This is a genomic window from Burkholderia sp. Bmkn7 (genome assembly GCF_041103175.1).
Taxonomy (GTDB): domain Bacteria; phylum Pseudomonadota; class Gammaproteobacteria; order Burkholderiales; family Burkholderiaceae; genus Burkholderia; species Burkholderia cepacia.
On record NZ_JBGCUH010000003.1, the window covers coordinates 676765 to 734435 of the forward strand.

Annotated in this window: 46 protein-coding genes, 2 tRNA genes and 3 rRNA genes (2 of these 51 only partly in view); 33 read left to right on the top strand and 18 right to left on the bottom strand. The window is 64.7% G+C overall.

Annotation, left to right across the window (positions count from 1 at the left end; genetic code table 11):
- The 3 genes from AB3K92_RS24615 to AB3K92_RS24625 all read left to right on the top strand — a co-directional run.
- Positions 1–1529, top strand: the 3' portion of a protein-coding gene (locus AB3K92_RS24615) for an aminopeptidase P family protein (protein WP_059486488.1). It extends 286 nt beyond the left edge of the window; 1529 of the gene's 1815 nt are visible here — the last part of the coding sequence; its start codon lies beyond the left edge, outside the window; the stop codon is at positions 1527–1529.
- Positions 1530–1606: 77 nt separating this feature from the next.
- Positions 1607–2158: a cysteine hydrolase family protein gene (locus tag AB3K92_RS24620; protein ID WP_021161782.1), complete on the top strand. Its 552-nt coding sequence runs from the start codon at positions 1607–1609 to the stop codon at positions 2156–2158.
- Entirely contained in the window at positions 2155–2778 is a 624-nt protein-coding gene (locus tag AB3K92_RS24625) for an HAD family hydrolase (RefSeq protein WP_059486485.1), read from the top strand. The genes AB3K92_RS24620 and AB3K92_RS24625 overlap by 4 nt, the downstream gene beginning before the upstream one ends.
- A 134-nt stretch (positions 2779–2912) precedes the next feature.
- On the opposite strand, the gene ettA is transcribed toward AB3K92_RS24625, so the two are convergent.
- The 3 genes from ettA to gcvA form a co-directional block, all read right to left on the bottom strand.
- A complete protein-coding gene (gene ettA, locus AB3K92_RS24630) occupies positions 2913–4580 on the bottom strand; it encodes an energy-dependent translational throttle protein EttA (RefSeq protein WP_039352138.1) in 1668 nt (555 codons plus the stop codon).
- A 190-nt stretch (positions 4581–4770) separates the two neighbouring features.
- Positions 4771–5079: a DUF3761 domain-containing protein gene (locus AB3K92_RS24635; RefSeq protein ID WP_059653498.1), complete on the bottom strand. Its 309-nt coding sequence runs from the start codon at positions 5077–5079 to the stop codon at positions 4771–4773.
- 106 nt (positions 5080–5185) lie between these two features.
- Complete coding sequence (gene gcvA, locus AB3K92_RS24640; RefSeq protein WP_369466003.1) at positions 5186–6103, bottom strand: transcriptional regulator GcvA; 918 nt, start codon at positions 6101–6103, stop codon at positions 5186–5188.
- A gap of 193 nt (positions 6104–6296) precedes the next feature.
- On the opposite strand from gcvA, the gene AB3K92_RS24645 reads away from it, so the two are divergent.
- The 5 genes from AB3K92_RS24645 to AB3K92_RS24665 all read left to right on the top strand — a co-directional run bounded on the left by AB3K92_RS24645 (position 6297) and on the right by AB3K92_RS24665 (position 12101).
- Positions 6297–7613, top strand: a complete 1317-nt coding sequence (locus AB3K92_RS24645; protein WP_175890397.1) for an MFS transporter — start codon at positions 6297–6299, stop codon at positions 7611–7613.
- Between the two features lie 81 nt (positions 7614–7694).
- Positions 7695–8039 (top strand): MmcQ/YjbR family DNA-binding protein, encoded by a 345-nt coding sequence (locus AB3K92_RS24650; protein ID WP_021156959.1) that lies wholly within the window; start codon positions 7695–7697, stop codon positions 8037–8039.
- A gap of 412 nt (positions 8040–8451) precedes the next feature.
- Entirely contained in the window at positions 8452–9843 is a 1392-nt protein-coding gene (gene gabP, locus AB3K92_RS24655) for a GABA permease (RefSeq protein WP_021156961.1), read from the top strand.
- Positions 9844–10278: 435 nt separating this feature from the next.
- Positions 10279–11088, top strand: a complete 810-nt coding sequence (locus AB3K92_RS24660) for an alpha/beta fold hydrolase (protein ID WP_369466004.1) — start codon at positions 10279–10281, stop codon at positions 11086–11088.
- On the top strand, positions 11085–12101 hold the full coding sequence (locus tag AB3K92_RS24665; RefSeq protein WP_369466005.1) for a radical SAM protein: 1017 nt from the start codon (positions 11085–11087) through the stop codon (positions 12099–12101). The genes AB3K92_RS24660 and AB3K92_RS24665 overlap by 4 nt, the downstream gene beginning before the upstream one ends.
- A 73-nt stretch (positions 12102–12174) precedes the next feature.
- On the opposite strand, the gene ychF is transcribed toward AB3K92_RS24665, so the two are convergent.
- Positions 12175–13269 carry a redox-regulated ATPase YchF gene (gene ychF, locus AB3K92_RS24670; RefSeq protein WP_021156964.1) on the bottom strand — a complete coding sequence of 365 codons (1095 nt, stop codon included), beginning with the start codon at positions 13267–13269 and terminating at the stop codon, positions 12175–12177.
- A gap of 247 nt (positions 13270–13516) precedes the next feature.
- Here ychF and AB3K92_RS24675 point away from each other — a divergent pair, with 247 nt between their 5' ends.
- The 4 genes from AB3K92_RS24675 to AB3K92_RS24690 all read left to right on the top strand — a co-directional run bounded on the left by AB3K92_RS24675 (position 13517) and on the right by AB3K92_RS24690 (position 18164).
- The gene (locus tag AB3K92_RS24675; RefSeq protein WP_059653487.1) at positions 13517–14695 is read left to right on the top strand and encodes a UbiH/UbiF family hydroxylase; all 1179 of its coding nucleotides are present in this window, start codon (positions 13517–13519) and stop codon (positions 14693–14695) included.
- A 90-nt stretch (positions 14696–14785) separates the two neighbouring features.
- The gene (locus AB3K92_RS24680; RefSeq protein ID WP_369466007.1) at positions 14786–15514 is read left to right on the top strand and encodes a DsbC family protein; all 729 of its coding nucleotides are present in this window, start codon (positions 14786–14788) and stop codon (positions 15512–15514) included.
- Between the two features lie 106 nt (positions 15515–15620).
- Complete coding sequence (locus tag AB3K92_RS24685) at positions 15621–17420, top strand: M61 family metallopeptidase (protein ID WP_369466008.1); 1800 nt, start codon at positions 15621–15623, stop codon at positions 17418–17420.
- 147 nt (positions 17421–17567) lie between these two features.
- Positions 17568–18164, top strand: a complete 597-nt coding sequence (locus AB3K92_RS24690) for an FMN-dependent NADH-azoreductase (RefSeq protein ID WP_048026373.1) — start codon at positions 17568–17570, stop codon at positions 18162–18164.
- A 116-nt stretch (positions 18165–18280) separates the two neighbouring features.
- On the opposite strand, the gene AB3K92_RS24695 is transcribed toward AB3K92_RS24690, so the two are convergent.
- From AB3K92_RS24695 to rpe, 8 genes are all read right to left on the bottom strand, one after another.
- On the bottom strand, positions 18281–19186 hold the full coding sequence (locus AB3K92_RS24695; protein ID WP_369466009.1) for a uracil-DNA glycosylase: 906 nt from the start codon (positions 19184–19186) through the stop codon (positions 18281–18283).
- A 12-nt stretch (positions 19187–19198) separates the two neighbouring features.
- On the bottom strand, positions 19199–19825 hold the full coding sequence (locus AB3K92_RS24700; RefSeq protein WP_048026371.1) for a CYTH domain-containing protein: 627 nt from the start codon (positions 19823–19825) through the stop codon (positions 19199–19201).
- Entirely contained in the window at positions 19825–20610 is a 786-nt protein-coding gene (trpC, locus tag AB3K92_RS24705) for an indole-3-glycerol phosphate synthase TrpC (protein ID WP_369466010.1), read from the bottom strand. Before trpC ends, AB3K92_RS24700 begins: the two co-directional genes overlap by 1 nt.
- A 29-nt stretch (positions 20611–20639) precedes the next feature.
- Entirely contained in the window at positions 20640–21671 is a 1032-nt protein-coding gene (trpD, locus tag AB3K92_RS24710) for an anthranilate phosphoribosyltransferase (protein WP_027788472.1), read from the bottom strand.
- Between the two features lie 13 nt (positions 21672–21684).
- Entirely contained in the window at positions 21685–22275 is a 591-nt protein-coding gene (locus tag AB3K92_RS24715) for an aminodeoxychorismate/anthranilate synthase component II (protein ID WP_059554485.1), read from the bottom strand.
- Positions 22276–22288: 13 nt separating this feature from the next.
- Entirely contained in the window at positions 22289–23782 is a 1494-nt protein-coding gene (trpE, locus tag AB3K92_RS24720; protein ID WP_042973047.1) for an anthranilate synthase component I, read from the bottom strand.
- A gap of 357 nt (positions 23783–24139) precedes the next feature.
- A complete protein-coding gene (locus tag AB3K92_RS24725) occupies positions 24140–24904 on the bottom strand; it encodes a phosphoglycolate phosphatase (RefSeq protein ID WP_369466012.1) in 765 nt (254 codons plus the stop codon).
- Between the two features lie 4 nt (positions 24905–24908).
- Positions 24909–25595: a ribulose-phosphate 3-epimerase gene (gene rpe / locus AB3K92_RS24730; RefSeq protein ID WP_369466014.1), complete on the bottom strand. Its 687-nt coding sequence runs from the start codon at positions 25593–25595 to the stop codon at positions 24909–24911.
- Positions 25596–25773: 178 nt separating this feature from the next.
- Between rpe and apaG the strand changes: the two genes are divergently transcribed.
- On the top strand, positions 25774–26148 hold the full coding sequence (apaG, locus tag AB3K92_RS24735) for a Co2+/Mg2+ efflux protein ApaG (RefSeq protein ID WP_011350820.1): 375 nt from the start codon (positions 25774–25776) through the stop codon (positions 26146–26148).
- A gap of 81 nt (positions 26149–26229) precedes the next feature.
- Positions 26230–27462 carry a murein transglycosylase A gene (locus tag AB3K92_RS24740; protein WP_048026376.1) on the top strand — a complete coding sequence of 411 codons (1233 nt, stop codon included), beginning with the start codon at positions 26230–26232 and terminating at the stop codon, positions 27460–27462.
- Between the two features lie 260 nt (positions 27463–27722).
- On the opposite strand, the gene paaK is transcribed toward AB3K92_RS24740, so the two are convergent.
- From paaK to paaN, 5 genes are all read right to left on the bottom strand, one after another.
- Positions 27723–29021: a phenylacetate--CoA ligase PaaK gene (gene paaK / locus AB3K92_RS24745; RefSeq protein WP_059498650.1), complete on the bottom strand. Its 1299-nt coding sequence runs from the start codon at positions 29019–29021 to the stop codon at positions 27723–27725.
- 38 nt (positions 29022–29059) lie between these two features.
- Positions 29060–29512 (bottom strand): hydroxyphenylacetyl-CoA thioesterase PaaI, encoded by a 453-nt coding sequence (gene paaI / locus AB3K92_RS24750; protein WP_060047990.1) that lies wholly within the window; start codon positions 29510–29512, stop codon positions 29060–29062.
- A gap of 1 nt (position 29513) precedes the next feature.
- Positions 29514–30305, bottom strand: a complete 792-nt coding sequence (paaG, locus tag AB3K92_RS24755; RefSeq protein ID WP_021156977.1) for a 2-(1,2-epoxy-1,2-dihydrophenyl)acetyl-CoA isomerase PaaG — start codon at positions 30303–30305, stop codon at positions 29514–29516.
- Positions 30306–30350: 45 nt separating this feature from the next.
- Positions 30351–31553, bottom strand: a complete 1203-nt coding sequence (gene pcaF / locus AB3K92_RS24760; RefSeq protein WP_369466015.1) for a 3-oxoadipyl-CoA thiolase — start codon at positions 31551–31553, stop codon at positions 30351–30353.
- Positions 31554–31640: 87 nt separating this feature from the next.
- The gene (gene paaN, locus AB3K92_RS24765; protein WP_369466016.1) at positions 31641–33347 is read right to left on the bottom strand and encodes a phenylacetic acid degradation protein PaaN; all 1707 of its coding nucleotides are present in this window, start codon (positions 33345–33347) and stop codon (positions 31641–31643) included.
- Between the two features lie 129 nt (positions 33348–33476).
- Here paaN and AB3K92_RS24770 point away from each other — a divergent pair, with 129 nt between their 5' ends.
- From AB3K92_RS24770 to AB3K92_RS24805, 8 genes are all read left to right on the top strand, one after another.
- Positions 33477–34253 (top strand): enoyl-CoA hydratase, encoded by a 777-nt coding sequence (locus AB3K92_RS24770; RefSeq protein ID WP_021156980.1) that lies wholly within the window; start codon positions 33477–33479, stop codon positions 34251–34253.
- Positions 34254–34813: 560 nt separating this feature from the next.
- A 16S ribosomal RNA gene (locus tag AB3K92_RS24775) occupies positions 34814–36346 on the top strand.
- A gap of 63 nt (positions 36347–36409) precedes the next feature.
- A tRNA-Ile gene (locus tag AB3K92_RS24780) sits at positions 36410–36486 on the top strand.
- Between the two features lie 38 nt (positions 36487–36524).
- Positions 36525–36600 (top strand) — tRNA-Ala (locus tag AB3K92_RS24785).
- Positions 36601–36877: 277 nt separating this feature from the next.
- A 23S ribosomal RNA gene (locus tag AB3K92_RS24790) occupies positions 36878–39759 on the top strand.
- 154 nt (positions 39760–39913) lie between these two features.
- A 5S ribosomal RNA gene (gene rrf, locus AB3K92_RS24795) occupies positions 39914–40026 on the top strand.
- The 16S, 23S and 5S rRNA genes sit together here with 2 tRNA genes alongside, the layout of an rRNA operon.
- Before the next feature lie 445 nt (positions 40027–40471).
- A complete protein-coding gene (locus tag AB3K92_RS24800) occupies positions 40472–42547 on the top strand; it encodes a molybdopterin-dependent oxidoreductase (protein WP_059649650.1) in 2076 nt (691 codons plus the stop codon).
- A 136-nt stretch (positions 42548–42683) separates the two neighbouring features.
- Entirely contained in the window at positions 42684–44357 is a 1674-nt protein-coding gene (locus tag AB3K92_RS24805; RefSeq protein WP_369466017.1) for a long-chain fatty acid--CoA ligase, read from the top strand.
- Positions 44358–44635: 278 nt separating this feature from the next.
- Here AB3K92_RS24805 and AB3K92_RS24810 read toward each other — a convergent pair whose 3' ends face one another.
- Positions 44636–45787 (bottom strand): porin, encoded by a 1152-nt coding sequence (locus tag AB3K92_RS24810; protein ID WP_021159922.1) that lies wholly within the window; start codon positions 45785–45787, stop codon positions 44636–44638.
- A gap of 276 nt (positions 45788–46063) precedes the next feature.
- On the opposite strand from AB3K92_RS24810, the gene coq7 reads away from it, so the two are divergent.
- The 11 genes from coq7 to murG all read left to right on the top strand — a co-directional run.
- Complete coding sequence (coq7, locus tag AB3K92_RS24815) at positions 46064–46690, top strand: 2-polyprenyl-3-methyl-6-methoxy-1,4-benzoquinone monooxygenase (protein WP_027788457.1); 627 nt, start codon at positions 46064–46066, stop codon at positions 46688–46690.
- A gap of 386 nt (positions 46691–47076) precedes the next feature.
- Complete coding sequence (gene mraZ, locus AB3K92_RS24820; RefSeq protein ID WP_006487094.1) at positions 47077–47505, top strand: division/cell wall cluster transcriptional repressor MraZ; 429 nt, start codon at positions 47077–47079, stop codon at positions 47503–47505.
- A 23-nt stretch (positions 47506–47528) separates the two neighbouring features.
- Positions 47529–48470, top strand: coding sequence for a 16S rRNA (cytosine(1402)-N(4))-methyltransferase RsmH (rsmH, locus tag AB3K92_RS24825; protein WP_021159920.1), 942 nt, complete (start codon positions 47529–47531; stop codon positions 48468–48470).
- Complete coding sequence (gene ftsL / locus AB3K92_RS24830) at positions 48467–48808, top strand: cell division protein FtsL (RefSeq protein WP_059710034.1); 342 nt, start codon at positions 48467–48469, stop codon at positions 48806–48808. Before rsmH ends, ftsL begins: the two co-directional genes overlap by 4 nt.
- Positions 48805–50652: a penicillin-binding protein 2 gene (locus AB3K92_RS24835; protein WP_059857656.1), complete on the top strand. Its 1848-nt coding sequence runs from the start codon at positions 48805–48807 to the stop codon at positions 50650–50652. The genes ftsL and AB3K92_RS24835 overlap by 4 nt, the downstream gene beginning before the upstream one ends.
- Positions 50649–52187 (top strand): UDP-N-acetylmuramoyl-L-alanyl-D-glutamate--2,6-diaminopimelate ligase, encoded by a 1539-nt coding sequence (locus tag AB3K92_RS24840; RefSeq protein ID WP_042975357.1) that lies wholly within the window; start codon positions 50649–50651, stop codon positions 52185–52187. Before AB3K92_RS24835 ends, AB3K92_RS24840 begins: the two co-directional genes overlap by 4 nt.
- Positions 52184–53590 (top strand): UDP-N-acetylmuramoyl-tripeptide--D-alanyl-D-alanine ligase, encoded by a 1407-nt coding sequence (gene murF, locus AB3K92_RS24845; RefSeq protein ID WP_059857657.1) that lies wholly within the window; start codon positions 52184–52186, stop codon positions 53588–53590. The genes AB3K92_RS24840 and murF overlap by 4 nt, the downstream gene beginning before the upstream one ends.
- Positions 53591–53606: 16 nt before the next feature.
- Positions 53607–54776 carry a phospho-N-acetylmuramoyl-pentapeptide-transferase gene (gene mraY / locus AB3K92_RS24850; protein ID WP_006477019.1) on the top strand — a complete coding sequence of 390 codons (1170 nt, stop codon included), beginning with the start codon at positions 53607–53609 and terminating at the stop codon, positions 54774–54776.
- 28 nt (positions 54777–54804) lie between these two features.
- On the top strand, positions 54805–56319 hold the full coding sequence (murD, locus tag AB3K92_RS24855) for a UDP-N-acetylmuramoyl-L-alanine--D-glutamate ligase (RefSeq protein WP_124628023.1): 1515 nt from the start codon (positions 54805–54807) through the stop codon (positions 56317–56319).
- Positions 56316–57599: a putative lipid II flippase FtsW gene (ftsW, locus tag AB3K92_RS24860; protein WP_021159916.1), complete on the top strand. Its 1284-nt coding sequence runs from the start codon at positions 56316–56318 to the stop codon at positions 57597–57599. The genes murD and ftsW overlap by 4 nt, the downstream gene beginning before the upstream one ends.
- Positions 57596–57671: the 5' end (the start) of an undecaprenyldiphospho-muramoylpentapeptide beta-N-acetylglucosaminyltransferase gene (murG, locus tag AB3K92_RS24865; protein WP_124628025.1), read on the top strand. 1028 nt of this gene lie beyond the right edge of the window; only the first 76 of its 1104 coding nucleotides appear in the window; it begins with the start codon at positions 57596–57598; its stop codon lies beyond the right edge, outside the window. The genes ftsW and murG overlap by 4 nt, the downstream gene beginning before the upstream one ends.

Here is a 57671-nt window from a genome sequence, read left to right on the forward strand (position 1 = left end):
TGACGGGCGGGCAGCAGAGCGCGCCGCACGTCGACTGGCTCGCGCAGAACGTGGCGGCGGGTGCAACCGTCGGCGTCGACGGCGCCGTGCTCGGCGTCGCGGCCGCACGCGGGCTGACGGCCGCGCTGAACGCACGCGGCATCGCGCTGCGCACCGATCTCGACCTGCTCGACGCGATCTGGCCCGAGCGGCCGGGGCTGCCCGGCGATGCGGTGTTCGAGCACGCGGCGCCGCAGGCCGACACGACGCGCGCGAGCAAGCTGGCCGAAGTGCGCCGCGCGATGCGTGCGCAGGGCGCGCAGTGGCATTTCGTCTCGACGCTCGACGATCTCGCATGGCTGTTCAACCTGCGCGGCGCCGACGTCAACTTCAATCCCGTATTCGTTGCGCACGCAATGATCGGCGCCGATCGCGCGACGCTGTTCGTCGCCGACGGCAAGGTGTCGCCGGCACTGGCCGCGTCGCTCGCGCAGGACGGCGTCGACGTTCGCGCCTACGACGCCGCGCGCGCCGCGCTCGCGGCACTGCCCGACGGCGCGACGCTGCTGATCGATCCGCGCCGCGTGACGTTCGGCACGCTCGAGGCCGTGCCGGCCGGCGTGAAGCTCGTCGAGGCCGTGAATCCGTCGACGTTCGCGAAGTCGCGCAAGACATCCACCGAGATCGAGCATGTGCGCGTGACGATGGAGCACGACGGCGCCGCGCTCGCGGAATTCTTCACCTGGTTCGAACAGGCCGTGAACCGCGAGACGATCACTGAGCTGACGATCGACGAGAAGCTCACTGCCGCGCGCGCGCGACGCCCCGGCTACGTGTCGCCGAGCTTCGCGACGATCGCGGGCTTCAACGCGAACGGCGCGATGCCGCATTACCGCGCGACGCCGGAGTCGCACGCGACGATCGCCGGCGACGGGCTGCTGCTGATCGATTCGGGCGGCCAGTACGTGACGGGTACGACCGACATCACGCGCGTCGTGCCGGTCGGCACCGTCAGCGACCTGCAGCGACGCGATTTCACGATCGTGTTGAAATCGATGATGGCGCTGTCGCGTGCCCGATTCCCGCGCGGTATCCGCTCGCCGATGCTCGACGCGATCGCGCGCGCGCCGATGTGGGCGGCCGGGCTCGACTACGGGCACGGCACGGGGCACGGCGTCGGCTACTTCCTGAACGTGCACGAAGGCCCGCAGGTGATCTCGCACTACGCGCCGGCCGAGCCGTACACGGCGATGGAAGAGGGCATGATCACGTCGATCGAGCCGGGCGTGTACCGTCCCGGCCAGTGGGGCATCCGGATCGAGAACCTGGTCGTGAACCGCGCGGCCGGGCAGACCGAGTTCGGCGATTTCCTCGCGTTCGAGACGCTGACGCTGTGCCCGATCGACACGCGCTGCGTGCTGATCGAGATGCTGCATGAAGAAGAACGCGCGTGGCTGAACGCATATCACGCAACGGTGCGCGAGCGCGTCGGCCGGCACCTGAGCGGCGACGCGAAGGCGTGGCTCGACGCACGCACGCAGCCGATCTGATGCAACGCGCGGTAGCGGCCGAGTAACGATTGGATAGCGGTCGAACGACGGCCGGACAATAACGACGAGGGCAAGCAATGGCGGACACTGCAGTGATCGTGGTCGACATGCAGCGCGGGCTGGTGGAGCGGGCGAGGCCCGCGTACCGGCTCGATGACGTGGTGTCGGGCATCAACCGGTTGACGGCGGCGGCGCGTGCGGCGAACGCGCCCGTGTGCTTCGTGCAGCACGACGGCGACGCGGACGACGACGTCGTGCCCGGCACACCGGGCTGGGAACTGCACGCGGGGCTCGTCGTCGGGAACGGCGACTGGCGGGTGCGCAAGCAGATGAGCGATTCGTTTCACGATACGCCGCTCGCGGCGCAACTCGAGCGCCACGGCATCCGTTCGGTGCTGATCTGCGGTTATGCGACCGAGTTCTGCGTCGATTCGGCTGCGCGCCGCGCAGCGCTGCTCGGCTACCGGACGACCGTCGTGTCCGACCTGCACACCACGAACGAGCGCACGCACCTGTCGGCCGCGCAGATCGTCGCGCATCATCACTTCGTATGGGAAAACAATTCGCTGTCGGGCAACCCGGTGACGCCGCGCCCGCTCGCGGACGTCCTTGCGACGGAGTTCGCATGACGATCAAGGCCGTGGTATTCGATTTCGGCGGCGTGCTGATCGACTGGAGCCCCGAGTACCTTTACCGGGAACTGATTCCCGACGACGCCGAGCGTCGCTGGTTCTTCACGCATGTTTGCACGATGGACTGGGTGGTCCGCCAGGACGGCGGGCAGACGATCGAAGAGGGGACGGCCGAACTCGTCGCGAAGTTTCCGGCGCACGAGGGGCTGATCCGCGCGTTCTATGCGCGCTGGCACGAGATGATCGGCGGCGTGCTCGACGAAGGCGCCGCGCTCGTCGACCGGCTCGACGCGCAGGGGATGCCGCTGTTCGGGCTGACGAACTGGTCCGCGCAGACGTTTCCGTATGCGTGGGACAACTTCCCGGTGCTGCGGCGTTTCAGGGACATCGTCGTGTCGGGCCGTGTGAAGCTCGTGAAACCCGATCCGGCGATCTACCGCGAGATGCATGCGCGGATCGAGCCGCACTTGCCGGGCATCGCGCCGCACGAACTCGTGTTCATCGACGACAACGCGAAGAACGCCGCGGCCGCGACGGCGCTCGGCTGGCACGGCATTCATCACACGAGTGCGGCGGCGACCGAGGCACGGCTGCGCGAACTGGGCGCGCTGGCGTAAGCGGCAAGCGTGCAGCCAGCCGCCGGATAAAAAAACGGGCCGCAGGCCCGTTTTTTTGTTCCGCTTCCGGAGCGAGACCAGCCTCGGTGCCCGTTCCTGCGTTGCCGCAGTGCCGGGCGCCGGGGCCGCGCCGCTCAGCGGCTGATCGGCTTGTAGCGCAGACGCTTCGGCTTCGCGGCTTCCTCGCCGAGGCGCGCACGCTTGTCGGCTTCGTATTCCTGGTAGTTGCCGTCGAAGAACGTGACCTGCGAATCGCCTTCGAATGCGAGGATGTGCGTCGCGATCCGGTCGAGGAACCAGCGATCGTGCGAGATCACCATCACCGAGCCCGCGAATTCGAGCAGCGCGTCTTCCAGCGCACGCAGCGTTTCGACGTCGAGGTCGTTCGACGGTTCGTCCAGCAGCAGCACGTTGCCGCCCGAGATCAGCGTCTTCGCGAGGTGCAGGCGGCCGCGTTCACCGCCGGACAGGTTGCCGACGATCTTCTGCTGGTCGCCGCCCTTGAAGTTGAAGCGGCCGATGTACGCGCGCGACGGCGTTTCGTACTTGCCGACCGTCAGCACGTCGGCGCCGCCCGAGATTTCCTCGAATACCGTCTTCGAACCGTCGAGCGCGTCGCGGCTCTGGTCGACGTACGCGAGCTTCACGGTCGGGCCCATCACGACTTCGCCCGAATCCGGCTGCTCCTTGCCCGTCAGCATCTTGAACAGCGTCGACTTGCCGGCGCCGTTCGGGCCGATGATGCCAACGATCGCGCCGGCCGGGATCTTGAAGCTCAGGTTGTCGATCAGCAGGCGGTCGCCGAACGACTTGCTGACGTTCTTGAACTCGATCACTTCATTGCCGAGGCGTTCGCCGGCCGGAATGAAGATTTCCTGCGTCTCGTTGCGCTTCTGGTATTCCTGGCTGCTCAGCTCCTCGAAGCGCGCGATACGCGCCTTCGACTTCGCCTGGCGGCCCTTCGGGTTCTGGCGCACCCACTCCAGTTCCTTCTTGATCGCCTTCTGGCGTGCCGATTCCGACGCTTCTTCCTGCTTCAGCCGCTCTTCCTTCTGGTCGAGCCAGCTGCTGTAGTTGCCCTTCCACGGAATGCCGTGGCCGCGGTCGAGTTCGAGAATCCATTCGGCCGCGTTGTCGAGGAAGTAGCGATCGTGGGTGACCGCGACGACGGTGCCCGGGAAGCGCACCAGGAACTGCTCGAGCCAGTCGACCGATTCGGCGTCGAGGTGGTTGGTCGGTTCGTCGAGCAGCAGCATGTCGGGTTTTTCGAGCAGCAGCTTGCACAGCGCGACGCGGCGCTTCTCACCGCCCGACAGGTGCTCGATCTTTGCGTCCCACGACGGCAGGCGCAGTGCGTCGGCGGCCACTTCGAGCTGCTGCTCGGGGCTGCCGCCGTCGCTCGACGCGAGGATCGCTTCGTACTTCGCCTGCTCGGCGGCGAGCGCGTCGAAGTCGGCGTCCGGCTCCGCGTACGCCGCGTAGATTTCCTCGAGCTTCTTGTTGGCCTGGAACAGGTCGCCGAGGCCTTCCTCGACGGCTTCGCGCACCGTCTTCGTCGGATCGAGCTGCGGCTCCTGCGGCAGATAGCCGATGTTCAGGTTCGGCATCGGCGTCGCTTCGCCTTCGATGTCCTTGTCGACGCCCGCCATGATGCGGATCAGCGTCGACTTGCCCGAGCCGTTCAGGCCGAGCACGCCGATCTTCGCGCCGGGAAAGAACGACAGCGAGATGTCCTTCAGGATCTGGCGCTTGGGCGGCACGATCTTGCCGACCCGGTTCATCGTGAAAACGTATTGGGCCATTTCGGTGTGAAAGTCAGAAGTGGTTGAGACTGCCGCGCAGCGCGCGCGGGCGTGGCGGCGTCGGGATTCGGTACGGAGCGTGCCGCGCGGGGCGCGGCGGCGTCGCCGCGTGTCGGCGGCGCGGACGGCTATTGTACTTCGCCGCCGGCCGCCGCTGGCGCGACACCTGGCCTTTTGGCCGGGGCCGCGCTCACAGCCACGCGGCAACGCCGCCGTGCCCCGAGCACGTGCCGCGCCGGTGGCGGCTGAAGCTGTAGGTGCCGTCGCGGCAGCGCGCGCTCGCGCCTTCGGGCACGCGGCCCGATTTCGAATGCGCGGGTGCGTGCACGGTTTCGCCGTCGCGGTTGCGATACGTGTCGTGACGGTCGAGATCGGCTTCGTTGCCGTAGCCGGGCGATGTGCGGTACGCGTGTGCGGGTTGGGGCAACGCGGCGCAGGCGACGAAGAAGACGGCGGACAGTGCCGCGATGCGTGTCGCGCGGCAGAACAGGGCTGGCATGGTCTCTCCCGGTCGGTTTGTTGTTATCGATGTCGGGCGGATGGCCCGCGCCGCATGTTAGCGGATCGGTGCCCGCCCGGTGCCGGCGCCGCGCGGCGGCGTGACGCTACGCCGCGCCCGACATCGAGGCCGCGCCGTCGGCCTGCGCGGCCTCGAGGATCCACCGGCGAAAAGCGGCGACCTTCGGCCGCTCGGCGTGATGCGGCGGATAGACGAGGTAGTACGCGAAATCGTCGAGCCACGCGACGTCGGCGAGCTGCACGAGCCGGCCGCTTGCCAGCTCGCCGCGCACCATCGCGGCCGGCAGCAGCCCGGCGCCCTGGCCGGCGACGATCGCCTGCAGCAACAGGCCCGAGTCGTCGAACGCGGGGCCGCGCGGCGGGCCGATATCGTCGATCCGCTGCGCGCCGAACCAGATGTGCCAGCCCTTGCGCTCGGCGTCGTGCAGCTGCGGCCAGCCGACCAGATCGGCGGGCGTCGCCGGCATGCCGAGCCGCGCGACGAGGTCGGGCGATGCGAGCGCGACGATCTCCACCGTCAGCAGGCGCTCGCTGCACAGGCCGATGTAGCGCCCGAGGCCATGACGGATTGCAACGTCGACGCCGTCGCGCGAAAAATCCGCGAGCGCGTGGCTCGTGACGACCTGCAGGTCGACGTCAGGGTACGCGTGCCGGAATTGCGCGAGGCGCGGGACGAGCCACGCGGATGCGAAGAACGGGGTGACGCTCACCGTCAGCACGCCGCTGTCGGCGGCGCCCGACACGCGCTGCGACGCGTCGGCGATCTGCCGGAACGCATTGCGCACCGGCGGCAGGTAGTCGCGGCCGGCGGCCGTCAGCAGGATGCCGCGGTTGACGCGCTCGAACAGCTGCACGCCGAGGTGCGTCTCGAGCGTGCGGATCATCTGGCTCACCGCGCCGGGCGTGACCGACAGCTCCTCGGCCGCCGATTTCACGGACAGGTGGCGGGCGGCTGCTTCGAATGCACGCAGCGCGTTGAGCGGCGGCAGGCGGGAACGATTCATTGAGTTTTTCTAAAGCGAATGACCGATGAAATATCGTTTGAGGCGGCGCGTGTGCGCGAGTACCGTTGTCGCATCCGATTGCGTGCTGTGTGGCTGCATTGCGGTAGCCAATGCGATCAACATAGTTCAACTATATCCACGAGGCAAACCGGACGCCGTGAGGTGTCCGGCGGGACCTGAGAGGAGCGTCGTCATGAACCGCCCGGGCGCATCGCGCCATTTCTTCTATGGCTGGTACGTGGTCGCGGCCGCGTTCGCCGTCACGTTCGTCGGGTTCGGCAGCGCCTATACGTTCAGTGCGTTCGTCGAGTCGCTGCAGCGGGACTTCGCCGCGTCGCGCGGCCAGATCTCGCTCGTGTTCTCCCTCGCCGGCTTCCTGTATTTCGGTTTCGGCATCGTCAGCGGGCCGCTGGCCGACCGCTTCGGCTCACGGCGGCTCGCCGTCGCCGGGATGTTGCTGACGGCCGCCGGGCTCGCGGCTGCCGGCGCCGCGCACACGCTGCTGCAGGTCTACGTCGCGTATGGGCTTGGCGTCGGTTTCGGCGTCGGCTGCGCATACGTACCGGCGGTGGGCGCCGTGCAGCGCTGGTTCGTACGCCGGCGCGGCTTCGCATCGGGGCTCGCGGTCGCGGGCATCGGTGTCGGCACGCTGGTGATGCCGCCGCTCGCGTCCACGCTGATCGCGCAGGTCGGCTGGCGCGGCGCGTATTTCACGCTGGCCGTGATCGCGGTCGTGATCGGCGCGGGGATGTCGCTGCTGATCGAGAACGACCCGCGCGGGCGGGGGCTGCTGCCGGACGGGGAGGCTGCGCATGAGCCCGGCGGCGGGGCGCACGTCACCGGGCACGGTGCGAGGGCCTCGGTGTCCGCCGCCGCCGCGAGGCGTCAGCCGGTCGCCGCTTCGGCGCCTGCCGGCGCGACGGTGCGCGAAGCCGTCATGTCGCGGCCGTTCGCAAGCCTGTATGCCGCATGCCTCGCCTGTTCGTTCGGCGTGTTCGTTCCGTTCGTTCACCTCGTGCCGTACGCGCTCGATCATGGCGTCGCGCCGTCGACGGCCGTGCTGCTGCTCGGCGCGATCGGCGTCGGCAGCACGGCCGGCCGCTTCTTCCTCGGCGGCCTCGCCGACCGCTTCGGCCGCCGTGCGTCGCTGCTCGCGATGTTCGCGGGCATGGCCGTCGCGCTCGTCGCGTGGGCCGGTGCCGGCACCGTCGCGACGCTTGCCGCGTTCGCGCTCGTGTTCGGCGTGTTCTACGGCGGCTGGGTCGCCGTGCTGCCGGCGGTCGTGATGGACTACTTCGGCGGGCGCAACGTGAGCGGGATTATCGGCGTGCTTTATACGAGCGTCGCATTCGGCACGCTGATCGGGCCGGCCGCGGCCGGTTTCATCTACGACGCGGGCGGCGGTTATCTCGTGCCGATCCTGGCCAGCGCCGCCGTGAATGCGATCGCCTTCGCGATCGTCGCGACGACGGGGCGTGCGCCGGTGGCCGCACGTGCGGCGCGCGGATAGGCGCACATTCCGCGGCGTGCCTTCGCGAATTCCGGTAGGGTGGCCGGATCGTGAACCGAAGAAGTGCAGCCGGGAGGCCTCATGACATTCGACGAAGTCCGCCAGATCGCGCTGGCATGGCGCGGCGTCGAGGAAGGTACGTCGTACGGCACGCCTGCGCTCAAGGTGAGGGGCAAGATGCTCGCGCGGCTGCGCGAGGACGGCGACACGCTCGTCGTGAAAGGTGTCGGCCCCGACGAGCGCGCGTGGCTGATCGAATCGGAACCGGACGTGTATTACGTGACGGATCACTACGTCGGCTGGCCCATCGTGCTGGTGCGGCTGTCGGCGGCCCGTCCCGACGCCGTGAAAAAACTGCTTCTGCGAGAATGGCAGGCCGTCGTCCCCGCCAAATGGCGCGACGAGAGGGCGCACGGCGCGAACTGACACGCCGGTTGCGGCCTGCTGCCCGGCGTCGCCGGGCGCTTTCGGCGCGGCTCGCGTGCCGGCACGAACGGACACAAGCGTTGCATCGATCGATGTCGATGCAACGAGTGGTTCCATCGAAATTCTTCAATTGGTTCTTAGTGAAGAACCGTTTGGTGCTTACACTCCTTCGCTTCGAAGGCAGCTGACGAAAGCCGACGGAAACGGCGCACGCGATGCGTCGGCGCACCGCGCGCCGCATCGCACCCGCAGCTTCGCAGACTGCGCGGCGCGCCGATCCGAACGGTCCCATCCGGCCGCATGCCCGCGTGCGATGCACGCGCGCTCGCAGCCGGATTCAAGAACGACAACTCCCCCTGCTGCCTTCACGCGACACCCGGCCATACCGGAACCGTTTTTTGGAGAGAGACAGATGAGTGGAAGCAACACAGGCCTCGGTACGGGCCTGAAGCAGCGGCACGTGACGATGATGTCGATTGCCGGCGTGATCGGCGCGGGCCTGTTCGTCGGCTCCGGCCACGCGATCGCGGAAGCCGGCCCGGCGTCGATCCTCGCGTATGCGATCGCGGGCGTGCTGGTCGTGCTGGTGATGCGCATGCTCGGCGAGATGGCCGTCGCGCATCCGGACAGCGGTTCGTTCTCCACCTATGCCGATCGCGCGATCGGCCACTGGGCCGGTTTCTCGATCGGCTGGCTGTACTGGTGGTTCTGGGTGCTCGTGATCCCGATCGAGGCGACCGCCGCCGCGACCATCCTCAATGCGTGGTTCCCCGGCGTTGCAACCTGGGTCTTCGCGCTCGGCATCACGCTGGTGCTGACGGTGACCAACCTCTTCTCGGTCAAGAACTACGGCGAATTCGAATTCTGGTTCGCGCTGATCAAGGTCGTCGCGATCGTCGTGTTCCTGTGCATCGGCGGCGCGGCGATCGTCGGCATCATTCCCGCACCTGCCGTGTCGGGCGTATCGAACCTGTTCGTGCACGGCGGCTTCATGCCGCACGGTGCCGGTGCGGTGCTCGCGGCGATGCTGACGACGATGTTCTCGTTCCTCGGCACGGAGATCGTGACGATCGCGGCCGCCGAATCGGACAACCCGCAACGCCAGATCGTGCGCGCGACCAATTCGGTGATCTGGCGCATCACGCTGTTTTATCTCGGCTCGATCCTGATCGTCGCGGCCATCGTGCCGTGGAACGATCCGCTGCTGCCGAAGCACGGTTCGTATCAGCGCGCGATGGAGCTGATCGGCATCCCGAACGCGAAGGCGATCATCGACGTGATCGTGCTCGTGTCGGTCGCGAGCTGCCTGAATTCGGCGCTGTACACCGCGTCGCGGATGCTGTTCTCGCTGTCGAAGCGCAAGGACGCGCCCGCGTTTCTGCACCGCACGGATTCGACCGGCACGCCGCGCGCGGCCGTGCTCGCATCGACCGCATTCGGTTTCCTGACCGTGATCGCGAACTACCTGATGCCGGAACAGGTCTTCGGATTCCTGCTGGCGACGTCGGGCGCGATCGCGCTGCTCGTGTATCTCGTGATCGCGATCTCGCAGCTGCGGATGCGCAAGACGCTCGAAGCGACCGGCGCCGACCTGACGCTGCGGATGTGGCTGTTCCCCTGGCTCACGTGGCTGGTGATCCTGTTCATCTGCGGCACGCTGACCGTGATGCTCGTGAGTGAGGATCACAGGATGGAAGTGGGTGCGACGGCCGTGCTGGCGCTGATCGTGCTGCTGGCATCGTGGCTGAACAAGCGCGGCCGCGATGCGCAGGCGAGCGCGGGGCGGCGGGTGTCGGCGATGTGAGGTGACGACGAAGCGGCGGCGGACCGAGTGTTTGCCGTCGGCTGGTGAGGAGATTACCGGCGTGAAAAATGGCCTGATCGGCGAAAGCCGGTCGGGCCATTTGCTTTTCGGGACAAACGGGTACCGCTTTCCGGTGTCGACGCGAGTTGTTCGGTAACAGCATGCGGCATTGAAATTTGTGGTCAAAAATCGAACTCGTCTGATTTTACTGGCGGCAAAAAATTAATACATTGATCACCTCGATAAACGGGGTGAATCGATGGGCGAATCGATTTTGAATCCTTTTTTACACGACCAAATTCAGAAATCGGGCCGTATGTTCGTTCCGGAATGCCGGGCACATCCTTGCGTGATTATCGTATCGGGACCCGAGCGATGAACCGGCCGTCGTTATCTCGTGTATGCGTTGCATTTCATGCCCGCGATGGATTTCCGTTGAAGGGCACGTATTTTCCGGTGGCCTCGGCCACTTGCTTTCCCGTTCTCATTTGCCCCGCGACGGGCGTTCGCCAATCCTTCTATTTTCCATTCTCGGATTGGCTGAATGCAATCGGGTATCCAGTATTCGTATTCGATTACCGGGGGATGGGGGCGTCGCTCGGCATGCGCCATGTTCGCCAGTCGCGCGCACGCAAACAGGACTGGGGCCAGCTCGACATGCCCGCCGCGCTTGACTGGCTTCTTCGTGAAACCGGCGCGAGCGAAGCTCACCTGATCGGTCACAGTGCGGGCGGGCAACTGGTCGGACTGATGCCGAATCACGCGTCGATCCGTTCGTTATGCGCGATTTCCGCGTCATCCGGATACGTCGGCAACATCCGGTGGCCGAAGCGAATCGCTGCGTTGTTGCTGGCGAATCTCTATGTTCCGGTTACCGCACGCCTACTCGGCTATGTGCCTGCGAGGGTGCTCGGTTGGGGCGACGATTTGCCGGCACGCGTCGGGCTTCAGTGGGCCCGATGGTGCCGCCGCCCCGGATATATGGCGAACGAGTTCGGGGTCGGCGTTACGCAGCACCACTACAACGAATTCTCCGCTCCCGTCACGGTAGTTGCTGCGACCGACGACCCACTCGCGACACCGGCCAACGTCGAAGACTGGCTGCGATGGTTGCCGCGGGCCAAAAGCAATATCCATTTCATCAGTCCGGAAAACTGCGATGGCCGAGCAATCGGTCACGTCGGCATGTTTCGTCGCCAGTATTCGTCGTTGTGGCCGGAACTCATCAGAGGATTGCGGGGTTGACGTTCAGGCGAGCTTGCATCCTCGTATCAGGAGACCAAGACGGACGATTCAAAAGATATGAAGGGTGCTGGTTCTTCGAAAACGAATTCGACGTCGCATCGGATGAGTTAAACGATACGTCGCGTCTTGAGGCGCGCGTGAAGGACGAGGCCGGGCGCGGGGTCAACGCACCATTGCTGATCGGCGGCGAGCCTGCGTTGCATCTCGACCGGATAAGAATATTCCGGAAACACATGCCGAAGGTGTCCGTCTCGACAAACGGCCTTCGGCGCATTCCAATCGAGGGCTTCGAAGATATCACCATCGCGATCTCTGTATTCGGTGGCGGGCCGCTCGATGACGAACTGCGCGCGATCGGTCCGAATGGGAAGCGTTTCGCGGGCTTGTTTGACAAGGCGCTACTCAACTATCGCAATGACGAGCGGGCGGGTTTCGTCTATGCGGTGTCGATCGACGGAATTGCCTATATCGAAGATACGGTGCGCAAGATTCAAGATAACGGAAATCGACTGCTGTTCAACTACTACAGTCCATACGACGTTGCCGGCCCGCTTCGCCGACGTGGTGAGGAGCAGCTCCTGGATGTGTTGCTCGAACTGAAGGCGAAATATCCGGAAACAGTGGCGAGCCATCCCTATTATCTGGCTGCTCTCATGCGCGGGGAGACCGCATGGGGGACATTCGACCATACTAGTTGCCCGAGCGTCAGCGAGGCTCATCCGCAGAACGCCACGCGTTTCACGTCGGGGTGGCCCGCGTTGCCGAAATTCAACGCGTATCGTGCAGACATGCATACGCTAGCGCGCTGCTGCACATCAGGAGAATGTGCGAAGTGTCGAGACAGCCAGGCCGTGATGTCGTGGTTGCTGGTCAATGCCAAGCAAGTTATGCAGGAAGACGACGGGCTCAGAACGTGGACGGAAGTGGCGGAGAGCTATTTCAGTCAGTTCGTCTGGTCGAGATACCATCCGCGCAGTCGTCTTGAGCGTATCTCGAGTCGCACGATGCAATGACACAACGGGCCGCTCGCCCGGAAAATGAAAAGCCCGCTGCAGCGGGCTTTTCATTGAGATCTTGATGTAACGCTCAGACGTTGAACAGGAAGTTCATCACGTCGCCGTCGTGCACGACATATTCCTTCCCTTCCGCACGCATCTTGCCGGCTTCCTTCGCGCCCTGTTCACCCTTGTACGTGATGAAGTCGTCGAACGCGATCGTCTGCGCGCGGATGAAGCCGCGCTCGAAGTCGGTGTGGATCACGCCGGCCGCCTGCGGTGCCGTATCGCCGATATGGATCGTCCACGCGCGCACTTCCTTCACGCCCGCGGTGAAGTAGGTCTGCAGGCCGAGCAGCTTGAAGCCCGCGCGGATCACGCGGTCGAGGCCCGGTTCTTCCATGCCCATGTCGGCGAGGAATGCTTCCTTGTCGGCATCGTCGAGATCGGCGATTTCCGCCTCGATCGCCGCGCACACGGCGACCACCGGCGCATTTTCGCTTTCCGCGTACTTGCGCACGGCATCCAGGTGCGCGTTGTTCTCGAAACCGTCGTCCTTCACGTTGGCCACGTACATGGCCGGCTTCGCGGTGATCAGGCAGAACGGCTTGAGCAGCGCCTCTTCGTCGTCCGACAGCGCGAGGCCGCGCACGGCCTTGCCCTGGTCGAGCTGCGCGCGCACCTTCTCGAGCACGGCGACGAGCTTCGCCGCTTCCTTGTCGTTGCCCGACTTCGCGGCCTTCGAATAGCGCGTGAGCGCCTTCTCGACGGTGCCGAGGTCGGCGAGCGCGAGTTCGGTATTGATCACTTCGATGTCGTCGATCGGGCTGACCTTGCCGGCGACGTGAATGACGTTCTCGTCCTCGAAGCAGCGCACGACGTGCGTGATTGCATCGGTTTCGCGAATGTTGGCGAGGAACTGGTTGCCGAGGCCTTCACCCTTGCTCGCGCCTGCGACGAGGCCCGCGATGTCGACGAACTCGACGACGGCCGGCACGACACGCTCCGGCTTGACGATCTCGGAGAGCGCCTTCAGGCGCGTATCGGGCACTTCGACGATGCCGACGTTCGGCTCGATCGTGCAGAACGGGTAGTTCTCGGCGGCGATGCCGGCCTTGGTCAGCGCATTGAACAGGGTGGACTTGCCGACGTTGGGCAAGCCGACGATGCCGCATTTGAGACTCATGGAATCCTTCGGACGGGTAAGGCGGCGCGGCCGGACAGGGCACGGCGGCGCGGGAAAAAAGGGCGGCCGGCGCTTGGGGCGCGGCGGGCCGACGGTCAAAGACGCTATTGTACCGTGCCGGCGCCCCCGGATTGCGGGCCGGCGCCGAACGGCCGATGCGGCGGGCCGCCGCGCTGCATCGGCCGCCTGCGATTCTGCTGATTTCCCGCAAAGTCCGGCCGCGTAAGGGTTTGGCCCCGCGGCTATAATGCCCGCCATGACTGCCCACCACTCCTTCGACGTCGCCGTGGTCGGCGGCGGGCTCGTCGGCAAGACTGCCGCGCTCGCGCTGACCCAGTCCGGCTACAAGACTGCCTTGCTCGCCCAGCCGGCCACGCCGCGCCCCGCCGATCTCGTATTCGACACGCGCGTCTACGCGCTGTCTTCCAGTTCGCAGGCGTTGCTCGAGCGGCTGCGGGTCTGGCAGGCGCTCGACCATGGCCGCCTCGCACCGGTCTACGACATGCGCGTGTACGGCGATGCCCACGCGGAACTGCATTTCTCCGCGTACCAGGCATCCGTGCCGCAGCTTGCGTGGATCGCCGAATCGTCGCTGGTCGAGGCGTCGCTCGACGCCGCGCTGCGGTTTCAGCCGAACCTCACGTGGTTCGAGGCGCGCGCGCAGGGCTTCGACGTACACGACGACGCAGCCGTGCTCACGCTGTCGTCGGGGCAGGTGCTGGAAGCGGATCTCGTCGTCGGCGCGGACGGCGCGCATTCATGGGTGCGCTCGCAAATGGGGGCCAAAGTCGAACGACGCGACTACCGGCAAACCGGAGTCGTTGCGAACTTCAAGGCGTCGCTGCCGCATCGCGAGACGGCCTACCAGTGGTTCCACGAAGGCGAGATCGTCGCGCTGCTGCCGCTGCCGGACGGCCATGTGTCGCTCGTCTGGTCCGCGCACACCGCGCATGCGGATGAATTGCTCGCACTCGATCCGGCGCAGCTCGCGGCCGAGGTCGAGCGCGTGTCTCATGGCCAGGTCGGCACGCTCGACTGCGTGACACCGGCCGCCGGCTTCCCGCTGGCGCTGCAGACGGTCGACAAGCTGATCGCGCCGCGCGTCGCGCTGGTCGGCGATGCCGCGCACCTGATCCACCCGCTCGCGGGACAGGGGATGAACCTCGGCCTGCGCGATGTGGCGGCGCTTGCCGATGCGATCGCCGGCAAGGAAAGCTTCCGCAACCTCGGCGATACGGTGCTGCTGCGCCGCTACGAGCGTTCGCGCCGCGAGGACATCCGCGCGCTGATGGTCGCAACCGACGGCCTGCAGCGGCTGTTCGCGGTGCCGGGCTCGCTCGCGAAGGCCGTGCGCAATGCGGGCATGGCCTTCGTCGGTGCGCAGCCGCTCGTGAAGCGCTGGCTCGTGTCGGCCGCGCTCGGCTGATCGAACCTTCGGCCGCTTCGCCGGTCGGACACGGTTCCGTTACGGCGTACACTGTGCCGTGAACACCGATTGAGCTGAAGGAAGATTTCGATGAAAAAAACGATCCGCATCGCGTCGCTGGCGCTGGCCGTCACGATGGCGACGCTTGGCTGCACCGCGCAGGCCGACCAGACCACCAACAAGCTGAAAGCCACGCTGCAGGCCCGCCTCGGCAACGATGCGCCGATCAAGAGCGTGTCGAAATCGCCGGTCGCGGGTCTGTACGAAGTGAACCTCGGCTCGCAGATCATCTATAGCGATGCGGCGGGCGACTACGTGCTGCTCGGCGATCTCGTCGACACCAAGACGCACAAGAACCTGACCGACGCCCGCCTGTCCGAAATCAACAAGATCGACTTCGCGAGCCTGCCGTTCGCGAATGCGATCAAGGTCGTCAAGGGCAACGGCGCCCGCAAGATCGCGGTGTTCTCCGATCCGAACTGCCCGTACTGCAAGAAGCTCGAGACGACGCTGCAGTCGGTCGACAACGTGACCGTCTACACGTTCCTGTACCCGGTGCTGTCGCCGGATTCGACCGCGAAGGCGAAGGCGATCTGGTGTGCGACCGACCGCGCGAAAACGTGGGAGAGCTGGATGCTCGACCATCGCGCACCGACCGGCGCCGGTACCTGCGATACCGCCGCACTCGACAAGAACCTCGCGCTCGGCCGCGGGATGAACGTCACGGGCACGCCGACGATCTTCCTGCCGGACGGCCGCCGCCTGCCGGGCGCCGTATCGGCCGACCAGCTCAACCAGGCGCTCGCGTCGAGCAAGTAACCGACCATCCGCCGGGCCGCATGGCCCGGCCAGCGAGGGGCGCCCGCGTGACCTGCCGGCGCCTCTCTTCGTTTCCGCCGCCGTATCCGACCGTCCGATTGCCACGATGACCCAGCCGATCCGCTATTCGATTGTCCCGAAAGATCTTGCCGCGCACCTGTTCGAAGTGTCGGTGACGGTCGCCGATCCCGACCCCGAAGGCCAGCGCTTTTCGCTGCCGGTGTGGATTCCGGGCAGCTACCTCGTGCGCGAGTTCGCGCGCAACATCGTGACGCTCGGCGCATTCAACGACGCGGGCCGCAAGGTGCGGATCGCAAAGACCGACAAGCACACGTGGCAGGCCGCACCCGTGAACGGCACGCTGACGCTGCGTTACGACGTGTACGCGTGGGACCTGTCGGTGCGCTCCGCGTATCTCGACGAATCGGGCGGCTTCTTCAACGCGACGGCCGTGTTCCTGAGCGTTGCCGGCCGCGAGGACGCGCCGTGTGAAGTCGACATCGGGAAGCCGGCCGGCGCGGCGTTCCGCGCGTGGCGCGTCGGCACCGCGTTGCCCGAGGCGCGCGGCACGAAGCGCTACGGGTTCGGCGCGTACCGCGCGTCGAACTACGACGAGCTTTCCGATCATCCGGTGACGATCGGCGAATTCGCGCTGGCGACGTTCGACGCGCACGGCGTGCCGCACGACATCGTGATCGCGGGGCGTGTGACGCAGCTCGACATGGAGCGCCTGCGCGCCGACCTGAAGCGCGTGTGCGAAGCACAGATCGCGTTGTTCGAGCCGAAATCGAAGAAGGCGCCGATGGACCGCTACGTGTTCATGACGCTTGCGGTCAGCGACGGTTACGGCGGCCTCGAGCATCGCGCGTCGACCGCGCTGATCTGCAACCGCACCGACCTGCCGGTGAAGGGGCGGCCCGAAACGACGGAAGGCTATCGCACGTACCTCGGTCTCTGCAGTCACGAGTACTTCCATACCTGGAACGTGAAGCGCATCAAGCCGGCGGCGTTCGTGCCGTACGACCTGACGCGCGAGAATTACACGTCGCTGCTGTGGCTGTTCGAAGGCTTCACGTCGTATTACGACGACCTGATGCTGGTGCGCAGCGGGCTGATGTCGCAGGACGAATATTTCGCGGCGCTCGGCCGCACGGTCGGCGGCGTGCTGCGCGGCACGGGCCGGCTCAAGCAAAGCGTCGCGGAAAGCTCGTTCGACGCTTGGATCAAGTACTACCGCCAGGACGAGAACGCGACCAACGCGATCGTCAGCTATTACACGAAGGGTTCGCTGGTCGCGCTCGCGTTCGATCTCGCGATCCGCGCGCAGACGCGCAACCGGAAGTCGCTCGACGACGTGATGCGCCTGCTGTGGCAGCGCTACGGCCGCGATTTCTACCGCGGCAAGCAGTCGGGTGTCGAGGAGAACGAAGTCGAGACGCTGATCGAGGAAGCGACGGGCGTCGCGCTCGGCCGCCTGTTCACCGATGCCGTGCACGGCACGCGCGACCTGCCGCTCGCCGAGCTACTCGCACCGTTCGGCGTGACGCTCACGCCGGATGTCGCGAACGGCGCGGCCGCGAAACCGACGATCGGCGCACGCCTGCGCGGCGGCGCGGACTGCACGTTCGCGGCGGTCTACGAAGGCGGCGCCGCGCATCGCGCGGGGCTGTCGGCCGGCGACACGCTGATCGCGGTCGACGGGCTGCGCGTCACGGGCACCAACCTCGACGCGCTGCTCGCGCGCTACCGGCCGGGCGACAAGGTCGAGGTTCACGCATTCCGTCGCGACGAGCTGCGCACCGCGAAACTGAAGCTCGACGGCCCCGAAGTCACGCGCTACCGGCTGACGGCGGCCGCGAAGCCGGCGGCGGCATCGAAGGCCCGGGAAGCCTGGCTGAAGGGCTGATCCTACGAAGGCGGGTATCGGGGCGCGATCGAGGATTGTTCTGTTGTTGCAACAATCCGTCGCCCTGAACCCGCTTTTTCGCGGTCATGCGGCCACGCACAATGGCGTCACTCGCGCTACCGAAGCGCAACCCTACTGGAGCCTGACATGACGACCATTCTGCAAATCAATTCCGCGGCGCGTTCGCAAGGTGCGCAATCCACGCTGCTGGCCAACGAACTGACGGCAAAGCTGCAACAATCGAACCCCGGCGCGAATGTCGTGGTTCGCGACCTGCTGGCCGATGCGCTGCCGCACCTCGACGAATCGGTGCTCGGCGCGTTCTTCACGCCGGCCGACAAGCGCACCGCGGAACAGAATGCGATCGTCGCGAAGAGCGATGCACTGATCGCCGAACTGCAAGCGGCCGACATCATCGTGATCGGCGCACCCATGTACAACTTCGGCGTGTCGTCGCAACTGAAGGCGTATTTCGACTGGATCGCCCGTGCAGGCGTCACGTTCCGCTACACCGAGAACGGTCCGGAAGGCCTGATCAAGGGCAAGAAGGTTCACGTGGTGACGGCCCGCGGCGGCAAGTACCTGGGTACGCCGAACGACAGCCAGACGCCGTACCTGCGCTCGTTCCTCGGCTTCATCGGCCTGACCGACGTGAACTTCATTCACGCTGAAGGCCTGAACCTCGGGCCGGACGCGCAGAGCGCCGCGCTCGCGAGCGCACGCGAAGCGATCGCCGCCGCGTAAGGAAGGCCGAAGCGGGTGCGACGCACCTGCTGCATCGCCCGATAAAAAAACGCCGCGTTCCCGAAAGGGACGCGGCGTTTTTGCATGCTTGCCGGCTCGAAGGAACCGGCAGCGCGTTACGCGAGCGTTTCGGCCACTTCCGGCAGGCGCCAGTCGATCGGCTCGCGGCCGGCGTCGACCAGATAATCGTTCGCGAGCGCGAAATGGCGGCAACCGAGGAAACCGCGGTGCGCGGACAGCGGCGACGGATGCGGCGCCTCGAGCACGCAATGCGCGCTTGCGTCGAACAGTGCGCGCTTCGCCTGCGCGTGTGCGCCCCACAGCATGAACACGAGCCCGCGATGGCGGCCGGCGAGTTCGCGGATCAGCGTGTCCGTGCACTGCTCCCAGCCGCGCTTCGCATGGCTCGCGGCCGCGCCGCGCTCGACCGTCAGCACCGTGTTGAGCAGCAGCACGCCCTGGCGCGCCCAGGTGTCGAGGCAGCCGTGGCGAGGCGTGTCATGACCGAAGTTCGCGGCGATTTCCTTGAAGATGTTGCGCAGCGACGGCGGCGTGCGCACGGCGGGCGGCACCGAGAACGCGAGCCCGTGCGCCTGCGGCGTGCCGCGATCGTCGCCGTGATACGGATCCTGGCCGAGGATCACGACTTTCACGTCGTCCGGGCTCGTCAGGCGCAGCGCGCGGAACACGTCGGTCGGGTAGACCGTCTTGCCGGCCGCACGCTCGTCGTCGACGAAGCGGCACAGCGGCGCATACGCGTCGCTGTCGGTAAAGGGCTTCAGCACGTCGCGCCAGATGGCAGGCAGCGCGTCGAATTGCGCGGCGAGGTGCGGAACGTTGGCGGCGGCAGGCTGCGGGGCCGCCGGTGCCGCAGCCGGTGCGGCGGTTTTCTTGGCGGGCTTGCGCCCGGCCGCGGGCGGTTCGGAAGGCGGGGACGGAAGATCGGCCGGTGCCGTTTCCGGCACGGGATCGTCGAACAGCGACGCCTGTTGCGGCGCGCGGGAAGTCTTGCGGGTTGCCATGCGTGATGCGTGTTATTGCGCGCGCAGCCGGTAGCCGCGCTGCGCCTTGCTGATGTTTTCGGGAGCGAGGCCCGGCAGCGCCTGCTGCAGTTCGGCGGCGAGCGTTGCGAGCGCCGCTTCCGGGCCGTCGATCAGTTCGAGTTCGATTTCGCTGATCGGTTCGCGGCGCGTTTCGTGTTCCGCCTGGACGACGATCTCGCCGATGTCCACCGCGGCTTCGACGGTTGCGCCGCCGATTGCGATGCGCCACAGCGTACGCGAAAAATCCGTGCGGAACAGCGCACGCAGCGCGCCGGCAGCGTCATTCAGCGCGGCGGCGGCCTCCGGCACGTCGCAGGCCGCGACGAGCGCATCGATCTCGAGCGCGTCGCCGGCGACCGGCAGCTCCCATTCGTGGCGGCGGTGCAGGCCGCCTTCCGCGCTGCCGACCGTCTTGAACGTCTGCAGCCAGCCCTGCGGCGCGCGGCGCACGCGCACCGCGCTCTTCGAGCGGGCCAGCGCGAGGTCGGGCGTATCGTAGTAGACGTTCGCGAGCGTGATGTCGTGGCCGGGTTCGCCGGTCAGCGTCTCGAAGAAGCGTCGCGCGGCCTCGGCCTGGCCGGCCGGCAGCGCGAGCTTGATTTCCTTTTCGATCGCCATCAGAAGAACATCCGTGCGAGTTCCTCGCCCGGCTGGTCGGCACGCATGAACGCTTCTCCGACGAGGAACGTGTTCACGTTCGCCGCGCGCATCGTGTCGACATCGGTGCGCGACAGGATCCCCGACTCGGTCACGACGATGCGGTCCGCCGGAATCATGTCGAGCATGTCGAGCGTGGTCTGGATCGACGTCTCGAACGTGCGCAGGTTGCGGTTGTTGATGCCGAGCAGCGGCGTCTTGAGCGTCAGCGCCTGTTCCATCTCGTTGCGGTCGTGCACTTCGACCAGCACCGCGAGGCCGAACGAGTGTGCGTACGCTTCGAGATCCTGCATCAGCGGCGTGTCGAGCGCGGCGGCGATCAGCAGGATCGCGTCCGCGCCCATCGCGCGCGCTTCCACGATCTGGTACGCATCGACGATGAAGTCCTTGCGCAGCACCGGCAGCGTGCAGGCCGCGCGTGCTTCCTCGAGATAGCGGACGCTGCCCTGGAAGAACTGCTCGTCGGTCAGCACCGACAGGCACGCGGCGCCGTGCTCCGCGTACGAACGGGCGATGTCGGCCGGCACGAAATGCTCGCGCAGCACGCCCTTCGACGGGCTGGCCTTCTTGATTTCGGAAATCACGGCCGCGTGGCCGGCTGCGTGCTTCGCGCGCAGTGCGCCGACGAAGTCGCGCAGGTCGCGCGCGGAGGCTTCCAGTTTCAGTGCCTCGAGCGGCGCGCTGCGCATGGCCGCCGCGACTTCTTCGCGCTTGACGGCGATGATTCGGTCGAGAATGTCGCTCATGTGGGTTCCTGCTTGATTCGTAAGGGGAGTCAGCGCTTGAACTGTTGCGTGAAGCGCACGAGTTCGTCGACTTTCGCGCGGGCCTTGCCGCTCGCGATCGCTTCGCGGGCGAGCTGGATGCCGTCCGCGATCGATTCGGCGACGTTCGCCGCATAGAGTGCGGTGCCCGCGTTCAGCGTGACGATCTCGCGCGCGACGCCCGGCTGGTTGTCCAGCGCGCCGAGCAGCATCGTGCGCGATTCGTCGGCATTTTCCACCTTCAGCGTGCGGTTCGACACCATCTGCAGGCCGAAATCTTCCGGATGGATCTCGTATTCGTGCACCTTGCCGTCGCGCAATTCGCCGACGAGCGTCGCGGCGCCGAGCGACACCTCGTCCATCCCGTCCTTGCCGTACACGACGAGCACGTGCTGCGCGCCGAGACGCTGCATCACGCGCACCTGGATGCCGACGAGGTCGGGGTGGAACACGCCCATCAGCTGGTTCGGCGCGCCGGCCGGATTGGTCAGCGGGCCGAGGATGTTGAAGATCGTGCGCACGCCGAGCTCGCGGCGCACGGCCGCGATGTTCTTCATCGCCGGGTGATGGTTCGGCGCGAACATGAAGCCCATGCCCGTCTCGGCGATCGACGCGGCGACCTGCTCCGACTGCAGGTCGATATTCACGCCGAGCGCCTCGAGCACGTCGGCGCTGCCGGACTTGCTCGACACGCCGCGGTTGCCGTGCTTCGCGACCTTCGCGCCGGCCGCGGCCGTGACGAACATCGACGCGGTCGAGATGTTGAACGTGTGCGAGCCGTCGCCGCCGGTGCCGACGATGTCGACGAAGTTCGAGTTGTCCTGCACCTCGACGTGGTTCGCGAATTCGCGCATCACGGTCGCGGCGGCGGCGATCTCGCCGATCGTCTCCTTCTTCACGCGCAGCCCGGTGATGATCGCGGCCGCCATCACGGGCGACATGTCGCCGCGCATGATGAGCCGCATCAGGTGCAGCATCTCGTCGTGGAAGATCTCGCGGTGTTCGATCGTGCGCTGCAGCGCTTCCTGCGGGGTAATCGTCATCGTGAGGCTCCCGTCAGGCGGCTTGCGCGGCTGCGGCGCGTGCCTGTTTCAGGAAATTCTCGAGCAGTGCATGGCCATGCTCGGACAGGATCGATTCCGGGTGGAACTGTACGCCTTCGACCGGCAGCGTCTTGTGGCGCACGCCCATGATCTCGCCGTCGTCGGTCCACGCGGACACCTCGAGGCAGTCAGGCAGCGATTCGCGCTCGATCGCGAGCGAGTGGTAGCGCGTGACGTCGAAATGCTTCGGCAGGTCGGCGAACACACCGCGGCAGTCGGTTTCGATCTTGCTCACCTTGCCGTGCATGATGGTCTTCGCGCGCACGACGCGGCCGCCGAATGCCTCGCCGATCGCCTGATGGCCGAGGCAGACGCCGAGGATCGGCTTCTTGCCCGAAAATTCACGCAGCACGTCGAGCGTGATGCCCGCGTGTTGCGGGTTGCTCGGGCCGGGCGACAGGCAGATCGCGTCGGGATTCAGGCGCGCGATCTCGTCGAGCGTGATTTCGTCGTTGCGGTAGGTGCGTACGTCCTCGCCGAGTTCGCCGAAGTACTGGACCAGGTTGTAGGTAAACGAATCGTAGTTGTCGATCATGAGCAGCATGGTCAGTCTCCGGTCAGAAGTCGCTATCGAGGCCGTCCTGGACCTGTTCGGCCGCACGCAGCACCGCGCGCGCCTTGTTCTCGGTCTCTTGCCATTCGGATTCGGGCACCGAATCCGCGACGACGCCGGCCGCCGCTTGCACGTACAGGTTGCCGTTGTGGATCAGGCCCGTGCGGATCGCGATCGCGAGATCCATCTCGCCCGAGAACGACAGGTAGCCGACGGCGCCGCCGTACAACCCGCGCTTGACCGGCTCGAGCTCGTCGATCAGTTCCATCGCGCGCACCTTCGGCGCGCCGGACAACGTGCCGGCCGGGAACGTCGCGCGCAGCACGTCGTAGTTCGTCATCCCGGGTTTCAGCTTGCCTTCGACCGAGCTGACGATGTGCTGCACGTGCGAGTATTTCTCGATGACCATCTTGTCGGTCACCTGCACCGAGCCGATCTCCGCGATGCGGCCGACGTCGTTGCGCGCGAGGTCGATCAGCATCACGTGCTCGGCGATTTCCTTCGGATCGTTGAGCAGTTCGGTCGCGAGTTCCGCATCGCGCTCGGGCGTGTTGCCGCGCGGGCGCGTGCCGGCGAGCGGACGGATCGTGACGATCTGGTCTTCGCCGCGCTTCTCCTGGCGCACGAGGATTTCCGGCGACGCGCCGACCACGTGGAAATCGCCGAAGTTGTAGTAGTACATGTACGGCGACGGGTTCAGCGAACGCAGCGCACGATACAGCGACAGCGGATTGTCGCGGTACGGCTTCGTCAGCCGCTGGCCGACCTGGATCTGCATCAGCTCGCCGGCCGCGATGTATTCCTTCGCCTGGCGCACGGCGGCCAGATAGTCGTCTTTCTTGAACTCACGGAAGGTTTCGGTGCGCACGCTCGCCGACGTGACGGGCGGCTGCACGGTCGTGCGCAGGCGCTGTTTCAGTTCGCGCAGGCGCTGTTTCGCCTTCGTGTAGGCTTCGGCCTGGCTCGGGTCCGCGTAGATGATCAGGTACAGCTTGCCGGCGAGGTTGTCGATGACCGCGACTTCCTCGGTCAGCAGCAACTGGATGTCGGGCAGGCCGAGATCGTCGCGCGGCGCGGTGTTCGCGAGCTTCTTCTCGATGTAGCGCACCGCGTCGTAGCCGAAATAACCGGCGAGACCGCCGCAGAAGCGCGGCAGGCCCGGGCGCTGCGCGACCTTGAAGCGCGCCTGGAACGATTCGATGAACTGGAACGGGTCACCGTCATGCGTCTCGACGACCTGGCCGTCGCGCACGACTTCCGACACGCCGTTACGGGTGCGGACGAGCGTGCGGGCCGGCAGGCCGATGAACGAGTAGCGGCCGAAGCGTTCGCCGCCGACCACCGATTCCAGCAGGAACGAGTTGGCGCCCGCGCGTTCGGGCTGGGCCAGCTTCAGGTAGAGGGACAGCGGCGTTTCGAGATCGGCGAGGGCTTCCGCGATCAGCGGGATGCGGTTGTAGCCTTCGTTCGCGAGCGATTGGAATTCGAGTTCGGTCATGTTCCGGTCCTGTTCGGGACGAGCGGCGCGTGCGCCAGGGATCACTTGACGCTGCGCGGGTTGCCGTCGGCGAAAGGGCGGTCGATCGAGAAGTGCCTGTTGCCGGCCGGCACTCCGGGCGTGAACGTCGCGAGCCTGCGGCCGATCCTGAACGCAAGCGTTCGGACGCGGTGGAACTCGAGGTGGTGCGACGGTCGGCGCGCGGATGCGCAGCGAGATAAAAAACGGCGCTGAAGACGTGCTTCAGCGTACCTCATCGAAGAGGTTAGCGCGACCAGCGACGCCAGGGCCAGGCTCCCCGGTCGATGCTGCTCAGACTCCGTTTTTTATTCAGAAACATGCAGATGGAAGAAATAATCAGATGGTTGGCCGGCCGGTGTTGTGCGCGGTAATTGCGCGAGCTGCGACCAGCAACGAATCGACTATACCATCCGAATTTATCGTTTGTATAGCTTTGCCGTGGTTGTAGCCGTACGGCACAGTCAGCGTCGCCATCCCGGCCGCGCGGCCGGCCAGCGCATCGTTTTCCGAGTCGCCGATCGCGACTGCCGCATCCGGAGCGACGCCGAGCGCGCTGCAGGCCGTCAGCATCGGCAGCGGATCGGGCTTCTTGCGCGCGACGCTGTCGCCGCCGAGCACGACGCCGAAGCATTCGTCCAGCCCGTATTGCTCGAGCAGTTCGACGGCGAAGCGATGCGGCTTGTTCGTCACGCACGCGAGCCGGATGCCGGCCGCACGCAACGCGTCGAGGCCGGCGGCTACGTCCGGATAAAGGCGCGTGTGGCGGCCGTTGATCTTCGCGTATTCGGTCTGGTAGATCGCCAGTGCATCGTCGAAGCGCGCGTGCGCTTCGTCGGCCGGGAAGCGCGGTTTCAGCACGCTCTGGATCAGGTGTTCGGAGCCCTTGCCGACGTAGCCGATCACCTCGTCACGCGACGTGGCCGGCGCGCCGAGCTGCGCGAGCATCCCGTTCAGGCCGGCCGTGAAATCGTCGGCCGTGTCGACCATCGTGCCGTCGAGATCGATCAGCGCCGCGTCGATGCGCGACGCGGCGAAGCGGATCGGGGCGGCTTCAGCTGCGGCCCCGGCCGGCGCATGGCCGGCGAGCGACGAATCGGCCACGGCGTCAGCTCCGCTCGACGGTAGCGAGCGCGGCGCGCATCTCTTCGATCACCTTGCGGTAGTCGGGCTTGCCGAAGATCGCCGAACCCGCGACGAAGGTGTCGGCCCCGGCCGCCGCGATTTCCGCGATGTTGTCGGCTTTTACGCCGCCGTCGACTTCGAGCAGGATCTCGCGGCCGGTGCGCTCGGTGTACGCGTCGATGCGTGCGCGTGCTTCGCGCAGCTTGTTCAGCGTTTCCGGGATGAACGACTGGCCGCCGAAGCCCGGGTTGACCGACATCAGCAGCACGAAGTCGAGGCGATCCATCACGTGATCGAGGTAGTTCAGCGGCGTCGCCGGATTGAACACGAGACCGGCCTTGCAGCCGTGGTCACGGATCAACGACAGCGTGCGGTCGATGTGATCGGAGCCTTCCGGGTGGAAGCTGATCAGGTTGGCACCGGCCTTCGCAAAATCGGGCACGATCCGGTCGACCGGGCGCACCATCAGGTGCACGTCGATCGGCACCTGCACGTGCGGGCGGATCGCTTCGCACACGAGCGGGCCGATCGTCAGGTTCGGCACATAATGGTTGTCCATCACGTCGAAGTGGATCCAGTCGGCGCCGGCAGCGACGACGTTGCGGACTTCTTCGCCGAGCCGTGCGAAATCGGCCGACAGGATGCTGGGAGCGATACGGAATTGGGTCATGGCAGGGGAGCGGGGACGTTGCGGCGCAAAACCGTCATTCTACCGTCCGGCGACCCGGTGCGCGGCGGCGGCCCGTGCGGCCGAGGCCCGATTGCGCATAGAATGCCGAACCAATGCGGCGCGCCCGCGGCCCCGTTGCCCATGCCGGCACGGACAGTCACCTTCCACCGGAAACATCATGAGTCAGTATCAGTTCACCGTTTCGGTGAAAACCAGCTACTTGCCGGAACAATCCGACCCCGATCGCCGTCAATACGCATTCGCGTACACGCTGACGATCCGCAACACGGGACAAGTCGCGGCGCAGCTGATCGCGCGTCACTGGATCATCACGGACAGCGAGAACCACGTGCAGGAAGTGAAGGGGCTCGGCGTCGTCGGGCACCAGCCGCTGCTGCAGCCGGGCGAGCACTTCGAATACACGAGCTGGGCCGTGATCGCGACGCCGGTCGGCACGATGCGGGGCGCGTACTTCTGCGTGGCGGAAGACGGCGAGCGTTTCGAGGCGCCGGTCGACGAGTTCGCACTCCACATGCCGCGCACGCTGCATTGAGCGTGCGAAGCGCGTCAGCGCGGCTGGCGGTCGTTGTTGCCGCGGGCGTGCTTCTTTCTGCCCGACGACGTCCACACGACGATGAAGATCAGCAGGGCAAGCGCTACGAAGGCTTCGAGCGCAAAGATGAGCATCGGATATTGGTCGAGAAAATCTGACATGGCGGTTTCCATCAAGAACGGACATTGTATGTGGTTTGGGCCCCGGTTGGCCGGGTGGGCGGCAGCGGTCGCGGCGGCGGCGCTGCTCGCGGCGTGCGGCGGCACGCCGACGCGGACTTCGTCGCTGAAGCCGCCGACCGGCGCGGCGATCATGCCGGGGCAGGTCGCCGCGAAGCGACTCACGCCGGTCGCGTGGCAGCAGGTGCCGGGTTGGCAGGATGATTCGCTGATCGGCGCGACGGCCGCATTGCGGCAGAACTGCGTGCGGCTCGCGCGCCAGCCGGCCTGGCAGCGTGCGTGTGCGGCTGCCGACCGGCTCGACGAGCTTGACGTCAGCAGTGCGCGGGCATTCTTCGAAACGTATTTCACGCCGTTCCAGTTCGCGAACACCGACGGTACGCTCGACGGGCTGGTGACAGGCTATTACGAGCCGCTGCTGCATGGTTCGCGCGTGCGTCGTGGCCCGTATCAGTACGCGCTGTACCGCTGGCCGGCCGGTTATCGCGCGGGCGCCGCGCTGCCGGCACGCGCGCAGCTCGAACGCGCCGGCATCCTGAACGGCAACGAACTCGTGTGGGTCGACGACCCGATCGAGGCGTTCTTCCTGCAGGTGCAGGGCTCGGGGCGCGTGTTGCTCGACGACGGTTCGGTGATGCGGGTCGGCTTCGGCGGCACCAACAACCAGCCGTACCGTTCGATCGGCAAGTGGCTGCTCGATCGCGGCGAACTGACACCCGCCCAGGCGACGATGCAGGGCATCAAGGCGTGGGCGAAGGCGAACCCGAATCGCGTCGACGCGTTGCTCGACACGAACCCGCGGTTCGTGTTCTTCCGCGACATGCCGACCAAGGAGGATGCGCCGCACGGCGGCGCGGACGGCCCGATCGGCGCGCTCGGCGTGCCGCTGACGCCGGAACGCTCGATCGCGGTCGACCCGTCGTCGATCCCGCTCGGCACGCCGGTGTTCCTGCAGACCACGCGCCCGCTGACGAATACGCCGATGAACCGGCTCGTGTTCGCGCAGGATACGGGCTCCGCGATCAAGGGCGGCGTGCGGGCCGATTATTTCTGGGGGCTCGGCGACGACGCAGGCGATCAGGCCGGCCGGATGAAGCAGGTCGGCCGGATGTGGCTGCTGTTCCCGAACTCGTGACTTGAGGCGGCCCGGGTTGTCCGGGCCGCCGCTGCCGATGCATCGGAGGGTGCACTCGTGGGCGCGATGGAGTGTGCGGGGCGTGTCGCGCTGATTGCGAGGGCGCCACGTGCGGCGTGAGTTTTCGTGACGCGCCTTTTGCCTCGACGGGTGCCCCAGAGGCGGCCCGGAATGAAACAGCCCGATCGGCGTTGGCCGATCGGGCTGTTTCATTTGCAGCCGCGGATTCACCGCACGTCGTGCACGCGCGGCGATTGCCGTCAGCCCTTGCGCTTGTCGACGACGCGTCGCGCCTTGCCGACCGAACGCTCGATCCCGTTCACGGGCAGCACGTTGATTACGGCCGTCACGCCGATCAGCGACTTGATGTCGTGTGCGAGCGCCTGTTTGGCCGCATGAATCGCCGCCGTATCGGGCGCAGTCTCCGGACAGGGCTCGACATTGAGCGTCAGCACGTCGAGCGGGCCTTCCTTTGTCAGTACGATCTGATAGTGCGGTGCGAGTGCGCGCTGCTTGAGCAACTGCTCCTCGATTTGCGTCGGGAACACGTTGACACCGCGCACGATCATCATGTCGTCCGAACGCCCCGTGATCTTCTCCATCCGGCGCATCGTGCGGGCAGTGCCAGGCAGCAGCCGCGTGAGGTCGCGGGTGCGGTAGCGGACGATCGGCAGTGCCTCCTTCGTCAGCGACGTGAACACGAGCTCGCCGAGTTCGCCATCCGGAAGCACTTCGCCCGTTTCAGGGTCGATGATTTCCGGATAGAAGTGGTCTTCCCAGATGGTCGGGCCGTCCTTGGTCTCGACGCATTCGGACGCGACGCCGGGGCCCATCACTTCGGAAAGCCCGTAGATGTCGACCGCGTCGATGCCCATCCGCTGCTCGATCGCGACGCGCATGTCGTTGGTCCACGGTTCCGCGCCGAAGATGCCGATGCGCAGCGAACTCTGCACGGGATCGAGACCCTGGCGCTCGATTTCATCGGCGATCGACAGCATGTAGCTCGGCGTCACCATGATGATGTCGGGCCGGAAATCCTGGATCAGCTGCACCTGCTTTTCGGTCTGGCCGCCGCCGAACGGGATCACGGTCAGCCCTGCGCGTTCGGCGCCGTAGTGCGCACCGAGCCCGCCTGTGAACAGGCCGTAGCCGTAGCTCACGTGCACCTTGTCGCCGCGGCGCGCACCGGCGGCGCGGATCGAGCGCGCGACGAGATTCGCCCATGTGTCGATGTCGCCGGCCGTATAGCCGACGACCGTCGGCTTGCCGGTCGTGCCCGACGACGCATGAATGCGCGAGATCTGGTCCTGCGGCACCGCGAACATCCCGAACGGGTAACTGTCGCGCAGGTCGCTCTTCGTCGTGAACGGGAAGCGCGACAGGTCGGCGAGCGTCTTCAGGTCGTCCGGATGGACGCCCGCGTCGTCGAACTTGCGACGATAGACGGGAGAGTGGTCATACGCATGCCGGAGCGACCACTTGAGGCGTTCGAGCTGCAGCGCGGTCAGCTCGTCGCGTGAGGCGGTCTCGATCGGCTCGAGCGGTAGCGGGGTAGTCATGCATGTCTCCAGTGTTTGTTATGTGCGAGCCGTCGACGTCAGCGGTCTTCCGGGATGACCGTACCCTTGATCTGGGCGGATTTGCCGCGAAACATCGCGACGGTTTCTCCGGTCTGGTTCGTGACGCGGATGTCGTAGATCCCTTGGCGGCCGGCGCGTGCCTGCTCGATCGCCTCGGCCGTCAGCACGTCGTCGCCGTGCACGGGGCGCAGGAATTCGATCGAGCAGCCGGCCGCGACTGCGTTCACGTTGTACGAGTTGCATGCGAACGCGAACGTCGAATCGGCCAGCGTGAAGATGATCCCGCCATGGCAGGTCTGATGCCCGTTCAGGAATTCGGGCCGCACGCGCATTTGCAGGCGCGCGTAGCCGGCGCGTACTTCGGCGATTTCCATCCCGAACGCGCGGCTGCATGCGTCGGCGTCGTACATGGCTCGCGCGGCGGCACGGGCGAGCGCGTCGGGGTCGAGCGTGGCAGTGGCGTCCGTCATGTCAACGCCCCTCGAAGCGCGGTGCGCGCTTCTCGATGAACGCCTTCACGCCTTCCGCATAGTCGTACGACTGACCGAGCTTGCGCTGCAGGTCGCGTTCCTGGTCGAGTTGCTGGTCGAGCGTGTTCGTGACGCTGTCGCGCATCGATTGCTTGATCGATGCGATCGCGAGCGTCGGCTGCTGCGCAAGCTGGGTGGCGAGCTGGCGGACTGACGCAGCGAGGGTGTCGTCGTCGACCGCGCGCCAGATCAAGCCCCATTGCTCGGCCTGTTCGGCGCCGAGCTTGTCGCCGGTCAGCGCGAGCCCCAGCGCGCGTGCCATGCCGACGCGTTGCGGCAGGAACCATGTGCCACCCGAATCGGGTACGAGCCCGATCTTGACGAAGGCCTGGATGAAACTGCTCGAGCGGGCGGCGAACACGAGATCGCACGCGAGCGCGAGGTTCGCGCCGGCGCCGGCCGCGGTTCCGTTGACGGCGGCGATGACCGGAATCGGCAGACGCTGCAGGCGGCGGATCAGCGGATTGAAGTGCTCGTCGATCAGCGCGCCGAGGTCGGTGGACGCGCCCGGCGTGAAGTCGAGATCGGCCAGGTCCTGGCCCGCGCAGAAGCCGCGCCCCGCGCCAGTCAGGATCAGCGCGCGCGCACCGGCCGCTTCGACATCATCGAGTGCCGACTGCAGTTCGCGATGCATCGCCCGCGTAAAGCTGTTCAGCTTGTCGGGGCGGTTGAGGGTAATCGTGGCCACGTTCGAGGCGCGATCGATATCCAGCTGAATCGCCTGATAGGACATGCAGTGTCTCCTTCATGACTTCGTTATAGGCGCGCGGTGCGTGGGTTACACGCGTTCGATCGCGATCGCGATACCCTGGCCGACGCCGATGCACATCGTACAGAGCGCAAAGCGGCCGCCCGTACGCTCGAGTTGGTGGAGGGCCGTGGTCACGAGCCGGGCGCCCGATGCGCCGAGCGGATGGCCCAGTGCGATTGCGCCGCCGTTCGGGTTCACGCGCGGATCGTCGTCGGCGACGCCGAGCATGCGCAGCACCGCCAGACCTTGCGACGCAAACGCCTCGTTCAGCTCGATCACGTCGAACTGGTCGATGGTCATGCCGAGCTGGCGCAGCAGTTTCTGCGTGGCCGGTGCGGGCCCGATGCCCATCACGCGCGGCGCGACGCCGGCCGTCGCCATTCCGACGACCCGTGCGCGGCGGCGCAGGCCGTACTGGTCCGCTGCCTGTGCATTGGCGAGCAGCAGCGCGCACGCACCGTCGTTGACGCCCGATGCGTTGCCGGCCGTTACCGAACCGTCCGGGCGCACGACGCCTTTCAGCTTCGCGAGCGCTTCGAGCGACGTTTCGCGCGGATGCTCGTCGCGCGAGACGACCACCGGATCGCCTTTCTTCTGCTGAATCGTGACCGCGACGATTTCCTCGGCGAGTGTGCCGTCCTGCTGCGCACGCGCGGCTTTCTGCTGGCTGCGCAGCGCGAACAGGTCCTGGTCGGCACGGCTGATGTTGTAGTCGACCGCGACGTTCTCGGCCGTCTCCGGCATCGAATCGACGCCATACAGCTGTTTCATCAACGGATTGACGAAGCGCCAGCCGATCGTCGTGTCGTGGATGTCGGCCTGGCGCGCGAATGCGCTCGCGGCCTTGCCCATCACGAACGGCGCGCGCGTCATGCTCTCGACGCCGCCCGCGATCATCAGGCGCGCCTCCCCGGCCTTGATCGCGCGCGCAGCAGTGCCGACCGCGTCCATCCCGGAGCCGCACAGGCGGTTCAGCGTCGTGCCGGGCACGTCGGTCGGCAGCCCCGCGAGCAGCGCGGACATGCGGGCGACGTTGCGGTTGTCCTCACCGGCCTGGTTCGCGCAGCCGTAGATCACGTCGTCGATCGCCGTCCAGTCGACGTCGCGGTTGCGCTCCACGAGCGCCTTGAGCGGTACCGCCCCGAGGTCGTCGGCGCGGACATCTTTCAGGGCGCCGCCGTAGCGGCCGATGGGGGTGCGAATCGCGTCGCAGATATAGGCGTCTGTCATGGGCGTATCGATGAGCAACGAACCCGCCGGGTAGCGGATTCGTTCATGGTAGAGAACGTGGCGGCGTTTGCACGTCGACCATTCGGGTTATGCAGGTTGACCGGCTTCCGCGGGTGCCGCTTTCGGCGCAACATGGACACGGCTTTGCACGACGCGGAACCGGTTGGCGACGAATGCCGGGTCCGCGAGCGCCGCGTTGGCTGCCGGGTTCGCGCCCGTGCCGTGGAAATCCGAGAACGCTGCCGACTGGTTCACGAACACGCCGCCGGTCAGGTTGATCGACAGCGCGACGCCGCCGCGTACCGCCGCGTCGTGTGCGGCGTCGACGATGGCTTCGTCGGTACTGTAGACGGAGAGCGTCAGCGCGCCATGTTCTGCTGCGATTTCACCGGCGAGATCGAGCGACTGCGCGGTCGAGTCGGTTGCGATCACGAACGAGATCGGGCCGAACCACTCCTGCGTGAATTTTTCGCGATCGGCCACGTCGAGTTGCAGCACGAGCGGTGTGCGCACGCGGGCATCGGGGAACGCGGGGTGCTGGAGGGTCAGGCTGTCGGCGAGCACGCGGCCGAGCTGGCGGGCGTCGTCGATGCGTGCGGTCACGCCTTCGTTCTGGATCGCGCCGATCAGTTCGACCGAGCGGGCCGGATCGCCGGTGAGTTTTTGTACCGCAACGGCGATTGCCTGTGCGACTTCGTCGAAGCTCGCATGGCCGTCCGCCGTCCGGATGCCGTCGCGTGGCACATAGATGTTCTGCGGTGCCGTGCACATCTGGCCGGAGTACAGCGCCAGCGAGAACGCGATGTTCTTGGCGGTGGCCTTCAGGTCGTCGGTCGAGTCGATCACGATCTGGTTGACGCCTGCCTTCTCCGTATAGACCTGTGCCTGGTGGGCATGGCGCTCGAGCCACGTGCCGTTTTGCGTGCTGCCGGTGAAGTCGATCAGCTTGATCTCGGGGCGCAGCGCGAGATCCTGAACGAGTGCGCCGTCGTTGGGTTCGGTCGCGAGGAGCGTGACGACGTTCGGATCGAAGCCGGCTTCGCGCAGCACGTCGCGAGCGATCCGGACCGTGATCGCGAGAGGCAGGATCGCGCCCGGATGCGGTTTGACGATCACGGTGTTGCCGGTGGCCAGATCGGCGAACAATCCCGGGTAGCCGTTCCAGGTCGGGAACGTGCAGCAGCCGAGTACGAGGCCGGTGCCGCGCGGGACGATCGTGTAGCGCTTGTGCATCGCGAGCGGCGGGTTCTTGCCTTGCGGCTTTTCCCAGTGCGCATCGGCCGGAATGCGGCGCAGTTCGTCCCACGCATAGGCAACTGCCTCGAGCGCGCGATCCTGCGCGTGCGGGCCGCCGGCCTGGAACGCCATCATGAATGCCTGCCCCGTGGTGTGCATCACGCTGTAGGCGATCTCGAAGCTCGCACGATTCAGGCGCGCGAGGATTTCGAGGCTTACGCCGATCCAGGCGCTCGGGCCGGCTTCACGCCATGAACGCTGCGCGGCGGCAGCGGCGGCGATCAGTTCGTCGGGCGTCGACTTCGGATACCGGACGCCCAATGCGATGCCGTACGGCGACCGTTCCGCGCCGACCGTTTCTCCGGACGCCGGCTGGTCGAGCGCGAACGTCTTGTCGAGGTAGGACTTGAACGCGGCTTCGCCATCTGCGTTCGCGCTTTCCCCGTACACTTTGGGGCTCGGCATTTCGGCGAACGGGCTCCAGTACCCGCGGCTCTCGATGGCGGCGAGTGCGTGCTTCAGCGTGTCTTCGTGCTTCGTGAACAGTGCATGGGTCATGGCGGCAGCCTGATGGACGATGAGAGGGGTTGGATCGATTAATTAACCGACCGGTTGGTCGGAGAATGGTAGCATCAAACTATTCGCATGTGCGAGGCGTTTCTCATTTCATTGATCGAGGAGAAATAGATGGCTTACGAGAACATCCTGGTGGAGACCCGGGGGCGTGTCGGGCTGGTTACGCTGAACCGTCCGAAGGCGCTGAATGCGCTGAACGATGCGCTGATGGATGAACTGGGTGATGCGCTGAAGGCATTCGATGCGGACGATGGCATCGGCGCGATCGTCGTGACCGGGAGCGAGAAGGCGTTCGCGGCTGGCGCGGACATCGGCATGATGGCGACCTATTCCTATATGGATGCCTACCGGGGCGACTACATCACACGTAACTGGGAGACGGTTCGCGAAATCCGCAAGCCGATCATTGCGGCGGTGTCGGGCTTTGCGCTGGGTGGCGGCTGCGAGCTGGCCATGATGTGCGACATCATCTTCGCGGCGGACACGGCCAAGTTCGGCCAGCCGGAAATCAAGCTGGGCGTCATGCCGGGGGCGGGCGGTACGCAGCGTCTGCCGCGCGCGGTGTCGAAGGCTAAGGCGATGGACATGTGCCTGACGGCCCGCTTCATGGATGCAGCCGAAGCGGAGCGTGCGGGGCTCGTGTCGCGTGTGCTGCCGGCCGACACGCTGCTCGACGAGGCGATTGCCGCCGCGGCGACGATCGCCGAGTTTTCGCTGCCGGCGGTCATGATGGTCAAGGAGTCGGTGAACCGTGCGTACGAGACGACGCTGGCCGAGGGCGTTCACTTCGAGCGCCGGCTGTTCCATTCGCTGTTCGCGACCGAAGACCAGAAGGAGGGGATGGCGGCATTCGTTGAAAAGCGGAAGCCGGTGTTCAAGCACCGCTGATTGAGGCGCCCGAGGTAAGTGGCCAGTGCCTGGCTGGTATCGGTTGTCGAACCCGGCCCACTGAGCCCCCGGCCCCCGTGCGCGCCAGCGCACGAGGGCTTTTCAAAATATTTTCACAAAGGGCTTGCATGGATGGGGGGCAGGTGCTTAGAATCACGCCTCTTTCGCGCTAACGGAAACGCGGCGCGGAAGGGGAAGCGGAGCTGGTGGTGTGCTGCAGTCTTGGGCGCGCGGCTGGCGAAGAAAGTTGAACCCCGCAGTCGCAACGATGTAGTGTAAAAAGTTGTTGACGAGCTGCGAAACACGGTTCATAATCTCGCTTCTCTGCTGCTGAAAACGCAGCGCTGCCGGGAAACACGAAGTTCCTCGTAGATTGCTCTTTAAAAATTAACAGCCGATAAGTGTGGGCGCTTGATGGAAGCGAGCTGATCCTCGGATCAGATAGCGAAAGTATCAAGAGTCTCACACTAAAGTAAGTCAGGTTTATGAAGCAATTCATATTCCTGTCAGCTTTGAGTGAGCGACCGGTTCTTAACTGAACCGAAAACAGTAACAGGTTTAAACTGAAGAGTTTGATCCTGGCTCAGATTGAACGCTGGCGGCATGCCTTACACATGCAAGTCGAACGGCAGCACGGGTGCTTGCACCTGGTGGCGAGTGGCGAACGGGTGAGTAATACATCGGAACATGTCCTGTAGTGGGGGATAGCCCGGCGAAAGCCGGATTAATACCGCATACGATCTACGGATGAAAGCGGGGGACCTTCGGGCCTCGCGCTATAGGGTTGGCCGATGGCTGATTAGCTAGTTGGTGGGGTAAAGGCCTACCAAGGCGACGATCAGTAGCTGGTCTGAGAGGACGACCAGCCACACTGGGACTGAGACACGGCCCAGACTCCTACGGGAGGCAGCAGTGGGGAATTTTGGACAATGGGCGAAAGCCTGATCCAGCAATGCCGCGTGTGTGAAGAAGGCCTTCGGGTTGTAAAGCACTTTTGTCCGGAAAGAAATCCTTGGCTCTAATACAGTCGGGGGATGACGGTACCGGAAGAATAAGCACCGGCTAACTACGTGCCAGCAGCCGCGGTAATACGTAGGGTGCAAGCGTTAATCGGAATTACTGGGCGTAAAGCGTGCGCAGGCGGTTTGCTAAGACCGATGTGAAATCCCCGGGCTCAACCTGGGAACTGCATTGGTGACTGGCAGGCTAGAGTATGGCAGAGGGGGGTAGAATTCCACGTGTAGCAGTGAAATGCGTAGAGATGTGGAGGAATACCGATGGCGAAGGCAGCCCCCTGGGCCAATACTGACGCTCATGCACGAAAGCGTGGGGAGCAAACAGGATTAGATACCCTGGTAGTCCACGCCCTAAACGATGTCAACTAGTTGTTGGGGATTCATTTCCTTAGTAACGTAGCTAACGCGTGAAGTTGACCGCCTGGGGAGTACGGTCGCAAGATTAAAACTCAAAGGAATTGACGGGGACCCGCACAAGCGGTGGATGATGTGGATTAATTCGATGCAACGCGAAAAACCTTACCTACCCTTGACATGGTCGGAATCCCGCTGAGAGGTGGGAGTGCTCGAAAGAGAACCGGCGCACAGGTGCTGCATGGCTGTCGTCAGCTCGTGTCGTGAGATGTTGGGTTAAGTCCCGCAACGAGCGCAACCCTTGTCCTTAGTTGCTACGCAAGAGCACTCTAAGGAGACTGCCGGTGACAAACCGGAGGAAGGTGGGGATGACGTCAAGTCCTCATGGCCCTTATGGGTAGGGCTTCACACGTCATACAATGGTCGGAACAGAGGGTTGCCAACCCGCGAGGGGGAGCTAATCCCAGAAAACCGATCGTAGTCCGGATTGCACTCTGCAACTCGAGTGCATGAAGCTGGAATCGCTAGTAATCGCGGATCAGCATGCCGCGGTGAATACGTTCCCGGGTCTTGTACACACCGCCCGTCACACCATGGGAGTGGGTTTTACCAGAAGTGGCTAGTCTAACCGCAAGGAGGACGGTCACCACGGTAGGATTCATGACTGGGGTGAAGTCGTAACAAGGTAGCCGTATCGGAAGGTGCGGCTGGATCACCTCCTTTCCAGAGCTATCTCGCAAAGTTGAGCGCTCACGCTTATCGGCTGTAAATTAAAGACAGACTCAGGGGTCTGTAGCTCAGTCGGTTAGAGCACCGTCTTGATAAGGCGGGGGTCGTTGGTTCGAATCCAACCAGACCCACCATTGTCTGGCGGTAACACCTGAGGGCATCTGTACTCAATGGGGGCATAGCTCAGCTGGGAGAGCACCTGCTTTGCAAGCAGGGGGTCGTCGGTTCGATCCCGTCTGCCTCCACCAATCACCAACGCTAAGGGCTTGGTTCATGCGATGAACCGAGAATTTTGCATTGGCGATTGAGCCAGTCAGAGCGGTACGAAAGTATCGGCTGTCGTTCTTTAACAATCTGGAAGAAGTAAGTAATTTGGATAGCGGAAGCGTCTTGAGATGGACGTGAAAACTATCCGGGTTGTGATTGTATCGATGTATCTCAAGATGATTCGAACTTAATGTTCGGCTCAATTGGAATACGGCACAACGCGAGAACTCAACCTGTAACGAGACAGACTCGTTATAGGGTCAAGCGAACAAGTGCATGTGGTGGATGCCTTGGCGATCACAGGCGATGAAGGACGCGGTAGCCTGCGAAAAGCTACGGGGAGCTGGCAAACAAGCTTTGATCCGTAGATGTCCGAATGGGGAAACCCACTCCTTTTGGAGTATCCATGGCTGAATACATAGGCCATGCGAAGCGAACGCGGTGAACTGAAACATCTAAGTAACCGCAGGAAAAGAAATCAACCGAGATTCCCAAAGTAGTGGCGAGCGAAATGGGATGAGCCTTGCACTCTTTATTTGTATTGTTAGCCGAACGCTCTGGAAAGTGCGGCCATAGCAGGTGATAGCCCTGTAGGCGAAAACAGTATGAAAGAACTAGGTGTGCGACAAGTAGGGCGGGACACGTGAAATCCTGTCTGAAGATGGGGGGACCATCCTCCAAGGCTAAATACTCGTGATCGACCGATAGTGAACCAGTACCGTGAGGGAAAGGCGAAAAGAACCCCGGGAGGGGAGTGAAATAGATCCTGAAACCGCATGCATACAAACAGTCGGAGCCTCGTAAGGGGTGACGGCGTACCTTTTGTATAATGGGTCAGCGACTTACGTTCAGTAGCAAGCTTAACCGTATAGGGCAGGCGTAGCGAAAGCGAGTCCGAATAGGGCGTTCAGTTGCTGGGCGTAGACCCGAAACCAGGTGATCTATCCATGGCCAGGATGAAGGTGCGGTAACACGTACTGGAGGTCCGAACCCACTAACGTTGAAAAGTTAGGGGATGAGCTGTGGATAGGGGTGAAAGGCTAAACAAACCTGGAAATAGCTGGTTCTCTCCGAAAACTATTTAGGTAGTGCCTCGTGTCTCACCTTCGGGGGTAGAGCACTGTCATGGTTGGGGGGTCTATTGCAGATTACCCCGCCATAGCAAACTCCGAATACCGAAGAGTGCAATCACGGGAGACAGACATCGGGTGCTAACGTCCGGTGTCAAGAGGGAAACAACCCAGACCGCCAGCTAAGGTCCCCAAATATAGCTAAGTGGGAAACGAAGTGGGAAGGCTAAAACAGTCAGGAGGTTGGCTTAGAAGCAGCCACCCTTTAAAGAAAGCGTAATAGCTCACTGATCGAGTCGTCCTGCGCGGAAGATGTAACGGGGCTAAGCTATATACCGAAGCTGCGGATGCGTGCTTTGCACGCATGGTAGGAGAGCGTTCCGTAAGCCTGCGAAGGTGCCTTGTAAAGGGTGCTGGAGGTATCGGAAGTGCGAATGCTGACATGAGTAGCGATAAAGGGGGTGAAAGGCCCCCTCGCCGTAAGCCCAAGGTTTCCTACGCAACGTTCATCGGCGTAGGGTGAGTCGGCCCCTAAGGCGAGGCAGAAATGCGTAGCTGATGGGAAGCAGGTCAATATTCCTGCACCATTGTTAGATGCGATGGGGGGACGGATCGCGGAAGGTTGTCCGGGTGTTGGAAGTCCCGGTCGCTGCATTGGAGAAGGCGCTTAGGCAAATCCGGGCGCGCAATTCAAGGGTGTGGCGCGAGCTCCTTCGGGAGCGAAGCAATTGGAAGTGGTTCCAAGAAAAGCCTCTAAGCTTCAGTCTAACGATGACCGTACCGCAAACCGACACAGGTGGGCGAGATGAGTATTCTAAGGCGCTTGAGAGAACTCGGGAGAAGGAACTCGGCAAATTGGTACCGTAACTTCGGGATAAGGTACGCCCTTGTAGCTTGACTGGCCTGCGCCAGGAGGGTGAAGGGGTTGCAATAAACTGGTGGCTGCGACTGTTTAATAAAAACACAGCACTCTGCAAACACGAAAGTGGACGTATAGGGTGTGACGCCTGCCCGGTGCCGGAAGATTAAATGATGGGGTGCAAGCTCTTGATTGAAGTCCCGGTAAACGGCGGCCGTAACTATAACGGTCCTAAGGTAGCGAAATTCCTTGTCGGGTAAGTTCCGACCTGCACGAATGGCGTAACGATGGCCACACTGTCTCCTCCCGAGACTCAGCGAAGTTGAAGTGTTTGTGATGATGCAATCTACCCGCGGCTAGACGGAAAGACCCCATGAACCTTTACTGTAGCTTTGCATTGGACTTTGAACCGATCTGTGTAGGATAGGTGGGAGGCTATGAAACCGGAACGCTAGTTTCGGTGGAGCCGTCCTTGAAATACCACCCTGGTTTGTTTGAGGTTCTAACCTTGGCCCGTGATCCGGGTCGGGGACAGTGCATGGTAGGCAGTTTGACTGGGGCGGTCTCCTCCCAAAGCGTAACGGAGGAGTACGAAGGTACGCTAGGTACGGTCGGAAATCGTGCTGATAGTGCAATGGCATAAGCGTGCTTAACTGCGAGACCGACAAGTCGAGCAGGTGCGAAAGCAGGTCATAGTGATCCGGTGGTTCTGTATGGAAGGGCCATCGCTCAACGGATAAAAGGTACTCTGGGGATAACAGGCTGATACCGCCCAAGAGTTCATATCGACGGCGGTGTTTGGCACCTCGATGTCGGCTCATCTCATCCTGGGGCTGTAGCCGGTCCCAAGGGTATGGCTGTTCGCCATTTAAAGAGGTACGTGAGCTGGGTTTAAAACGTCGTGAGACAGTTTGGTCCCTATCTGCCGTGGGCGTTGGATATTTGAAGGGGGCTGCTCCTAGTACGAGAGGACCGGAGTGGACGAACCTCTGGTGTACCGGTTGTCACGCCAGTGGCATCGCCGGGTAGCTATGTTCGGAAGAGATAACCGCTGAAAGCATCTAAGCGGGAAACTCGCCTTAAGATGAGATATCCCTGGGGACTAGATCCCCTTGAAGGGTCGTTCGAGACCAGGACGTTGATAGGTCAGGTGTGTAAGCGCAGTAATGCGTTCAGCTAACTGATACTAATTGCCCGTAAGGCTTGATCCTATAACAAGTCTGCCTTGTAGATCGGCGCCGTGCGACAGCACTGGCTGCGATCCAAAGCGACAAGTTGGATTCTCGTGTGTGATACACACAACTCAAAATTACTGCTTCTTCCAAGATTGGTTGTGCTGCGAAGCCAGCGCAACAACCCTCTTTGCCTGATGACCATAGCGAGTCGGTCCCACCCCTTCCCATCCCGAACAGGACCGTGAAACGACTCTACGCCGATGATAGTGCGGATTCCCGTGTGAAAGTAGGTAATCGTCAGGCTCCCTAAGCCAGAAACCCTCGCCCGAAAGGCGGGGGTTTTTGCATTTCGGCGGCGGAAATGCGTGAGTGATCGGGATCGCTGGCTTGGCCGGAACTTTCACATTACTCCTCCCAGGTGCCCCCAATCGAAACGCCCGGTTTTTCGAAATGACCGGTATCATTCGTGATCCCCCGATCTATTGATCGTATCTCCAATCAAAATCCCAGCTCCCTCCTCTCCGTGTACCGGCTAGCGACGTCGTGCACGTTCTGCCCTCCATCGTCGACAACGCATATCGAACGGGCCATACAAGCCTCCCCCGCAGATGACGCGTGGTGCAACCGAAACTACCCTGGCTTCCTCCAATCGCTTTTTGGTCAGATAACCCAGTATCCGAACGAAATGAACGCTTTATTCGGCGCGTCCACGTAAAATTTGCGAACCCCCATCTATGCACTCAAAACGATGAACGCCGCGATTCAGGTAACCCGGGCCGTTTGCCCGCACGATTGTCCGGACACGTGCGCAATGCGCGTGACCGTCGAGAACGGCAAGGCGATCAAGGTCACGGGCGATCCCGATCATCCGCCGACACAAGGCGTGTTGTGCACGAAGGTCAGCCGATACGCCGATCGTGTTCATCATCCCGATCGCCTCACCGTTCCGCTCAAGCGCATCGGCGCCAAAGGAGAAGGGCATTTCGTACCGATCAGTTGGGACGAGGCGTTCGACGAGATCGGCCGTCGTCTCGGTGAAATTGCGGCGCGCGCACCGGAGGCGATCGTGCCGTACAGCTATGCGGGGACGATGGGGCTCGTGCAAGGAGAGGGCATCGCCCAGCGCTTCTTCCACAAACTGGGCGCCTCGCGGCTCGAGCGCACGATCTGCGCGGCGGCCGGTGCTGCGGGGTTACGGTACACATATGGTGGCAGTCTCGGTATGCATCTCGAGCATTTCGAGGAAAGCGAACTGATTCTGATATGGGGAGCGAACCCGATCGCGTCGAGTCTGCACTTCTGGACGCGAGCGCAGGAAGCGAAGCGCCGAGGCGCCCGTCTTGTCGCCATCGATCCGTACCGTTCGCTGACAGCGGAGAAGTGTCATCAGCATATTGCGTTGAAACCGGGCACCGATGGCGCGTTCGCACTCGGCATGATGCACGTGCTGATTACCGAAGACCTGCTCGATCACGACTACATCGCCAGCCATACGCTCGGTTTCGACGCACTCAAGGAACGGGCGATGTCCTATCCGCCGGATCGTGTCGCGCAGATCTGCGGCATCGACGCGTCGGAGTTGATCGATCTTGCGCGTCGTTACGGCGCTACCCGGAAGGCATCGATCCGCCTGAATTACGGCATGCAGCGCGTTCGCGGCGGTGGCAACGCGGTACGCGCGATCGCAAGCCTGCCGGCGCTGACGGGTGCATGGCGCGATCGGGCCGGTGGGCTGTTGCTCTCGTCGTCGGAATCCGCGCCGGTGAACCAGGCTGCGCTGCTGCGCCCGGACTTGATGCCGGGCTGGCCGCACAAGCTGCCGCGCATCATCAACATGAACGCGATCGGCGACGCGCTGTTGCACCCGGGCGATGCCACCTTCGGACCGAAGGTCGAAGCGGTGATCGTGTACAACTCGAATCCGGTGGCGGTCGCGCCTGATTCCTCGAAAGTCGCGGCGGGGTTCGCACGTGATGACCTGTTCACGGTTGTTCTCGAGCATTTCAAGACAGATACCGTCGATTTCGCCGACATTGTGCTGCCGGCAACCACGCAACTCGAGCATCTGGACGTCCACAAATCGTACGGCCACACCTACGTGATGGCGAACCTGCCGTCGATTCCTCCGGTGGGAGACGCGCGGCCGAATACGGAGATCTTCCGCGGGATCGCGCGCAGCATGGGGCTGGACGAGCCCGCGCTCTATCACAGTGACGAAGAGGTCGCGCGTGCGGCCCTCCGCTGGGACGATCCGGCACTCGACAGCGACTGGGACACGCTGAAGCGCGATGGCTGGCTGAAACTCAAGCTGCCGGAGGCGCCGTTCGCGAACGGCGGTTTTCGTACACCATCCGGCAAGTGCGAGTTCTACAGCCCGCGGCTCGAGCAGATGGGTGTTGACCCAGTGCCCGACTACCTGCCGCCATTCGAATCGGCCGAGGCAGCACCCGAGCTCGCGGCGCGCTATCCGCTCGCGATGATTTCGCCGCCTGCCCGTCACTTCCTGAACAGCACGTTCGTGAACGTCGACAGCCTCCGTCATACCGAAGGCGAGCCGCATCTCGACATTCACCCGTCGGATGCCGATGCACGGGGCATCGCGGAGGGCGATCTCGTTCGCATCTTCAACGACCGCGGATCGATGCAGGCGCTCGCGAGAATTACCGATCGTGCACGTGCAGGGCTCGTCGTCGGGCTGTCGATCTGGTGGAAGAAACTGTCGCCGGACGGCAGGAACGCGAACGAAGTGACGAGCCAGGCGCTTACCGATCTCGGCAATTCGGCGACGTTTTACGATTGCCTTGTGGAAGTAGAGCGCATTTGACCGAATATCACCGTATCATCCGACGAATCTCCACGGAAGTTCGAAGTGGACATCTAACCCTGTTGTATCGGGACGGGCGAGCCGTTACGATGCGTTTTAGCACGATCATTCGAAAATCCGTGAGGAGACGCGCAGTATGAACAAAATTTGGCTGAAATCGTACCCACCCGGCGTTCCAGCCGAAATTGACGCGTCTCCTTATCCCTCCGTTCCAGACCTGCTGGACGAAAGCTTCCGCCAGTACCGCGACCGCACGGCGTTCGTCTGCATGGGCAAGGGCATCACGTACGGCGAACTCGACAAGCTGTCGCGCCAGTTCGGCGCCTGGCTGCAATCGCGCGGTCTAGCACGCGGGGCGCGCGTTGCGATCATGATGCCGAACGTGCTGCAGTATCCGGTGGCGATCGCCGCGGTACTGCGGGCGGGCTACACCGTCGTCAACGTCAATCCGCTCTACACGCCACGCGAGCTCGAACATCAGCTGAAGGACAGCGGTGCGGAGGCGATCGTCATCCTCGAGAATTTCGCGTCGACGCTGCAGGCTGTCATCGCGAATACGAGCGTCAAGCACGTCGTCGTCGCGTCGATGGGCGATCTGCTGGGCATCAAGGGATGGCTCGTCAACTACGTCGTGCGCAACGTGAAGAAGATGGTGCCGGCCTGGCAACTGCTGTCGTTCACGCGCTTCAAGGCCGCGCTGTCGGAAGGCGCGCGGCAGGCATTCAAGGCGCAGAAGATCGGCCCCGATGACGTCGCGTTCCTGCAATACACGGGCGGGACGACAGGCGTGGCAAAGGGGGCGACGCTGCTGCACCGGAACATCGTGTCGAACGTGCTGCAGGCCGGCGCCTGGCACCATCCGGCTCATGAGAAGTTCCCGGAGGTGAAACAGTTCGTGACCGTTGTCGCGCTGCCGCTGTATCACGTGTTCGCGCTGACCGTCTGCGGTTTCCTGACGATGCGTACCGGGGGCATGGGCATCCTGATCCCGAACCCGCGCGACATCGCCGGCATGATCAAGGAACTGAAGGGTTACCAGATCTCGACGATCCCGGCGGTCAACACGCTGTATAACGCACTGCTGAACCATCCCGAATTCAATCAGCTCGACCTGTCGAAGCTCGTGATCGCCAACGGCGGCGGCATGGCGATCCAGGAAGGCGTCGCGAAACGCTGGTATGAAAAGACCCATACGGCGATCATCGAAGGCTACGGGCTGTCCGAAACGTCGCCGGTCGCGACCTGCAATCCGGTGACGGCGACCGAATACAGCGGGACGATCGGCCTGCCGCTGCCGTCGACCGAAGTGGCGATTCGCGACGATGCCGGCAACGACGTCGCGCTCGGCGAACCCGGCGAGATTTGCATCCGCGGGCCGCAGGTGATGGCCGGCTACTGGAACCGGCCGGACGAGACCGCGAAGGTCATGTTCGCGGACGGCTTCTTCAAGACGGGCGACGTCGGCGTGATGGATGCGCGCGGTTACGTGAAGATCGTCGACCGGAAGAAGGACATGATTCTCGTATCGGGCTTCAATGTGTACCCGAACGAAGTCGAGGACGTGGTGGCGTCGCATCCGGGCGTGTTCGAGGTGGCGGCGGTCGGCGTGCCCGACGAGCATTCCGGCGAAGCCGTGAAGCTGTTCGTCGTGAAGAAGGATCCGGCGCTCACCGACAAGGACATCCTCGCCTACTGCAAGGAGCGCCTCACCGGCTACAAGCGGCCGAAGCTGGTCGAGTTCCGTACGGAGCTGCCGAAAACGAACGTCGGCAAGATCCTGCGGCGCGAATTGCGCGACGGACGCGCGTAACGTCGCGGTCGATCGAAGGGAAAAGCCCGGCACATGCCGGGCCTTTTTGTTTGCAGTGCGGCCCCGAGGAGGTTTGTCTCCGTACGAGGCTGTCTCCGGAATGGGCTTGCGGCGCGGCCGTGCGTTTCGATGGCTGCAGAGGCAGGCGGCATGGCCCCCACGACGAGCGCGCAACGCCCGGTGCGATTCGCCGCACTCCGGCTTTGCCGTTCTGCACCGCAAAAGAAAAAGGCGCCCGGAGGCGCCTTCAATATGCTGCGGCTTGTCAGGCAAGCTGATTAGAACTTGTGACGGATGCCGACGCGTGCCGCGACCTGGTTGCTGGTGCTCGACCCGGCCAGGCCGTTGATCGCTGCCGTTGCCTTCAGGACGTTGCCGTTCGAATCGAGCACGTTGCCCGATGCGTGCTGGTACACGCCGATCACGTAGACGTCGGTGCGCTTCGACAGGAAGTAGTCGACGCCCAGCGAGCCCTGGTGGTACTTGGCTGCCGAGTTGCCGTCGATCTTGCTGCCTTGCGTGTAGTCGTACGCCGCGCCGAGAATCAGCGCCGGGGTCAGCTGATACTTGAAGTTGATTTCGCCGTTGTTGAACGTCGCGGTCTGGTTCACGAACGGGCCTGCCGAGAAGCCCTTGAACTTCGTGTTCGAGTACGTCGCGCCGATCGTTGCTGCGCCGAACGTGTATGCGCCGCCTGCACCGATGACCTGGTACGTGTTCGCGTTGTTCGCGTACGCGCCGTAGATCGGCGACGAGACCGACGAAGACGCGGAACCGTTGTTGAACATGCCACCGAACTGGTTCGGCGTACGTGCGTTCAAGTAACCGACGCCCAAGACCAGCGGGCCGTTGTTGTAGCCTGCGCCGAGCGACCAGACCTGGTTCTTCGAGAACTGGCCTGCCTGACCGCCGAAGCTGTACAGGCCGCCGAACGAGAAGCCGCCGTAGGTCTGGCTCGTGAACTTGACCGCGTTGTTCACGCGATAGGCGTTGTTGAAGTTGTCGAGGTCGCCCGGGTGAGCGGCGATGTAGCCGCCCCACTGGTCGCCTGCCTCGAGCGGGCCGACGAAGTCGACGACGGAGTCGTATTGACGACCCAGCGTGACCGTACCGTACTGGCTCGACAGGCCGACGTAAGCCTGACGACCGAACATCAGGCCGCCTTGACCGAGCTTGCCGCTGTTCACGTCGAAACCGTTTTCGAGGGTGAAGATTGCCTTCAGGCCGCCACCGAGGTCTTCGGTGCCGCGCAGGCCGAAGCGGCTGCCTTGCATCACGCCGCTGGCCATGCTGTACAGGTGCTTGCCGCCCGCATTGTTGTTGAAGAGCAGGCCTTCATCGATGATGCCGTAAAGCGTCACGCTGCTTTGCGCATGGGCAGCGCCAGCGAACGCGCCCAGCGCGACGAGCGCGAGAAGCGACTTTTTCATTAACGGATCTCCAAAAATCACTGAATTTTTCTGGCGGGGCGGATAGTTATGTTCTGTCGACGGGCCCCATCAACTTCGCAAGAAGTCGCACGTAATGTAGCAAAACCGGTTTTTGCCACAAAGCGAAATGCCGCAGCTCAAGGCCGCCATGTTTCCTTTATGCAACAATGGTTAAAATCACGGGTTAACCGCAATTTCCGCTGAATAATCAAGTCGGTTACGCAGCGGACTCGTGCCCTTGCCGCTCGCGGCGGCACACGCAGCCAGGAGAACAGGATGGTGTTTGATGAACTGATCAGCGAATTCGATCGCGGCCTGCGGTCGCTGACGGGCATTAGCCGGATGAGCCGGCCGGTGCCCGCGCCGGCCGAGGCGCCCGCCGTCGAATTGACGCCCGCGGAGCGTACGCATGCCGCCGGGCTGATGCGCGTGAATCACGTCGGCGAGGTCTGCGCTCAGGCGCTGTACCAGGCGCAGAAGCTCACCGCGCGCACGGCATCCGCGAAGGCGATGTTCGAGGAAGCCGCGCGCGAGGAGGAGGATCACCTCGCGTGGACCGCACACCGCCTGAAAGAGCTCGACTCGCGCCCGAGCCTGTTGAACCCGCTCTGGTATGCGGGTTCGCTCGCGATCGGCGTGGCGGCTGGCGCGCTCGGCGACAAGGTCAGTCTCGGCTTCATGGCCGAGACCGAACGGCAGGTCGAGAGCCATCTCGAAGGCCATATGTCCGAGTTGCCGGCCGCCGATACCGCGTCGCGCGCGATCGTCGACCAGATGCGTATCGACGAGGTGAAGCACGGCAAGGCCGCCGCCGACGCAGGCGGGATCGAACTGCCGCTACCCGCGCGAATGCTGATGCGCGCCGCGTCGAAAGTCATGACGAGCACTGCGTACTATCTGTGAGATTCGCACCGGGGCGATGCGTGACGTCGCACCGGTTCCCCGCCGCTGATACCGCCCGTTTATTCCTCGTTTTCCCGCCCCCGAAAGCCCCTTCCGCACACCCGTCTGGCCCGTCTTTCTCACGTATCACCTTCACAAGTTGCACTAGCTCATTCATTTATAACGGTTTTTGGAATGAGGGGGCGCATGAGCATGTGCGCGTAAGTCCTTGTTCTAACTAACAAAATTCGTCAAAAAAGCGGGCCGCTCCCTTGACCGTGCCACACCCTTCCTCTAAAGTGGGAGACAGTGTGAGAAAGTGTATTTTTGTGTGATTTGGCGGGCTATTCCGGCTAAATTCTCAGCATTGAGCGGGTGCTTCGGTGCCCTGAACGGGAGAGCGGAAAGTGTTCCAAGGGGCGTCGGCGCTGACGCTCGATGCGAAAGGGCGGATGTCGGTGCCGGCTCGCTATCGCGAAGCGCTGCAAGGACAGGCAGAAGGACGGGTGACTGTGACCAAGCACCCGGACGGCTGCCTGTTGCTGTTTCCGCGCCCCGAATGGGAAGTATTCCGCGCCAAGATCGCCGCGCTGCCGATGGACGCGCACTGGTGGCGGCGCATTTTTCTCGGCAATGCGATGGACGTCGATCTCGACAGCGCCGGCCGGATTCTTGTATCGCCCGAGCTGCGCATGGCAGCTGGACTGGAAAAGGAAGTCATGTTGTTGGGAATGGGTAGTCACTTCGAGCTGTGGGATTCGCAGACCTACAACGCGAAGGAGCAGGCGGCGATGGCGCAGGGCATGCCCGACGCGCTGAAGAATTTCACGTTCTGATTGCGGTGACGGAGACGCCCGCGATGGGAAACGAATTGCGGCATCGGACGGTGCTGTTGGATGAAGCGGTCGAGTCGCTCGTGACGCGGCCGGACGGCGTTTATGTCGACGGCACGTTCGGGCGCGGCGGTCATAGCCGCGCGGTGCTCGCGCGGCTGGCGACGGCCGGGCGGCTGATTGCGTTCGACAAGGACCCGCGAGCGATCGAGACGGCGCAGGGCATCGAGGATGCGCGCTTCTCCATCGTGCATGACAGCTTTGCATCGATGCGCGACGCGCTTGCGGCGCGCGGCATCGAGAAGGTGTCGGGTGTGTTGCTGGACCTGGGTGTGTCCTCGCCGCAGGTGGACGATCCGGCGCGCGGCTTCAGTTTCCGCGCCGATGGCCCGCTGGACATGCGGATGGATCCGACGCGCGGCGAGTCGGCGGCGGAATGGCTCGCACGGGCTTCGGTGCAGGAATTGACGGAGGTGATACGGGATTATGGGGAAGAACGGTTTGCTTTTCAGATTGCAAAGGCGCTTGTTGCTCGCCGGGCAGAGTCCGACCGTCTTGGGCCTCTCGACACCACGGGCGAGCTTGCCCAAATCGTGGGTCACGTCGTCAAAACCCGTGAGAAGGGCAAGGATCCGGCAACCCGCACCTTTCAGGCTATACGGATTCACGTCAATCAAGAGCTTGCGGACCTGCAAGTCGTACTAGACGCGGCACTGTCGTTGCTGGAGCAAGGGGGGCGGCTGGTGGTCATCAGCTTTCATTCACTCGAGGACCGGATCGTCAAGCGATTCATGCAGGCGCACGCGAGTGCGCCTGCGGTCGATCGTCGCCTGCCGATCCGCGCCGTCGATCTCCCGAGCCCGCCGCTCAAGATCATCAGCCGCCAGTTTCCGAGCGAAGCGGAAGTCGCCGCGAACCCGCGCGCCCGCTCGGCCGTGATGCGCATTGCGGAGCGCGTCACGCCATGAGCCGCTTCAATATCTTCCTGCTGATCATCGTGATGGGCTGCGCGCTGTCGGTCGTCAATTCGACGAACCAGCAGCGCCAGATCTTCATCCAGCTGCAGCGCGCGCAGTCGCAGGAGCGTCAGCTCCAGCAGGACTATGCGCAGCTTCAATATCAGCAGAGCGCGCTGTCGAAGACGTCGCGCATCGAGCAGCTTGCGAACGATTCGCTGAAGATGCAGCCGATCTCGACCGGCCGCACGCAATACCTGACGCTGCCGCCGGGCGCGGCGAAGGCGATCGACGCGCCGATCCCGGCTTCGGCGGACACGGCCGGCAAGGGCAAGGGAGGCACGCGATGAAGCCGTCCCAGAAGCGCCAGAACGTGAAGTTCTCGTCGAGCCCGGTGCTGGGCGTGCATCTGCCGATGTGGCGCTCGAAGCTGGTCGTGTTCCTGCTGTTCATGGCGTTCGTCGCGCTGGCCGCGCGCGCGTTCTGGATCCAGGGGCCCGGCAACGCGTTCTACCAGAAGCAGGGCGAAAGCCGCTACCAGCGCACGCTCGAGCTGCCGGCGACGCGCGGCAAGATTCTCGACCGTAACGGGCTCGTGCTCGCGACGAGCCTGCCCGTGCGCGCGATTTGGGCGATTCCCGACGCGGTGCCGGACGATCTCGATGCCGACAAGGTCAACCAGCTCGGCAAGCTCCTCGGCATGACGTCGAAGGAACTGCGCGTGAAGCTGTCGGAAGACAAGGGTTTCGTCTACGTGAAGCGCCAGGTGCCGATCGACGTCGCGGACAAGGTTGCCGCGCTCGACATTCCCGGTATCTATCAGCGCAACGAATACAAGCGCTTCTATCCGGAAGGCGAGATCACCGCTCACCTGATCGGCTTCACGAACGTCGAGGACGAAGGGCAGGAGGGCGTCGAGCTCGGCGACCAGAAGATGCTGTCCGGTACGTCGGGCGTGCGTCGCGTGATCAAGGACCGGCTGGGGCACATCGTCGAGGACGTCGCCGAGCAGATCCCGCCGCACAACGGCACCGACGTGGACCTGTCGATCGACAGCAAGATCCAGTACATCGCGTACGCGAACCTGAAGGCCGCCGTCGAGAAGTTCAAGGCAAAGGCTGGCGCGGCCATGGTCGTCGACGTGCGCACCGGCGAGGTGCTCGCGCTCGTCAACTACCCGACGTACAACCCGAACGACCGCTCGCGCATGACGGGCGAGCAGTTGCGCAACCGGATCATGACCGACGTGTTCGAACCGGGCTCGATCATGAAGCCGTTTACGGTGTCGCTCGCGCTCGACCTGCACCGCGTGACGCCGAACACGCTCGTCGAGACGGGCAACGGGCATTTCGTGCTCGACGGCGCACCGATCACCGACGACGCGGGTTTCGGCACGCTGACGGTCGGCGGCGTGATCCAGAAGTCGAGCAACATCGGCGCGACGAAGATCGCGATGACGATGCGGCCCGAGGAAATGTGGAATATGTATACGAGCATCGGCCTCGGCCAGGCGCCGAAGGTCGGGTTCCCGGGCGCGGTGGCCGGCCGCCTGCGTCCGTGGAAGAGCTGGCGTCGCATCGAGCAGGCGACGATGTCGTACGGCTACGGCCTGTCGGTGTCGCTGTTCCAGCTTGCGCGCGCGTACACGGCGATCGCGCATGACGGCGAACTGATGCCCGTGACCATTTTCAAGACCGACCCCAATCAGCCGGTCGTGGGCACGCAGGTATTCAACCCGACCACCGCGCGCGAAGTGCGCGCGATGCTGGAAACGGTGGTGGCGCCGGGCGGCACGTCGCCCGATGCGGCCGTGCCGGGTTATCGCGTCGGCGGCAAGAGCGGCACCGCGTACAAGCATGAGGGGCACGGCTACACGCGCAAGTACCGCGCGTCGTTCGTCGGGATGGCGCCGATGCCGAATCCGCGCATTGTCGTCGCGGTGTCGGTCGACGAACCGACCGCCGGCAGCCACTTCGGCGGCCAGGTGTCCGGCCCCGTATTCTCGGCGATCGCCGGCGACACGATGCGTGCGCTGAACGTGCCGCCGAACATGCCGATCAAGCAGCTTGTCGTGTCTGACGATTCGCCGGCAGCATCTTCCGCAGCGGGGCCGCAAAAGCTGGCCGCGGGTGGCGGCGCGAAGCATATGATCGTGTCCAGCACGACGCGTAATTCACCAGGAGTTGTTCGATGAGCGCCGCTCGCAGTTCCCATCCGGCGCATCAGCAGATCGCAGCCGCGCTTGCGTGGCTGCATCAGCATGTGGCCCCCGCAGCGCAACTGCATGCCGACACGCGCAGCCTCAAGGCCGGCGACGTGTTTTTTGCCTATGCGGTCGACGGGGCCGACAACCGCGCTTTCATTGTCGATGCCGTCGCGCGCGGCGCGGCCGCCGTACTGTATCAGCCGGAAGGGCTGGCCGCGGCGCCGGCGGTGCCCGTTGCGCTGGCCGTGCCGGCGCTCGACCAGCTCGCCGGCGAGATCGCCAGCGGCTGGTACGGCAATCCGAGCGACAGCCTGCTTGCGGTGGGTGTGACCGGCACGAACGGCAAAACGTCGTGCACGCAATGGATCGCCGCCGCGCTGACGGCGCTGCACCAGCCGTGCGCGGTGATCGGCACGCTCGGCACCGGGATGCCCGGCCAGCTCGTGCCGACGGGGTTCACGACGCCCGATGCGCCGCAACTGCAGCGCAGTCTCGCGCAGTTGCGCGATGCGGGCGCGAAGGCCGTGGCGATGGAAGTGTCGTCGCACGCGCTGCACCAGGGGCGCGTGAACGGTACGGGTTTCGACATCGCGGTGTTTACGAACCTCACGCAGGATCACCTCGACTATCACGGCACGTTCGATGCGTACGAGGCCGCGAAGGCGAAGCTGTTCGCGTGGCGCGGCCTGCGCGCGGCAGTCGTCAACCGCGACGATGCAGCCGGTCGGCGCCTGCTCGAGAAGCTCGCCGGCCGCGTGCGCACGATCGCGTACGGGATCGGCGACGCACCGGCGCCTGACGCCGATCGCGAACTGGTCGCGCTCGACGTGCGCGCCACCGCGACCGGCACGGCGTTCCACCTGCGTTCGTCGTGGGGTGAGGCGGACGTCGAGGTCGGCACGCTCGGCACGTTCAACGTCAGCAACCTGCTCGCGGTGCTCGGCTCGCTGCTCGCGGCCGACCTGCCGTTCGACGCGGCGCTCGCCGAGATCGCGCGGCTCGAGTCCGTCAACGGACGGATGCAGCGGCTCGGCGGCCGGCTGCAGAACGACGAACCGCTCGTCGTGATCGACTATGCACACACGCCCGACGCGCTCGAAAAGACGCTCGACGCGCTGCGCCCGATCGCCACGGCGCGCGGCGGCCGGCTCGTCTGCATGTTCGGTTGCGGCGGCGATCGCGATGCGACGAAGCGCCCGCTGATGGGCGCGATCGCGGAGCGGCTCGCCGATGAAACCGTCGTCACGAGCGACAACCCGCGCAGCGAGGATCCGCAGCGCATCATCGACCAGATCGTCGCGGGCATGACCGCGGCCGATCACGCACGTCGTATCGAGGATCGCGCGAGCGCGATCCTGCAGGCCGTGCGCGGCGCCGCACGCGAGGATGTCGTCGTGCTGGCCGGCAAGGGCCACGAGGCCACGCAGGAAATCATGGGCAAGAAGCGTACGTTCTCCGACCAGGATCACGCGCGGCTCGCGCTGGCAGCGCGCGCGACACACGGCAAGGGAGGCGCCGAATGACGATGCTCAGTCTCGGCGAAGCCGCTCGCCTGATTCCCGGCGCAACCGTCCACGGCGATGCGGGCGTCACGTTCGACCGCGTGTCGACGGACAGCCGCACCGTCGGCCCCGGCGACCTGTTCGTCGCACTGAAAGGCGAGCGCTTCGACGCGCACGACTTCCTTGGCGATGTCGCTGCGCGCGGTGCGGCGGCGGCGCTCGTCGCGCACGTGCCGACGGGCGTCACGATGCCGGCGATCGAAGGCGGCGAAACACGTGCCGCGCTCGGCGCACTGGCACATGGCTGGCGCAAACGATTCGCGCTGCCGCTCGTCGCGGTGACGGGCAGCAACGGCAAGACGACCGTCAAGGAAATGATCGCGTCGATCTTCGCGGCGGCGGTCGGCGCCGACGCGCGGCTCGCGACGGCCGGCAACCTGAACAACGACGTCGGCCTGCCGCTGACGCTGCTGCGCCTGTCGTCCACACATCGTCTCGCGGTGATCGAGATCGGGATGAACCATCCGGGCGAGACCGAAGTCCTCGCGCGTCTCACGGCGCCGACGGTCGCGCTCGTCAACAACGCGCAGCGCGAGCACCAGGAGTTCATGGCGACGGTCGAAGCGGTCGCGCTCGAACATGCGGCCGTGATTCACGCGCTCCCGCCGGACGGCGTTGCGGTGTTCCCGGCCGACGACGCGTATGCGGGCATCTGGCGCGTCGCGGCCACCGGCAACCGGATCCTCGATTTCGCGCTGCACGACGCCGAACGGCAGAACGACGCGCAGGTCACGGGCCGTCTTGACGGCGGCGAACTCGCGATCGATACGCCCGCGGGCGCCGTCACGGTGCGGCTGCGCGCGCTCGGCGAGCACAACGCGCGCAACGCGCTGGCCGCCACGGCTGCGGCGCTGGGTGCCGGCGTCGCGTTGTCGGCGATCAAGCAGGGTCTCGAATCGTTCGAGCCGGTCAAGGGCCGGCTGCAGGTGAAGCAGGCGATCACGGGCAGCCTCGCGGGTGCGACGGTCGTCGACGATACGTACAACGCGAATCCCGATTCGATGCGTGCCGCGATCGACGTGCTCGCCACGCAACCGGCGCCGCGCGTGCTGGTGATCGGCGACATGGGCGAGGTCGGCGACGAAGGGCCGGCTTTTCATCGCGAGGTCGGTGCATACGCGCGCGAGCGCGGGATCGACGCGCTGTTCGCGCTCGGCGACGCATCGCGTGATGCGTGCACGGCGTACGGCGACACGGCACGCCACTTCGACGACGTCGGCGCGCTTGTGGCGGCGCTGCTCGCGGCCGGTTACGGCGCGCAGGCGACGCTGCTCGTGAAGGGCTCGCGGTACATGAAGATGGAGCGCGTGGTCGACGCGCTGACGAACCAACCCGCGGCGGGCACGGCGCCCGCTGCACACTGAGTAGAAGGAAGGAAGCATGCTGCTGGCGCTGGCGCAATGGCTGCAAGGAGACGCAAGCTTTTTGCGCTTGTTCACGTACCTCACGTTCCGGGCGGTGATGGCCACCATCACCGCGCTGGGGATCGGGCTCGTGTGCGGACCGTGGGTGATCCGCAAGCTGACGCAAATGAAGGTCGGTCAGGCCGTGCGCAAGGACGGCCCGCAGACACACCTCGTCAAGTCCGGCACGCCGACGATGGGCGGCGTGCTAATCCTGATCGGCATTGCGGTCGCGACGCTGCTGTGGGGCGACCTGACGAACCGTTTCATCTGGATCGTGATGCTCGTCACGTTCGGTTTCGGCGTGATCGGCTGGGTCGACGATTACCGCAAGGTCGTCCACAAGGACCCGCGCGGGATGTCGTCGCGCGAGAAGTATTTCTGGCAATCGGTGATCGGGCTGTTCGCGGCCGTCTACCTCGCCTTCAGCGTGTCCGAGGCGAACAACGTGCGCGTGTTCGACCTGTTCATGGCGTGGGTGAGGAGCGGCCTGTCGATGGGGCTGCCGGCACGCGCCGACCTGATGCTGCCGTTCCTGAAGTCGATCAGTTATCCGCTCGGCGTGTGGGGTTTCATCGTGCTGACGTACTTCGTGATCGTCGGCGCGAGCAACGCGGTGAACCTGACCGACGGCCTCGACGGCCTCGTGATCATGCCGGTCGTGCTGGTCGGCGCGTCGCTGGGTGTGTTCGCGTACGTGATGGGTAGCGCGGTCTATTCAAAATACCTGTTGTTCCCGCATATCCCGGGCGCGGGCGAACTGCTGATCTTCTGTTCCGCGATGGGCGGGGCAGGGCTCGCGTTCCTCTGGTACAACACGCACCCCGCGCAGGTGTTCATGGGCGACGTCGGCGCGCTGGCGCTCGGCGGCGCGCTCGGCACGGTCGCGGTGATCGTGCGCCAGGAAATCGTGCTGTTCATCATGGGCGGCATCTTCGTCGCGGAAACGCTGTCGGTGATGCTGCAGGTGTCGTGGTTCAAGTACACGAAAAAGCGCTACGGCGAAGGGCGGCGCCTGCTGAAGATGGCGCCGCTGCATCACCATTTCGAATTGTCCGGCTGGAAGGAAACGCAGGTGGTCGTGCGTTTCTGGATCATCACGCTGATGCTGTGCCTGTTCGGTCTGACCACCCTCAAGCTGCGGTAAAGGAAAGGTAACAAGGATGTCTGGCGAGATGTTTGGAGATCGGCAACGGCCGATGGTGCTCGTACTGGGGCTCGGGGAATCGGGTCTCGCGATCGCGCGATGGTGCGCGAGGCACGGGTGCCGGCTACGCATTGCCGATACCCGCGAGGCGCCGCCGAACCTTGCCGCGCTGCAGGCCGAAGGCATCGATGCGGAATTCGTCGGCGGGGCGTTCACGCCTGCGCTGCTCGACGGCGGCATCGAGCTCGTCGGGCTGAGCCCCGGGCTGTCGCCGCTCGAACCGGCGCTCGCGGCGCTGGTCGCGGCCGCGAACGAGCGCGGCGTCGCGGTGTGGGGCGAGCTGGAATTCTTTGCGCAGGCGCTGCGTGCGCTCGGCACGAGCGGCTACCAGCCGAAGGTGCTCGCGATCACGGGCACCAACGGCAAGACCACGACGACGAGCCTCACGGGCCTGCTGTGCCAGCGCTCGGGCAAGAAGGTCGCTGTCGCGGGCAACATCAGCCCGGCGATGCTCGACCGGCTCGCCGGCGCGATCGACGAAACCGCGCTGCCGGACGTATGGGTGCTCGAACTGTCGAGTTTCCAGCTCGAGACCGCGCGCACGTTCGCGCCCGATGCGGCCGCGATCCTGAACATCACGCAGGACCACCTCGACTGGCACGGCAGCTTCGAAGCGTACGCGCAGGCAAAGGGCCGGATCTTCGGCGCGACGACGACGCGCGTGCTGAACCGCGACGATGCGGCCGTGATGAAGTTCGCGCCGGCAGCCGGCGCGGCCGACGCGCCGCGTACGGTCACGTTCGGCCTGAACGAGCCGGTGCAGGACGGCGACTACGGGCTGTCGCGCGACAACGGCATCGCGTGGCTGGTGGAAGCCGTCGATCGCGATGCACCCGACGAAGCGGCGACGACGAGTCGCCGGCGCAAGCGCGATGCCGCGCACACGCCCGACATCGCGCAGAAGCGCCTGATGCCGGTCGACGCACTGCGTATCCGCGGGCTGCACAACGCGGCGAACGCGCTGGCCGCATTCGCGCTCGCACGCGCGATCGACCTGCCGGCCGCGCCGCTGCTGCACGCGCTGCGCGAGTATCGCGGCGAAGCGCATCGCGTCGAAGTGATCGCGACGATCGACGACGTGGACTACGTCGACGACAGCAAGGGCACGAACGTCGGCGCGACGGTTGCCGCGCTCGACGGGCTCGCCCAGAAGATCGTGCTGATCGCGGGCGGGGACGGCAAGGGCCAGGACTTCGCGCCGCTGGTCGCGCCGGTCGCGCGCTGGTGCCGCGCGGTGATGCTGATCGGCCGTGACGCGCCGGCGATCCGCGACACGCTCGCCGAAACGGGCGTGCCGCTTGCCGACCACGCGACGCTCGAAGGCGCGGTGCACGCGGCGGCCGACCTCGCCGAGCCGGGCGATGCGGTGTTGCTGTCGCCGGCATGCGCGAGCCTCGACATGTTCAGGAACTACGCCCATCGCGCGGATGTGTTCCGCGCGGCGGTCGACGAAATCGCCATCGACAAAGGAGCGACGCCATGAGCTGGTCCGATCGCCTCGTCTCCCGTTTCAACGATCGGCGCGACACCGGCGGCAATGCCGCGGGCGGCCGCGTCGCGTCGGCCACGCGCGCCGCGACCGGCGGCCTCGCGAGCGTCGTCAACGGCGTGCGCCCGAGCCGTTCGCGGATGCTCGACTTCGACTACTCGCTGCTGTGGGTCGCGATCGCGCTGCTCGGGCTCGGCGTCGTGATGGTGTATTCGGCGTCGATCGCGATGCCCGATTCGCCGAAATACGCGGCCTACCACGATTACGCGTTCCTGATGCGCCACTGCGTGTCGCTCGTCGTCGCGTTCATCGCGGCGGTGATCGCGTTCCGGGTGCCCGTGTCGACGTGGGACAAATACGCGCCGCATCTCTTCCTGATCGCGCTGGTCGGCCTCGTGATCGTGCTGATCCCGCACGTCGGCAAGGGCGTGAACGGCGCGCGCCGCTGGATTCCGCTCGGCATCACGAACATGCAGCCGTCGGAAATCATGAAGCTCGCGGTGACGATCTACGCGGCGAACTACACGGTGCGCAAGCAGGAATACATGCAGAGCTTCGCGAAGGGCTTCCTGCCGATGGCGTTCGCGGTCGGCCTGGTCGGTGCGCTGCTGCTGCTCGAGCCGGACATGGGTGCGTTCATGGTCGTCGCGGCGATCGCGATGGGCGTGCTGTTCCTCGGCGGCGTGAACGGCAAGCTGTTCGGCGGCCTCGTCGCGACGGCGGTCGGCACCTTCACGATGCTCGTGTGGCTGTCGCCGTGGCGTCGCGAGCGAATCTTCGCGTACCTCGATCCGTGGGACGAGCGCTACGCGCAGGGCAAGGCATACCAGCTCACGCACTCGCTGATCGCGTTCGGACGCGGCGAGTGGTTCGGTGTCGGCCTCGGCGGCAGCGTCGAGAAGCTGAACTACCTGCCGGAAGCGCATACCGACTTCATCCTCGCGGTGATCGGCGAGGAACTCGGTTTCGTCGGCGTGCTGGTCGTGATCCTGCTGTTCTACTGGATCGTGCGCCGCGCGTTCGAGATCGGCCGCCAGGCACTCGCACTCGATCGCACGTTCGCGGGCCTGATGGCGAAGGGCATCGGCATCTGGTTCGGCGCGCAGACCTTCATCAACATGGGCGTGAACCTCGGGCTGCTGCCGACCAAGGGCCTGACGCTGCCGCTCGTGAGCTACGGCGGCTCCGGCATTCTGCTGAACTGCGTGGCGCTCGCGGTGCTGCTGCGGGTCGACTATGAAAACCGGGTGCTGATGCGCGGAGGGAAGGTATGACCGCGTCGCAACGCACGCTGATGGTGATGGCAGGCGGCACCGGGGGCCATGTGTTCCCGGGGCTCGCGGTCG

Coding starts and splice junctions, on each gene's coding strand:
- AB3K92_RS24620 (WP_021161782.1), top strand. CDS start 1,607: ATGGCGGACACTGCAGTGATCGTGGTCGACATGCAGCGCGGGCTGGTG.
- AB3K92_RS24625 (WP_059486485.1), top strand. CDS start 2,155: ATGACGATCAAGGCCGTGGTATTCGATTTCGGCGGCGTGCTGATCGAC.
- ettA (WP_039352138.1), bottom strand. CDS start 4,580: ATGGCCCAATACGTTTTCACGATGAACCGGGTCGGCAAGATCGTGCCG.
- AB3K92_RS24635 (WP_059653498.1), bottom strand. CDS start 5,079: ATGCCAGCCCTGTTCTGCCGCGCGACACGCATCGCGGCACTGTCCGCC.
- gcvA (WP_369466003.1), bottom strand. CDS start 6,103: ATGAATCGTTCCCGCCTGCCGCCGCTCAACGCGCTGCGTGCATTCGAA.
- AB3K92_RS24645 (WP_175890397.1), top strand. CDS start 6,297: ATGAACCGCCCGGGCGCATCGCGCCATTTCTTCTATGGCTGGTACGTG.
- AB3K92_RS24650 (WP_021156959.1), top strand. CDS start 7,695: ATGACATTCGACGAAGTCCGCCAGATCGCGCTGGCATGGCGCGGCGTC.
- gabP (WP_021156961.1), top strand. CDS start 8,452: ATGAGTGGAAGCAACACAGGCCTCGGTACGGGCCTGAAGCAGCGGCAC.
- ychF (WP_021156964.1), bottom strand. CDS start 13,269: ATGAGTCTCAAATGCGGCATCGTCGGCTTGCCCAACGTCGGCAAGTCC.
- AB3K92_RS24675 (WP_059653487.1), top strand. CDS start 13,517: ATGCCCGCCATGACTGCCCACCACTCCTTCGACGTCGCCGTGGTCGGC.
- AB3K92_RS24680 (WP_369466007.1), top strand. CDS start 14,786: ATGAAAAAAACGATCCGCATCGCGTCGCTGGCGCTGGCCGTCACGATG.
- AB3K92_RS24685 (WP_369466008.1), top strand. CDS start 15,621: ATGACCCAGCCGATCCGCTATTCGATTGTCCCGAAAGATCTTGCCGCG.
- AB3K92_RS24690 (WP_048026373.1), top strand. CDS start 17,568: ATGACGACCATTCTGCAAATCAATTCCGCGGCGCGTTCGCAAGGTGCG.
- AB3K92_RS24695 (WP_369466009.1), bottom strand. CDS start 19,186: ATGGCAACCCGCAAGACTTCCCGCGCGCCGCAACAGGCGTCGCTGTTC.
- AB3K92_RS24700 (WP_048026371.1), bottom strand. CDS start 19,825: ATGGCGATCGAAAAGGAAATCAAGCTCGCGCTGCCGGCCGGCCAGGCC.
- trpC (WP_369466010.1), bottom strand. CDS start 20,610: ATGAGCGACATTCTCGACCGAATCATCGCCGTCAAGCGCGAAGAAGTC.
- trpD (WP_027788472.1), bottom strand. CDS start 21,671: ATGACGATTACCCCGCAGGAAGCGCTGCAGCGCACGATCGAACACCGC.
- AB3K92_RS24715 (WP_059554485.1), bottom strand. CDS start 22,275: ATGCTGCTCATGATCGACAACTACGATTCGTTTACCTACAACCTGGTC.
- trpE (WP_042973047.1), bottom strand. CDS start 23,782: ATGACCGAACTCGAATTCCAATCGCTCGCGAACGAAGGCTACAACCGC.
- rpe (WP_369466014.1), bottom strand. CDS start 25,595: ATGACCCAATTCCGTATCGCTCCCAGCATCCTGTCGGCCGATTTCGCA.
- apaG (WP_011350820.1), top strand. CDS start 25,774: ATGAGTCAGTATCAGTTCACCGTTTCGGTGAAAACCAGCTACTTGCCG.
- AB3K92_RS24740 (WP_048026376.1), top strand. CDS start 26,230: ATGAAGATCAGCAGGGCAAGCGCTACGAAGGCTTCGAGCGCAAAGATG.
- paaK (WP_059498650.1), bottom strand. CDS start 29,021: ATGACTACCCCGCTACCGCTCGAGCCGATCGAGACCGCCTCACGCGAC.
- paaI (WP_060047990.1), bottom strand. CDS start 29,512: ATGACGGACGCCACTGCCACGCTCGACCCCGACGCGCTCGCCCGTGCC.
- paaG (WP_021156977.1), bottom strand. CDS start 30,305: ATGTCCTATCAGGCGATTCAGCTGGATATCGATCGCGCCTCGAACGTG.
- pcaF (WP_369466015.1), bottom strand. CDS start 31,553: ATGACAGACGCCTATATCTGCGACGCGATTCGCACCCCCATCGGCCGC.
- paaN (WP_369466016.1), bottom strand. CDS start 33,347: ATGACCCATGCACTGTTCACGAAGCACGAAGACACGCTGAAGCACGCA.
- AB3K92_RS24770 (WP_021156980.1), top strand. CDS start 33,477: ATGGCTTACGAGAACATCCTGGTGGAGACCCGGGGGCGTGTCGGGCTG.
- AB3K92_RS24800 (WP_059649650.1), top strand. CDS start 40,472: ATGAACGCCGCGATTCAGGTAACCCGGGCCGTTTGCCCGCACGATTGT.
- AB3K92_RS24805 (WP_369466017.1), top strand. CDS start 42,684: ATGAACAAAATTTGGCTGAAATCGTACCCACCCGGCGTTCCAGCCGAA.
- AB3K92_RS24810 (WP_021159922.1), bottom strand. CDS start 45,787: ATGAAAAAGTCGCTTCTCGCGCTCGTCGCGCTGGGCGCGTTCGCTGGC.
- coq7 (WP_027788457.1), top strand. CDS start 46,064: ATGGTGTTTGATGAACTGATCAGCGAATTCGATCGCGGCCTGCGGTCG.
- rsmH (WP_021159920.1), top strand. CDS start 47,529: ATGGGAAACGAATTGCGGCATCGGACGGTGCTGTTGGATGAAGCGGTC.
- ftsL (WP_059710034.1), top strand. CDS start 48,467: ATGAGCCGCTTCAATATCTTCCTGCTGATCATCGTGATGGGCTGCGCG.
- AB3K92_RS24835 (WP_059857656.1), top strand. CDS start 48,805: ATGAAGCCGTCCCAGAAGCGCCAGAACGTGAAGTTCTCGTCGAGCCCG.
- AB3K92_RS24840 (WP_042975357.1), top strand. CDS start 50,649: ATGAGCGCCGCTCGCAGTTCCCATCCGGCGCATCAGCAGATCGCAGCC.
- murF (WP_059857657.1), top strand. CDS start 52,184: ATGACGATGCTCAGTCTCGGCGAAGCCGCTCGCCTGATTCCCGGCGCA.
- mraY (WP_006477019.1), top strand. CDS start 53,607: ATGCTGCTGGCGCTGGCGCAATGGCTGCAAGGAGACGCAAGCTTTTTG.
- murD (WP_124628023.1), top strand. CDS start 54,805: ATGTTTGGAGATCGGCAACGGCCGATGGTGCTCGTACTGGGGCTCGGG.
- ftsW (WP_021159916.1), top strand. CDS start 56,316: ATGAGCTGGTCCGATCGCCTCGTCTCCCGTTTCAACGATCGGCGCGAC.